We start from the raw sequence: 42,383 nt of genomic DNA on the forward strand, positions 1-42,383 counted from the left end.
GGACGATGCGGGCGACGGCGACGGCGACACCGGCACGGGCGACGGCGACACCGGCACGGGCGACGGCGACGGCGGCGCCTCCACCGAGCCCGCCGTCGGCACCCTCGTGTGGGGCGTCGACGCGGACTTCCGCTCCTACGTCACGGGCCCGATCGCGCAGGGCAGCATCACGGTGACGGGCGCGACCGCGAAGAACGGCCTCTTCACCTTCACCCAGTCCGGCGGCAACGCCGACGCCGATGCACGCACCGGCACCGCAAGGTACGCAGGCTCCGTCACGTTCACGGGCCACCACGGGGCGCTCGACCTCACCATCGCCGATCCGCGCGTCCGCTTCACCGCCACCGGCGCCGTGCTCACCGCGGCGGTCGACGGCACGCGGGTCGACTTCGCGACGCTCGACCTCTCCGCCGCCACCCGCACCACGGCCGACGGCGCGACGCGCTGGACCGCAGCACCCGCGACCCTGACCTCGGCGGGCGCCAAGGCCTTCGACGGCATCTACGAGGCGGGCCGCACGCTCGACCCGGTGACGTTCACCGTCGGCGCCAACGGCGCCGTCGACGCCGGCTCCGGCTCGTCGTCCGGCGGGTCCTCGTCCGGCGGCTCGAGCTCGGGCGGATCGTCGTCCGGCGGCAGCGGCACCAACACCAACACCGGCAACGGCAACGGCACCCACACCGACACGACGACCACCACCCAGACGGTCGGCCGCCTCACGTGGGGCGTCGACTCCGGCTTCCGCTCGTACGTCACCGGCCCGATCGCCCAGGGCGCGATCTCCGTCACCGGCGCGAGCGCGAAGGCCGGCACCTTCACGTTCCTCCAGTCCGGCGGCGACGCCGATGCGAACGCGCGCACCGGCACCGCCCGCTACGCCGGCGCGGTGACGTTCACCGGCCATCACGGCGACCTCAACCTCACGGTGTCGAACCCGTACGTACGCCTGGGCTCCACGGGCGCGACGCTGAGCGTCGAGGTCGACGGCGTGCGCGTGGACTTCGCGACCCTCCACCTCGCGGCGGGCACGCGCACCACGCTCGACGGCGCGATCCGTTGGGCGAACGTCCCCGCCACGCTCACGTCCGCGGGCGCCCGCGCCTTCGACGGCTTCTACGCCGCCGGACGCGCGCTCGACCCGGTGACGTTCACCGTCGGCACCGGCACCCCGGTCGCCAGCTCGACCACCACCGTGGTCGCGACCGCGACGACCGCATCGTCCGCCAGCGACGTGCCGTCGACGCCTCCGGCGACCACCGGCATCGTCCTCGACGACGCCACGCTGGCCGCCCTGCTGCGCGGCGAGGTGGTCACCCTCCGCGTGAGCGGCTTCGAGCCCGGCGAGACCGGCGTGCGCGTGGTCGTGTACTCGACGCCCACGATCCTCGCCGAGGACCTCAGCGCGGACGCGGACGGCGTGGTCGAGTGGACCGGGGCCCTCCCCGGCTCCCTCACGGGCACCCACACGCTCACCTTCCAGGGCACGGAGAGCTACGGGATCGTGCTCGACATCCCCGCGCGCACCATGTGCCTGGTGGACGATGCGACGCTCGCGTGGGGCGTCAAGGACTCGTTCCGCGCGTACATCGAGGGCACCATCGCGAACGGCACCTGGGAGCTCGACGGCGTGACGCAGGACGGCGGCCAGTTCGTGTGGACGGCCGGCACCGGCGGCCTCGACACGGATCCGGTGAGCGGCGCTTTCGCGTTCGACGGCGCGGTGCTCTTCACCGGCCACGACGGGGCGCTCAGCACCACGCTCGCGAACCCCACCGTGGAGGTGAGCGACGGCGTCGCCACGCTCGTCCTCGACGTGACGGGCGAGACCCAGGCGGGCGAGACGGTCGAGCAGACCGGCGTGCGCTTCGCGACGGTCGACACCGCCGCGGCCGAGGTCTCGACGGACGGCGACACCGTCACGCTCACGGGCATCCCTGCGACGCTCACCGCGGACGGCGCCGCGGCCTTCGGCACCTATCCCGAGGGCTCGGAGCTCGATGCGGTGACGCTCACGGTGACCGGAGCCCAGGCCTGCGGCGGTGTCATCGCGGGCCTCCCGGCCCCCGAGCCCGCCGTCGAGGAGACTTCCGAGCCCCTGGCCGACGTCGCGGTCGAGGACCAGGCGGCGGCGGACGATGCGGCAGCGGAGCCCGCGGGCGACGCGCCGTCGCCGTGGTGGCCGTGGGCCGTCGGCGCGGGCGCGCTGCTGGCCGCCGGGCTGACGTTCGGGATCCGGAGGGCACGCCGGGCCTGACGCCCACCGCACATGAGGAAGCCCCCGACCGCAAGGTCGGGGGCTTCCTCATGTCGCGAGCAGGTGAGCGTTGTCAGCGGCGCGGCAGCACCACCGGCAGACCGGTGTCCGGGTCCTCGATCACGCGCACGTCGAGCCCGTAGACGGGCTCGAGCAGCTCGGGCACCAGCACCTCGCGCGGAGAGCCGAGGCCCGCGAGCCGGGCGCGGTCGAGCACCGCGATGCGGTCGGCGTAGGCGGCCGCGAGCGAGAGGTCATGGACCACGACCACCACCGCGCTTCCACTCTTCGCGAGCGACCGTGCGAGCGCGAAGACCTCCTCCTGGTGACGGATGTCGAGCGCGGCGGTGGGCTCGTCGAGCATGACCACGGGCGTGCGCTGCGCGAGCACGCGCGCGAGCGAGACGCGCGCCCGCTCGCCGCCCGAGAGCGACGCGAACACGCGATCGGCCAGGTGGGAGACGTCGGCGCGCGCGAGCGACTCGGCGATCACCGCATCGTCCTCGTCTGCCTCCGGCCGGGCTCGCCACGGGCTGCGGCCCATCGCGACCACCTCGCGCACCGTGAAGGAGAAGGCGACCTGATTGTCCTGCGTGAGCACCGCCCGCTCGCGCGCCAGGGCCCCCGGCTGCCACGCCGAGAGCGGCCGCCCGTCGAGCTCGACGAGCCCGCCCGCGAGCTCCCTCTCACCCGACAGCGCGGACAGGAGCGTCGACTTCCCCGCACCGTTCGGGCCCACGAGCGCCAGGAGCTCGCCGTGGCGCACGTCGAGGGTCACCCGGTCCGCCAGCACGGCGTCGCCGACGCGGACCGTGACCTCGCGCGCGTGGATCGCGGCCGTCATGCCCACCCTCCGGAGCGCGAGCGCTGGCGGCGCAGCAGCCAGAAGAAGAACGGTCCGCCGACCAGCGAGGTGAGCAGCCCGATCGGCAGCTCCGCGCCCCCGACGAGCGTGCGCGCCGCCACGTCGGCGTACGTGAGCAGCACCGCGCCGCCCAGCGCGCTGGCAAGCAGCAGGGCACGATGCGCGGGGCCGAGCACGAGCCGCATGACGTGCGGCACCACGAGCCCCACGAACGCTATGATGCCCGCGTACGCGACCGCGGCGCCGGTGAGCACGGCGACCACCAGGATCGAGACGATGCGCAGGCGCTCGACCCGCACGCCCAGGTGCGCGGCCGTGCGCTCTCCCAGCGCGAGGAGGTCGTAGCGCGGCGCGAGCGCCACGGCCACCGCGATGCCGATCGCGGCGAGCGCCGCGACCACGGCGACCTCGGGCCAGCGGGTGCCGTTGAGGCTGCCGAGCTGCCAGAAGACGATCTGCTCGCGCGCGGCCGAGTCGCCGATGAACAGCAGCAGCGCGAGCCCCGCGCCCGCGAACGCGTTGACCGCGATGCCCGTGAGCAGGAGGGTCACCACCTCGGTGCGGCCGTTCGCGCGCGCCATCGCGTACACGAGGAGCGTCACGCCCACGCCGCCGGCGAACGCGAACGCGGCGACCGAGGCGACGGAGCCGAGCGCCGCGCCCGTGACGATCGCGAGCGCGGCGCCGAGCGCGGCGCCCGAGGAGACCCCCACCACGCCGGGCTCGGCGAGCGGGTTGCCGAAGATCGCCTGCATCACGGCTCCGGCGACCGCGAGCGCCGCGCCCACCAGGACGCTCATCGCGACGCGCGGGAACCGGATCTGCCACAGCGCCTGGGTGGTGACGTCCGCGGCGGGCGCCCAGGAGGTGCGGATGCCCATGCCCTCGAGCGCCGCACCGACCACCTCGGTGGGCGCGATCGCCAGCTGGCCCACGGCCGCCGAGAGCAGCACCCCGAACACGAGCACGACCACGAGCACGAGCCCCATGAGCGAGGCGCGGCGTCCGCGCGCGCTCACGCGCCGTAGACCGCGGCGGCGAGCGCCTCGACGATCGCCGCGGAGCGGGGCCCGAACGCGAGGATGTCGTGATCGTCCATGTCGACGATGCGCCGATCCTGGCCCGCGCTCGTGAGCGCGATCGCGGGACGGTCGGCGATGAGCCCGTCGATGCCCCCGACCGACTCGAGGCCCTTGGTCATCACCAGGATGACGTCGGGATCGGCGGCGAGCATCGCCTCGTCCGTGAGCGGCTGCATGCCTCGGATCCCGGCGTCGGCCGCCGCATCCACGCCGCCCAGCGCCGCCACGAGCTCGTCCGCCCCGGACTCCTCGCCGAACATGTAGTAGACGCCCGCCGAGCCGCGCAGGTAGAGGAACGCCATGCGAAGCGGCTCTCCGCGCGAGGCTGCGAGCGCCGCGACATCCTCGGTCGCCTGGGCCACCTCGGCGGCGATCCGCGCGGCGAGCTCCTCGCCCGCCGCGGACATGCCGAGCGCATCGCTCACCTGACGCGCGAGCTCGCCCGCGCCCTCGAACCCGTCCTCGTTCTCGACGTAGACCACGGGGACACCGGCATCGCGCAGCTGCGCGACCGCATCGGAGGGGCCGATGCTGCCGTCGGTGAGCACCACGCTCGGCTCGAGGGCGAGCACCGCCTCCGGCGTGAGCGTGTGGCTCGCGCCCGTCACCACCGGGACGTCCTCGAGCCCGGGCAGCTCCGACGCCGTGTCGCGCCCGACGATGCTGTCCCCCAGACCGAGCGCGACCACCGTCGCCGCGATGCCGCCCGTCATGTCGACGGCGACGATCCTGCTCGCGTCCGTGACCGTCACCTGGCGATCGCCCGCGCGCTCGTGCGACGCGACCGTGACCGGGAGCTCGGGCCCGGCGTCGCCGTCGAGGACCTCGACCGCGCGATCGGCGAGCACCGCCGTGGCCGGCCCCCCTGCCTCCGCTCGGGCCTCGCCGCCCGCGGCGGACGGCTGGACGGACGTGACCGGACCCGCGCAACCCGCCACGGCCAGCGCTGCGGCGGCGATCGCGAGCCTGGCGACGATGCGCGCTGCCACTAGGCGGCCGCGCGGGCGTCCGCGCCCAGCGCGTCGAAGATCGCGCCGTTGAAGTCGAACGCCGCCCGCGCCTCGTCGATCAGCGCGGCCTCCGCCTCGCGGTCCAGGTCGAGCGCGTCGAGCTGCTCGCGGTACGCGCGCTTGTAGCGCACGGGCGAGTCGATCGCCTCGAAGCGGTAGAAGCCCAGCTGCGCCTCGGTCGCGCCGTAGTGACGCGCGACCAGCGCGGCGATCGCCTGACCACCCGAGAGGTCTCCCAGGTAGCGCGTGTAGTGGTGCGCCACGTACCGCGGGACGTCGGCTGCATCGAGGGCGCGGAGGTGGTCCACATACGCCTGCGTCGCGGGCAGCGCGGGCAGCGCGGCCTCCCAGTCCCCGGCGCCCAGCTCCGCGAGATCCGCCTCCATCGACGGGACGCGACGCAGTGCCTGGTCCGCGAGGAAGCCCGGGTCGCCCGGCTGCGGCTCGCGCGCCTCGAGCGCGCGGTAGACGTAGGTGTACTGGGCGAGGTACCGGACGTAGGCCTCGAGGTCGAGCTCGCCGCCCATGAGGCGGGTGATGAAGGAGCGGTTCTCGGTGTCGCGATGCTGCGGCGCGGTGGCCTCGCGCAGCCGCGCGGCGAGGCCTGCGGGGACGTCGGTAGCGGTCATGCGAGCAACCTACCAATTCCGCAAGCCTCGTGTCACCAAATTCGACGGGCGCGCGAAGCGAAGAACCCCGGCGCGGCCACATCGTCGGGGCCGTGCCGGGGTCACGGTAGGTGCGGGCACGCCATTGTGTCCGCACTCGATGACGCTAGCGGGCGGGAGGCACCGAACGACCGGCGTTACGCAATAGTTATCAATGGCAACGTTCACATGCTGAGATCGCGCTCTCTCGAGGTGCTCGGGCGGCTCCACCACGCGGGATACGCTCGACACAGGGGGTGACGCCCATGACCGAGACCACGGCGAAGGTGGCCGAGTCGACCGATCCCTCGCCGCGCGCGCCCGAGCCCGCTCGGCATCCGCGCAGGCTGCGCGGTCGAGCGCCCCAGGCCTCCCCCGCATCGTCCCGCCGCCCGCCCGGGCTGCTCGAGCCCTCGTTCTCCGGCGTCGGCCTGGTGGTGGGCGCCTTCCTCATCTCGGTGTCCCTCGAGCCGTCGCTGCTGCCGCGCGTCCCCGTGGTGCAGGGGCTCGCGTCGGGGGTGTCGTTCATGGTGGGGTACGGCGCGGGAGCCGGCGCGCACGCGGTCTGGAACTACCTCCAGGTGCCCAACCTGCGCGGGCGCGCGCGGCGCATCGTCGCCTGGTCCCTGCTCGCCGTCATCTGGGTGAGCCTGTCGCTGTCGGTGTGGCGCTGGGTCGGATGGCAGAACGGCCAGAGGCGAGCATTCGGGATGGACGATCTCAACCCGACGGCCTGGCCCATCGTCATCGGCACGGGCGTGGCCGTCGCCGCGGCGCTGCTGCTCCTCGCGCGTGCCCTCCGTGCGCTGTTCCGATGGGCGGACGGGGTGGCGGCGCGCTACCTGCCTCCGCGGCTCGCGGTCGCCCTCGCGACCGCCGGGATGCTGGTGCTGCTGTGGCTGCTGGTCTCCGGCCTGCTGGTGCGCGGCCTCTTCCTGGTCGCCAACGAGGCGTTCTCGGTCCGCGACACGCACGACAAGGCCGGGACCACGCTCGTGACGTCGACGCTGCGCTCGGGCGGCGCGGACTCGCTGGTCGAATGGGACGAGCTGGGCCGCCAGGGCCGCAGCTTCGTCTCGGCGGGGGCCTCGGCCGAGCAGCTCGAGGCGTACGACGGCCAGCCCGCCATCGAGCCCATCCGCGTCTATGTGGGCCTCAGGTCGGCACCCACGCTCGAGGAGCGCGCGCAGCTGGTGCTCGAGGAGCTGGTGCGCACCGGAGCGTTCGATCGCCAGGTGCTGGTGCTCGCCACCACCACGGGCACAGGCTTCATCGACGCCAACGCGGCCGACTCGCTCGAGTTCCTCTACCACGGGGACACCGCGATCGCGGGGCTCCAGTACTCGTACCTGCCGAGCTGGCTCTCGCTCCTCGCCGACCAGGAGGCCGTCGCGGATGCCTCGCTCGCGGTGTTCGACGCGGTGCACGACTACTGGGCCGACCTCCCCGCATCCTCACGGCCGGAGCTGTACCTGTACGGGCTGTCGCTGGGATCCGCCGGCGTGGAGTCGATCCTCACCAGCCCGGACATCCTCAACGAGCCGATCGACGGCGCCCTCATGACCGGGCCCACCTTCCTCAACCTCCTGCACAACCAGCTCGAGCGCTCGCGCGACGACGGCTCGCCTGCGTGGCTGCCCGTGGTGGGCGAGGGACGCACCATCCGCTTCACGGGCGAGGACGATGCGTTGGCCCAGCCGAAGGGCGTCTGGGGCGACACGCGCGTGGTCTACCTCCAGCACGGGTCCGACCCGGTGGTGTTCTTCTCCCCCGTCACGTTCTACCGCGAGCCCGAATGGCTGCAGGGCGACGCCCGTGCGCCGGACGTGTCCCCCAAGATGCGCTGGTTCCCCTTCATCACCGGCTGGCAGACGCTGCTCGACATGCCGGCCTCGGGCTCGGTCCCGGAGGGCTACGGCCACATGTACACCGCGAGCGCGAACCTCCAAGCATGGGTGGGCATCACGCGCCCCGCCGACTGGACGGACGAGGACACGGCACAGCTGGGCGCCTATCTCGACGCGCGCCGCGCCGAGCAGCGCACCCTCCTGGAGCAGCTGGGCCAGTAGGCCGCGCGCACGCTAATGGTGCGCGCGGGCCAGCCTCCACATAGTCCACGACGTCCCGATGAATCTCCCCAGCTGCGCGAGCACGTTGCGGCGCCTGCGCAGCTCGCCCCCGGTGGGCAGCGGCGCGTGCGCGATCCTCTCGTCGGTGCCATCCATCACACGCCTCCTCTCACTCCGGGATCCAGGTCCAGCCCGGACGGGCCTTCGCCTTGTAGATGAACAGGGTGTGCAGCATGCGCTTCACCCAGTGGCCCGAGAGCCCGATCTCGCCCTTGGTCGCCTTGAGGTCCCGCCCCGTCTCGGGGTACTTCTCCCAGTCGGGCACCACGGGGCTCATCGTCATCGCGGCGGCCGTGCCGGTGCGGAAGCCGTGCCCCGCGGACGCGACGCATGCCGCCGCCATCTCCGACATCGAGGCCGAGTGCGTGGGCACAGGGGCGCCCTTGAGGATCATGTCGGCGATCGACTTCGCGACCACCTTGCCCATGGTCCCCGACGGCATGCCGGTGCGCGGCGGCGAGGGCGCGACCGCGACGCCGTCGGGCGTCGCGCGCGGCACGGAGATCTGGTGCGGCGGCGCGAACGCGATGCCCACCGCGAACACGTTCCGGTAGGTGGGGTTCTGGTACGTCCGCGGCCAGTCGCGCGCCGACCACTCGTCGTACGGCCTGGGCGTGTAGTCCGCGTCGACCTTGAGGAAGCCCGAGGGCGCGAAGATGGTGCCGGTGATGTCCTCGCCCGCGCGGTCGAACGCCTTCCAGTCGTTGCCCTTGAACGGCGGCAGCAGCATCGCGAAGTCGTACGCGAGGTCGTTGTGCGAGCCGTCGAGCTGGTCGTAGTGGATGACGCCGGGGTCGATCGACGTGACGGCCGCTCCGGTGATGGCGCGCACGCCCCGCTCACGGAACAGCGACTCGGTCCACAGCTGGGACGTGGTCCGGTAGCCGTTCTGGTCGAACTGCATGCCCCCCACGCCGAAGTCGCCGAGCTCGTTCTCGTTGGTGAGGTAGACGATGTCGGCGTTGTCGCGCACGCCCGCCTCGCGCAGCTCGTGCTCGACGTTGAACGTGTACTCGAACGCGGCGCCCTCGCACGTGCACGTGCCGTGGCCTACCCCGATCACCACCGTCTTGGGGCCGCTCCGCAGCGCGCCCTTGAGCTCCTCGAGCCGCGTCGCGGCCTCGGTCGCGTGGTCGGGCGTGCACACCGACAGCGTGTGGCCGCCGTCGGGTCCCAGGCCCGGCGTCGCCCCGAAGTTGAGCTTCGGCCCCGTCGCGTTGATCACGTAGTCGTACCGGATCTTCTTCAGCTCGCCGTCATGGGCGGCGCTGGTGAGCTCGACCTCGACCGCCGGCTGCTCGTCCGCCGCGTCACCCTCGGGCCACAGCGCGACGGCCTTGCCCTGGACGAACCGGATGCCCTGCTTCTTGTAGATGGGACCCAGCTCGAACACCACGTCCTCGTGCGACATCTTGCCGACGCCCACCCAGATGTTGGAGGGGATCCAGTTGTAGGTGGGCTTGGGGTTGACCACCACCACCTCGTGCTCCTTCGGCAGGAGCTTGCGCAGGTACAGGGCCGCGGTGTGCCCCGAGACGCCGGCGCCCAGCACGACCACGCGCGCCATGTCCGATCACCTTCCTTGCTGATCTGTGGGAGGGCCGTCGCCGTTGACGGCCCATCCTTCAGATCTATACCCCCGAGGGTATGCGCCGCAAGGGACGTTGGTCCCTTCCGAGACGCGAGGGCGATGCGGTAACCGGACGCACGGACGCGCCGCCGGGAAGGCCCGGCGGCGCGTCAGCGAAGCTCAGTCCTTCTTCTTCTCCGCGGCCTCCTTGAGGAGGAACATCGGCAGGATCCACGTCGCGAGGGCCGTCACCAGCCACACGAGCACCGTCGCGGCGATCCAGGTCCCGATGCCGTCGATCGTGAAGTCGTCGACCACGAGCGTCGCGATGAGCAGCGCGACGAAGGTCGAGACCAGCCCCACGCCGCCCAGGATCGCGTTGGCGTACTTGGTGGCCATCTTGAAGATCAGCGGGGAGAGGATCCACTGCGCGAGCGCATAGACGACGGTCGCCACCAGCAGGGCCATCAGGGGAAGGGACATGTTGTCGCTCAGGATCAGCGACGTGATCCACAGGCCCAGGGCCGCGGAACCGAGGAAGATCAGCGTGTGAATCAGGAATCGCACCATGAGGCCGACGCTACTACCGGATCGCCCGATTCGCACGGGAATCAGGCATGACGCGCATATGTCCGCAGAGGACGATGCGGGCGCTCAGCCCTTCGTGACGTCGCCGGGGGCGTCGATGACCTTGGTGTCACCCTCGCCGCGCCCCTTGCGCTCGCTCGAGAACACCCCCGGGAGGACCCACACACCGATCGCGGTGATGAGCCACACGAGCAGCGTGGCGGCCGCCCAGGTGCCGAAGCCGTGGATGGTGAGGCCCGACGTGAGCGTCGCGGTGATGAAGAGCGCGACGAAGGTCGAGATGATCCCCACGCCGCCGACCACGGCCCGCGCGCGCTTCTCGATCTGGCGCTCGATGAGAGGCGAGAGCAGGCTCTGCGCGAGCGCGAAGAACACCGTGGCCGTGATGAGACCGCTCAGCTTGAGCTCGAAGTCCGAGCCCAGCATGAGCGATGTCAGAGCCAGCGCGGCGGCTGCGGAGGACAGGAACACCGCGGCCTTGATCAGGAATCTCTCCATGAGGCGACGCTACAACGCGCCGGGCGACGCCCGCGAGGGGGAATCGCGCCCCGGCCGCGCGCATCGTCCCTGGACACAGATCGAGGGTGCCTCCCGGGGGAGGCACCCTCGTGCGCTGTCGACCATCTCGCCGGCTTCCAGGGACTTGAGGCCGGTGAGCAAGACGATTCGGTCCTAGGACCTTGTGCCCAGAACAGTACAGCATCGCGATCCACTCCCGGGACCTTCGACGCATCTCGATCCGGACACATCCCGGCAAACCCGCTCGGATAGGTTGTGGGCATGCTGCACCATGCACCCCTCATCACGACGATCGCGGTGGGCCTGGTGGCCGCCTTCATCCTGGGGCTGCTCGCGCAGCGGCTCCGGCTCTCCCCGATCGTCGGGTACCTCGCCGCGGGGCTCGTGATCGGGCCGTACACCCCGGGGTATGTGGGGGACGTGGACCTCGCGGTGCAGCTGAGCGAGATCGGCGTGATCCTGCTCATGTTCGGCGTGGGCCTTCACTTCTCCTTCAAGGAGCTGCTCGCGGTGCGCAAGGTCGCGCTGCCCGGCGCGATCGTCCAGATGACCGCGGCCACGGCGCTCGGAACAGGGCTCGGTCTATGGATGGGCTGGGGCGCCGCGAGCGCGATGCTCTTCGGCCTCGCGCTCTCGGTCGCGTCGACCGTGGTGATGCTGCGCGCGCTCGGAGAGCGGCAGATGCTCGACACCCGCGCAGGGCACATCGCTGTCGGCTGGCTCATCGTCGAGGACCTCGCGATGGTGATCGCGCTCGTGGTGGTGCCGGTGCTCGCGGAGGGCGGCACCTCGCCCGGCCACCTCGCTGGCGAGCTCGCGTGGACCGTGCTGCGCGTGGGCGGCTTCGTGGCGCTCATGTGGTTCGTCGGGCGGCGCGTGATCCCGTGGACGCTCGCGCGCGTCGCGGATACCGGCTCGCGCGAGCTGTTCACGCTCGGCGTCCTGGCGATCGGGCTCGGGGTCGCGGTGGGCGCGGCGTGGGCCTTCGAGGTGTCCTTCGCGCTCGGCGCGTTCTTCGCCGGCATGATCCTGCGCGAGTCCGACCTCGCGCATCGTGCCGCCGAGGACTCGCTGCCGCTGCGCGACGCCTTCGCCGTCCTGTTCTTCGTGGCCGTCGGCATGCTCGTCGACCCCGGCATCGTGCTCCGGGAGCCGCTGGGCCTGCTGGCGACCGTCGCCATCATCGTGGGCGGCAAGGCAGCAGTGGCCTTCGCGCTCGTGCGCGCCATGCGGTACTCGCGCTCGATGGCGCTCGTGGTAGCCGCCTCGCTCGCCCAGATCGGCGAGTTCTCCTTCATCCTCGTGACGCTCGGCGCGGACCTCGAGATCCTTCATCAGGACGCGCAGGACCTGGTGCTCGCGGGGGCGATCCTGTCGATCATCGCCAACCCGCTCATCTTCGCGTGGGTCGCGCGGGTCACCTCCCGGACGGAGGCGCCGGCCGAGCCGGACGACTCGCCGTTCGCCACCGCGGCGACGGACCACGTCATCGTGGTGGGCTACGGGCGCGTGGGCGGCCGCGCGGCCCGGAGGTTGTGGGCCGCGGGTGTCCCCACCGTGGTGATCGACGACGACGAGACCCGCGTCGAACGCATCCGCGCCGAAGGCCACGAGGCGGTGCTGGGCAACGCGGTGCGCGCCAAGGTGCTGCACGCGGCAGGGATCGGCGCGGCGCGGGCGGTGCTGGTCGGCGTGCCGGATCCGCTCAACGCCGGCGCGGTGGTCGCGGCGGCGCGCGAGCTGGCACCCGCGGCGGACATCGTCGCGCGCGGCCACGGCAAGCGCGACGTCGACTACCTGGAGGAGCAGGGGGCGACGCACGTTCTGGTGGGCGTGCACGAGGTCGCGGACCTCATGGTCGCGCGCGCGGGCGGCTGGCCGGACGCGCCCGCAGCCGACGTCTAGGGCGGAGCACGTCGGGCACCTCCGACAGGCGCCGCGGCGCTCACGGGCCTAGCCTGGCCGGATGAACCACGACGGCGTGCGTCTCGACACCCTCATCCGGCTGCTCCATCAGGCCTACGACGCGGCCTTCGAGGAGGCCCTCGCAGACCGCTCCACGACGCGCGTCGAGCTCGTCATGCTGAGCGTCCTCGCGCGCGCCGCGCAGCCGATGACCTGGGACGCGCTCGAGTCCGCGATGGGCCCGCGCTACTCGGCCGTCGCGTGCACCGAGGCCTGGAACGCCCTCGCGGTCGCGGGCTGGGCGGTCGAGCCCGACGGCCTCTACGCGGCCACGGATGCCGGCCGCGACGTGGTGGACGATCTCGACGAGGAACGCGAGCGGATCGTGGCGCGCGCGACCGAGGGCCTGAGCGAGGACGAGGTCGCGACGGCGATCGTCGCGCTGCGCGGCATGCTCGCCAACCTCAGCGCCTGACCGCCGCCGCCTCCGTCAACCGACCGCGGGCGCGCTCTCGGTGTCCTGCACGTTCGCGTGATAGTCGGCCTTGCGGATCCTCACCAGCAGCAGCGCGGACAGCATCCCCAGGTAGAGCAGCACGGCGCCCCACAGGAATCCCGTGTGGAAGCCCGCGACCAAGGACTCGGGGCCGGGCACCTGCGCGACGCTGCCGTCCGGCATGGTCCGCTCGACCGTCCCGATCTCCTCGACGGACCGCGTGGTGGAGGCGAGCGCGAGCGTCGACAGCAGCGCGAGCCCCACCGAGCCGCCCACCTGCTGCGTGGTGTTGAGCAGCGCCGAGGCGACGCCCGCATCCCGCGGCTGCACACCGATGAGCGCGGTCGAGCTGGTCGGGATGAACACGAACGCCATGCCGACGCTGATCATCACGAGCGACGGCAGCACGTGGGTCCAGTACTGGTCCTGCGGCGTGATCCGCAGGAGCATGAGCATGCCGGTGCCCGCGACCGCGAGGCCACCCACCATGAGCGGGCGGGGTCCCGTGACGGGGAGCACGCGCGCCACGAGCCCCGCGGCGAGGATGATGCCGAGCGAGAACGGCAGGAAGTGCAGCCCCGTACGCAACGCCGAGTACCCGAGCACTCCCTGCATGTAGTAGCTGAGGAACAGGAACATCGCGAAGAGCCCCGCCCCGACCAGCAGGAACGTGAGGTACGAGCCGCCGCGGATCGGGTGCGCGGGGATGCGTAGCGGCAGCAGCGGGTTCGCCACGCGACGCTCCACCGCGACGAAGGCGACGATCAGCACCGCGGCGGCGGAGAGGCAGCCGATGGCGAGCGGGTCCGCCCAGCCGGCGTCGGCCTCGGACACGCGTGTGAACCCGTAGACGAGCGCGAGCAGCCCGGAGGTGGCGAGCAGCGCGCCCGGGATGTCGTAGGACGGGTGGCCGTCCGAGCGCGACTCGCGGACGATCCCGACGGCGAGCACCGCGGTCACGAGCGCGATGGGGACGTTCACCCACATGACCCAGCGCCAGCCGGGCCCGTCCGTGAGGAGCCCGCCCAGGATGAGCCCGATCGCGGCCCCGCCGCCGGACAGCGCGCCGAACACGCCGAAGGCCTTCGCTCGCTCATGGGGCTCGGTGAACGCGACGGTGACGAGCGACAGGGCCGCCGGGGCGAGCAGCGCCGCGAACATGCCCTGAAGCCCGCGCGCGGCGAACATGAAGCCCTCCGCGGGCGCGAGGCCGCCCAGCGCGGACGCCGCGGCGAAGCCCAGCAGGCCCACGATGAAGGTCCGCTTGCGGCCCCAGTAGTCGGCGATGCGACCGCCGAGCAGGAGCAGGCCCCCGAAGGCGAGCGTGTACGCGGTCACCACCCATTGGCGGTTCGCGTCGGAGATCGAGAGCGCCTCCTGGATGTGCGGAAGCGCGACGTTCACGATCGACCCGTCGAGGATGATCATGAGCTGCGCGACGGCGATGACGGCGAGCATGCGCCACCGCGTCGGATCGGGTGCGCTGGTCTCGGGGATAGCGTGGAGCTCGGCCATGAGCGGCCTCGATTCTGGGGACGGGGCGCGCGTCGCGAGAGGCGCACGTCCGGCTGTTGAGGAATGGTGCCGGCGCGTCGTCATCGGCCGCGTCAGTGAATCGCCCCACCACGGTCACCCCGCCGGCGAGCGCGCGTCAATCCCCCAGTAGTGGGGTACCGGCTCAGTCGGTGCCGCGCATCACGCGGTTCCAGGCGTTGGTGACCGCGACCACCTCGATGATCGCGCCGATCTGCCCCGCGTTGAACCACGCGCCCACGTGCTCGCGCGCATCGGCCTCGAGCCCGCGCGGTGCATCGGTCAGGATCTCCGCGAACCTCAACGCCGCCGCGTCGCCGTCGGAGACCAGCCCGTCGCGCATCAGGCGGGCCGGCCGCGCGAGCGCGCTGATGAGATCGTGCCGAGCCCCCTGGTGGGCGAGCGACTCCGAGTGCATGCGGATCGAGCCGTGGCAGCCGTTCAGATGCGAGACCCGCAGGCGGATCATGTCGCGCAGACGCGGGTCGAGCGCGTCGCCGGCGTCGCCGTCGATGCTCTCAAGCGCCTTGAGAAAGCCCGCCTGAACCCGCGCATCCATGCCCTGCAGGCTAGTCGTGAGACCGCTCCCGGGGATAGGGGCGCGCGGGCCTCGGGGACGATGCCGGGGCGGCGCATCGTCCCCGGTGCCCGTGCATCGTCCCCGCTCTGGAAGAATGGCCCCCATGACTTCGCGCATCCCCGACAAGGCCACCGTCGACGGACTCGAGGACCGCTGGAACGAGGCCTGGGAGGCCGCCGGCACCTACCGCTTCGACGAGTCGAAGACCCGCGAGCAGGTGTACTCCATCGACACCCCGCCGCCAACCGTCTCGGGCTCCCTCCACGTGGGCCACGTGTTCAGCTACACGCACACCGATGTGGTGGCGCGCTACCAGCGCATGAAGGGCCGCGAGGTCTTCTACCCGATGGGCTGGGACGACAACGGCCTGCCCACCGAGCGCCGCGTGCAGAACTACTACGGCGTCCGCTGCGACCCCACCCTCCCCTACGTCGAAGGCTACGAGCCCCCGTTCGAGGGCGGCGAGGGCAAGTCGGTCAAGGCCGCGGACCAGCAGCCGATCTCGCGCCGGAACTTCGTCGAGCTGTGCGAGCGCCTGACCGCCGAGGACGAGAAGCAGTTCGAGGCGCTGTGGCGCCACCTCGGCCTCTCGGTCGACTGGTCGCGCACCTACCAGACCATCTCGCCCTCGTCGCAGGCCGTGGCCCAGCAGGCCTTCCTGCGTGGGCTCGGGCGTGGCGAGTGCTACCAGGCCGAGGCGCCGACCCTGTGGGACGTCACGTTCCGCACCGCGGTCGCGCAGGCCGAGCTCGAGGACCGCGAGCGTCCCGGCGCGTACCACCGCCTGGCCTTCGAGCCGGCGGCGGACATGGAGGAGGCGACCGGCTCGTACGAGTCCGTGTGGATCGAGACCACCCGCCCCGAGCTGCTCCCCGCGTGCGTCGCCCTGGTCGCGCACCCCGACGACGAGCGCTACCAGCCGCTGTTCGGCACGCACGTGCGCACGCCTCTGTTCGGCGTCGAGGTGCCCGTGGTCGCGCACCACCTCGCCAACCCCGACAAGGGGTCCGGCATCGCGATGATCTGCACGTTCGGCGACGTCACCGACGTCACCTGGTGGCGCGAGCTGCGCCTGCCGACGCGCCCGGTCATCGGCTGGGACGGCCGCATGCTGGCAGAGGCTCCCGCCGGGATCGACTCCCCCGAGGGCGTCGCCGCGTACGGCGAGCTCGCGGGGCTCACCACGTTCTCGGCGCAGAAGCGCATCGTCGAGATGCTGGTCGAGGCCGGCGTCATGGACGGCGACCCGCGCGCGATCTCGCACCCGGTCAAGTTCTTCGAGAAGGGCGACAAGCCGCTCGAGATCGTCACCACGCGCCAGTGGTACATCCGCAACGGCGGCACCGACGCGGGCCTGAACGCGGAGCTGGTCGCGCGCGGCTCGGAGCTCGACTTCGAGCCCGACTTCATGCGCGTGCGCTACGAGAACTGGGTCAAGGGCCTCACGGGCGACTGGCTGATCTCGCGCCAGCGCTTCTTCGGCGTGCCGATCCCGGTCTGGTACCCCGTGCTCGAGGACGGCTCGCCCGACTACGACCACCCGCTGGTCCCGTCGGAGGAGGCGCTCCCCGTCGACCCGTCCGTGGACGTGCCCGCCGGCTACGAGGCCTCGCAGCGCGACGTGCCCGGCGGCTTCACCGGGGAGAAGGACATCATGGACACGTGGGCGACCTCGTCGCTCACCCCGCAGATCGTGTGCGGCTGGCGCGACAACCCCGCGCTGTTCGCCGCCACGTTCCCCATGGACCTCCGCCCCCAGGGTCAGGACATCATCCGCACGTGGCTGTTCTCCACGGTGGTGCGCTCGCACGCCGAGCACGGCACCCTCCCGTGGAAGCACGCCGCGATCTCCGGCTGGATCCTCGACCCCGACCGCAAGAAGATGTCGAAGTCGAAGGGCAACGTCGTCACGCCGATGGGCCTGCTCGAGTCGCACGGCTCGGACGCGGTCCGGTACTGGGCCGCCGCGGCGCGCCTGGGCACCGATGCTGCCTTCGACGAGGGCCAGATGAAGATCGGCCGTCGCCTCGCGATGAAGGTGCTCAACGCCTCGAAGTTCGTGCTGGGCGCGACGGGCATCTCGACAGCGGCGGGCTCGTCGCTGGCCGAGGGCCTCGAGGCCACCGCGCACGTGACCGCGGCGCCGGTGACCGAGGCGCTCGACGCAGCGATGCTCTCGGCGCTCGCCGACGTGGTGGACGCCGCCACCAAGGCGCTCGAGGGCTACGACCACACCAAGGCGCTCGAGGTCGCGGAGACGCTGTTCTGGACCTTCTGCGACGACTACCTCGAGCTGGTCAAGGCGCGTGCCTACGACGGCGCCGCCCCGGGCGAGGCGATCGACCCGCACGCGCCGTGCTCGGAGGGTGCCGCATCGGCGCGCGCCGCGCTCACGCTGTCCCTGCAGACGTTCCTGCGCCTGTTCGCGCCGGTGCTGCCGTTCGCGACCGAGGAGGTGTGGAGCTGGTTCCAGGAGGGCTCGGTGCACCGCGCCTCGTGGCCGGTCTCGGAGCCGCTGCGTGCGGCGGCGGGCGCCTCCTCCGCAGGTGCTCCCCTGCTGGCCGCGGCTGGCGAGGCGCTCTCCGTGCTCCGCAAGGTCAAGTCCGAGGCCAAGGTCTCGCAGCGCACGCCGCTGACGTCGGTGGACCTGCTGGTGCCGGCTGCCAAGGCGTCGTTCGTGCGGGCGGCGAAGGCGGACCTGCTCGCCGCGGGCCGCGTCGAGGCGATGCAGATCGTCGACACCGAGGCCGCGCTCGAGCCCAACGTCGACGGCCTGGGCACCGAGGACGGATCGCCGGACGCGATCGCCGACCCCACGGTCATGCGCACGGAGAACGCGGTCCTGGGCGAGGCGTAGCCCCCCTGGCCTGCGGAAATGGTAGGTCCTGGTCGGTTTGGCTAGGTTCTCGCCTCACAGTGGTAGCTGATTGTCGCTAGGCGCCGGTCGGTGCTGGTATCCCCAGCCCCGACCGGCGCTTCTCTCTCCACCTAGGATCCGAGCCAGCCGCAGGAAGCGTTCCGAGACCACCTACAACCGACGGTGTGACACACCTCCGCGCCGTCCCCACCCTTGCACCCGAGGAGACGCTCGCCGACGCGTTGCGACGCACCACCCGCGCGTTCACGTTAGCGGAGCTCGCGAGCATGGCATCCGCACGGAAAGCACGGACCGCCGTCGAGAACGGCCACGCCGTGCGGGTCCTTCCAGATGCGTACGTCGCAGGCATCCACGCCGAGTCGTTCGCGGCACGGGCCGATGCAGCGCTGCTGTGGTCGGGCCTCAACGGGGCCCTCTCGGGCCCGGCCGCGCTGTACGTGTGGGGCTTCCTCGCCGAGCCGCCCGAGATGATCGACCTGGTGATGCCGCAACCCCTCCACCACCAGATCCCGCGTTGGCTGCGGATCCGACGCATCAGCTGGCAGCCTCCGCTCGCACGCCTCCGGACCATGACCGTGGTCGGAGCCTCGCACGCGGTGGTGCTGGGCTACGGCCTGTTGGCGGCGCGGGATCGCTCGACCGCGGTGCACGCGGCGATCGCCAGCGGCATGACGAGCGTCGACCAGCTCCTCGACACCGTCGCCGCTGTCCCACGGGTGCCATCGCGTCGTGCGCTGGTGCGAACCCTCGAGGCAGCCGCGCTCGGCGCAGAGAGCTATCTCGAGGAGCACAGCGCGCGGAAGGTGTTCAACACGGGCGAGTTCGCGCGTTTCATCCGCCAGCACCGCGTGCTCGCCGAGGGGCGGACCCACCGCCTCGACATGTTCGACCCGTCGACCCTGACCAACGTCGAGCTCGACAGCGAGGAGCACCATGGCAACCCCGACCAGCGCCGCCGGGACCTTCGTAGGGATGCGCGGCTCGCCACCGTCGGGATCCAGGCGGTGCGGCTCGACTACCGGGACCTCACAGAACGACCGGAGTGGTGCCGTGCCTTGGTACGTGGCGTGCTCGTGGCGCGCGAGCGCCACGTGGGCGACAATGCGCTACCCCTGTGAGGCGAGAACCTCGCCGATCCGACCACTACCTACCATCTTCGGCGTGGGTGGGTCAGGCGGCGCCCTGCTCCTCGATGCGGCCCTCGTAGGCCGGCATGGCGCGCTCGAGCACCGTCTCGCGGGTGACCGTCACGCGCGCGATGTCGTCGCGGCCCGGGACGTCGAACATCGTCTCCTGGAGGACCTCCTCCATGATCGCGCGGAGACCGCGCGCGCCCGTCCCGCGCTCGAGCGCCTGCTCCGCGATCGCGTGGATGGCGTCCGTGTCGAACTCGAGCTCCACGTTGTCGAGCTCGAACATGCGCTGGTACTGCTTGACCAGCGCGTTCTTGGGCTCGGTGAGGATCGACACCATCGCCTCGACGTCGAGCGGGTTCACGGTCGCGATGACCGGCATGCGGCCGATGAACTCAGGGATGAGGCCGAACTTGTGCAGGTCAGCCGGCGTGACCTCGGAGAAGAGGTCGGTGTTGTCCTGCTCCTTCAAGGTGGCCCCGAAGCCGATGCCCTTGCGGCCCACCCGCGAGCTGATGATCTCCTCGAGACCCGCGAACGCGCCTCCGAGGATGAACAGCACGTTGGTGGTGTCGATCTGGATGAACTCCTGGTGGGGGTGCTTGCGACCCCCCTGCGGAGGCACCGAGGCGACCGAGCCCTCGAGGATCTTCAGCAGCGCCTGCTGGACGCCCTCGCCCGAGACGTCGCGCGTGATCGAGGGGTTCTCCGCCTTGCGCGCGACCTTGTCGATCTCGTCGATGTAGATGATGCCGCGCTGGGCCTTGTCGACGTCGTAGTCGGCAGCCTGCAGCAGCTTGAGGAGGATGTTCTCCACGTCCTCGCCCACGTAGCCGGCCTCGGTGAGGGCGGTCGCATCGGCGATCGCGAAGGGCACGTTGAGCATCTTCGCGAGCGTCTGCGCGAGGTACGTCTTGCCCGTTCCGGTGGGGCCGATGAAGAGGACGTTCGACTTCGCGATCTCCACCGCGTCGTCGTCGCCCTTGAGCCGGGTCTCCCCCGCGCGGACGCGCTTGTAGTGGTTGTAGACCGCGACCGACAGCGCGCGCTTCGCGGAGACCTGTCCCACGATGTACTGCTCGAGGAAGTCGAAGATCTCGCGGGGCTTGGGGAGCTCGGTGAGCTCGGCCTCGACCTGCTCGGCGAACTCCTCCTCGATGATCTCGTTGCAGAGCTCGATGCACTCGTCGCAGATGTACACGCCCCCGCCCGCGATGAGCTTGCGCACCTGCTTCTGCGTCTTCCCGCAGAACGAGCACTTGAGCAGATCGCCGCTGTCTGCGGGTCGGTTCATCGTGGGACTCCTCTCACGAACCAGGTCGTGTGCTTCAAGGCTACCTAGGGGCTCTGACACACGGGGGACGGCGCGCCGGGCTCAGTCGACAGCCTCGCAGATACCAGCGCCGATGCGCGAGATCCTTAGCATTTCGTGACCTTCGCGACATCGCCCCGACACGCACGACGGGGCGCCGGCATCACGCCGGCGCCCCGAGTGCTGTCGACAGACCGCGCTACGCCCCCGCGGGACGCACCGCGGTGGTGCCCTTGCGGGACTCGAGGACCTGGTCCACGAGTCCGTACTCCTTGGCCTGCTCGGCCGAGAGGAACGTGTCGCGCTCGATGTCCTCGCGCACCTTCTCGGGGGTCTGACCCGAGTGGAAGGCGAGCGTGTTCTCGAGCCACTCGCGCATGCGGAGCATCTCCTCCGCGTAGATCTCGATGTCCGAGGCCTGCGCACGCGCGCCGCCCTCGATGCGCGGCTGGTGGATCATCACGCGGGCGTTAGGCAGCGCGAGGCGCTTGCCCGGGGTGCCCGCCGCGAGCAGGACCGCGGCCGCCGAGGCCGCCTGGCCCAGGCACACGGTCTGGATCTCGGGCTTGATGTACTGCATCGTGTCGTAGATCGCGGTGAGCGCGGTCTGCGAGCCGCCGGGGCTGTTGATGTACAGCGTGATGAGGCGGTCGGGGTCCTGCGACTCGAGCACGAGCAGCTGGGCCATGACGTCGTCCGCCGAGGCGTCGTCGATCTGCACACCGAGGAAGATGATGCGGTCCTCGAACAGCTTCGCGTACGGGTCCTGGCGCTTGAAGCCGTAGGCCGTGCGCTCCTCGAACTGAGGAAGGATGTAGCGCGACGAGGGGGCGTCGTAGGCCCCGCCGCCGAAGGTGCCGGCCGTGCGTCCGGCCGCCTGGAACGCGCGCTGGATCTCGCTCACGCCTTGCCTCCCTGGGACTTGTCGCCCGCCTCCGCGGCGTGCGTGATGACCTTGTCGACGAACCCGTACTCGAGCGCCTCGTCCGCCGTGAACCAGCGGTCGCGGTCGGCGTCCTTGGTCACCTGCTCCAGCGTCTTGCCGGTCTGCTCGGCCGTCAGCGACGCGAGCACCTTCTTCATGTGCATGATGAGCTCCGCGTTGATGCGGATGTCGGTCGCGGTGCCGTAGATGCCGCCCGAGGGCTGGTGCATCATCACGCGGGCGTGCGGCGTCGCGAAGCGCTTGCCGGGCGCGCCCGAGGAGAGCAGGAACTGCCCCATCGACGCGGCCATACCCATCGCGACGGTCGCGACGTCGGGCTTGATGTACTGCATCGTGTCGTAGATCGCCATGCCCGCGGTGATCGAGCCGCCGGGGCTGTTGATGTACAGGTAGATGTCCTTGTCCGGGTCCTCCGCGGCCAGCAGCATCATCTGAGCGCAGATGGCGTTCGCGTTGTCGTCGCGCACCTCGTCGCCCAGCCAGATGATGCGCTCGCGCAGCAGCCGGTTGAAGATCGAGTCGTTCAGGCCCATCCCGGGCCCTTCGCCTCGCGCCGTGATCTCGTTCACGTGTGTCCTCCTGTCGAGCGTCCAGGTTGACCCTAACGCTCACCGCAGGCCGGACGATGCCGTTCACCCCCTGGTTTCGCTACGGGGTGAACGCGTGTCCCCCTCGGGGCGCTCCCCCATCCCGCGCCGACCCCGGTCACCCTCCGAGCCGATGCACGCATGCGCACGGCGCACTAGCGTCGGAGTGGAGACACGGCCACGCCGGCCGGTCGAGGAGGGCACCATGAGCACCACACCGGAGGACCCGTTCGCGTCGGGCCCGCAGCAACCGCAGCAACCCCAGCAACCCCAGCCGCAGCAGCCGCCGCAGGGCGGACCGCCTCCGCAGCAGCCTCCCCAGCCCCAGCAGCCGCCCCAGTACGCGGTCCCGCCGGGCGGGGTGCCGCCGCAGCAGCCGGCCCCCGCCCCGTACGGCGGGTACGGCGGCTACGGCCCGGTCCCGGGCACGGAGAAGAACTGGATGGGCACGGCGTCCCTGGTGCTGTCGCTCGTGGGCCTGTTCACGTTCATCACCGCGATCGCGGGCATCGTCTTCGGGCACCTGAGCCTCAGCGCCGCCAAGCGCGGCGAGGCCGACAACCGCGGCATGGGCATCGCGGGCCTGGTGATCGGCTACCTCATCGTGGTGCTCGGGATCCTCGCGGCGATCGCGATCTTCGCGATCGCGGGCTGGTTCATCACCGAGTGCGGCGGCGACAACCCCGCGGACTGGTGCCAGAACCTCGACATCGAGGTGAGCACCGCCCCCTGAGCGCGCATCGTCCCCGCGAGGCGTGGGAGACAGCACGAGGCCCCGGCCACCCTCACGGGTGACCGGGGCCTCGTCGCGTCTGCGAGGGTTACTCGGCGGCGGCGTCGGCCGCGGCGGCCTCCTCGGCCTTCTCGTCCTCGATCGAGCCGATGACGTCGGAGAGGTCGACGGCCTTGCCCGCGGTGTCGACCACGGTGGCGCGGCGCAGCGCGAAGGCGGTGGCCTTGGAGCGCGCGACCTCGGAGACCATGGCGGGGATCTGGCCGGCCTGCTCCACCTGCTGGATGAAGGTGCCCGGGTCCATGCCGTACTGGCGCGACGAGTTGATCAGGTAGTCGAGGAGCTCGGGCTGCTCGACCTCGATGTCCAGGTCGTCCGCGAGCTGGTCGAGGAGGATCTGGGTGCGGAGGGCCTTGTGGGCCTCCTCGGTGACCTCGGCGCGGTGCTCGTCGTCCTCGAGGCGGTTCTCGTTCTCGAGGTGGCTGTGGACCTCGTTCTCGATGACCTTCTTGGGGAGCTCGAAGTCGGTGGCCTCCGTGAGCTTCTCGAGGAGCTTCTCGCGGGCCTCCATGGCCTGGTTGTTGACCTTGATCTTCGCGGCCTGCGACTCGAGGTCCTCACGGAGCTCGGCGAGCGTGTCGAACTCCGACGCGAGCTGCGCGAAGTCGTCGTCCGCCTCGGGGAGCTCGCGGGTCTTGACGGCGGTCACCTTGACGGTGATCTGCGCCTTCTCGCCCGCGTGGTCGCCGGCGGCCAGGGGGGCCTCGAACGTGGTCTCCTCGTCGGCGGACAGGCCGGTGATGGCCTCGTCGATGCCCTCGAGCATGTTGCCGGCGCCCACCTGGTAGGAGGTGCCCTGGACGTTGTCGATGGTCTCGTCGCCGATGACGGCGACGAGGTCGAGGGTCACGAAGTCGCCCTCGGCGGCCGGACGGTCGACGCCCACGAGGGTGCCGAAGCGCTCGCGGAGCGCGTCCAGGCGGCCGTCGACGTCCTCGGCCGAGACCTCGATCGGCTCGACCTCGATGGTGAGGTCGGCCACGGCGGGCAGCTCGACCTCGGGGCGGATCTCCACGATCGCGGTGAACTCGAGGCCCTCGTCGCCGTCGACCGAGCCGGGGACCTTGGTGACCTCGACCTCGGGCTGGCCGAAGGGACGGATGCCCGACTCCTTGACCGCCTCGGTGTACCAGCCGGGCAGGCCGTCGTTGACGGCGTGCTCGATGATGGCGCCCTTGCCGACGCGCTGCTCGAGGACCTTCGCGGGCACCTTGCCCTTGCGGAAGCCGGGGATCTGCACCTGCTTGCCCACGTGCTCGTAGGCGTGCTCCATGCTGGGCGCGAGGTCCGCCTCGGAGAGGCTGACCGTCAGCTTGACGGTGGTGGCGTCGATCTTCTCGAGGGCGCTGGTCACTACGTACTCCTGAATATGGGTTGAGGGGCCCGCGGGTGCTCCGTCGGCTCCCGCTGCTCGGGCAACCCTGCAATCGTACGCGCCGCACGCGCACAGGCCAATTCGAGGACGATGCGCGGGCCGCCCTCGCGCGGGCGCGCGCTCCGGGGTTGCCGGGGCGCGCGCCCGCACCTGTCAGGAGAGCGGCTCCCACGGCCCCCACGGGGAGGCGCCGGGAGCCTGGCCCCTGGTCCACCACTTGGCACGCCAGAGCACGCCGTCCGCGTCGACCACCACGTCGCCGCGCGTGAAGATCCGCGTCGCGGTCCACACGGCGACTCCCGACGGCGCGGCGGCGACCTCCTGCCACGGACCGTAGACCGCGCCGGGCTCCTGAGCCCTGGTCCACCAGGTCGCGACCCAGACCGCGCCGTCGTGGCTCACCACGTCGCCCTCGCGGTAGGCGGTACCGGCGCTCCACGCGCCGGGCGCCGCGGCCGCCGCATCGTCGCCGACGACGATGCCGCGCCCGTTGGTCGCGATGTAGACGCGGCCGAAGACGTCGGGGTCGCCCTCGATGTCCGCGCCGATCCACCCCCACTGGTGCTCGTCGTCGTTGATGCGCTCCCACGTGCCGCCGCCGTCGACGGACCGCCACACGCCGCGCTCGCCGTCACGCGAGGCGGCGGTGTAGATCGCGGGCGAGGTCGCGCCGGGCGCCGCCTTGCCGAAGCCGATCGTGTCCGCCTCGTCGAAGCCGGCGACGCGCTTCCACGTGGCACCCGCGTCAGGCGACCGCCACAGCCCGTACGCGCCGTCCTCGTCGCCGCCCGCGAGCCACACCTCGCCCGGCGCGCCGGGCATCGCCGCGAACCGCACGTTGCCCTCGGCGGGGAGCACGGAGCTCGCCGCGACGAATGTGGCGCCCGCATCTGTCGACACGTAGAACGTGCCCTCGGCGAAGCCGTAGAGCAAGCTCGCGTCGACGCGATCGGCCTCGACGCGGGCACCCGTCGGAAGCCCCACGCTCACCTCCCACGTCGCGCCGCCGTCGGCGGAGTAGCGTGCGTCCGCCCCCGCGGGCGCCCACACGAGCGCCTGACCGTCCGCGGCCACCGCGACCGTGCCGGGACCCGAGGCGCCATCCGCCGCCGGCGAGGCGGTCCAGGCCTCCCCCGCATCGTGCGTGACCGCGGTCACGTGCGCGCCCGAGCCGTCGGTGCCGGCCCTGGCGATCGTGCCGTCCGCGAGCCCCGCCGCGTCGACGCTGGTCGCGCCGCCGAAGTAAGGGTCCTGGAAGGTGTCGGTCACCGCGGTGATGTCGTCATGGACGAACCCGCCCAGGTCGAGCATCGCCGACACGAGGTCGACGTCGCCCGCGGGCGCGACGAGGTCCTGGATCGCCGTCTCCTCGATCCCGTCCGCGCCGGGCTCGATGTCGATGACGCCGCCGTCCTCGTCCCAGTCGGTGAGGTTCTCGCTGCGGTAGATGGTCGCGCCCGTGCCGTACATGAGCTCGTCCGGGTTGAAGGGGTCGATCTCCAGCGCGGAGATCATCCAGCCCAGCTTCGGGGTCGGCTCGGCCCACATCGTCGGCTCGCCCACCTGCTTGCCGAAGCGCAGCCACGGGACCTCGTCGATCGACTGGTCGTAGCGGGTCACCAGCGTGCCGCCCGTGCTCCAGTCGTAGTCCCAGATCGGCGACCAGGTCTCGCCCCGGTCCGTGCTGCGGAAGATCAGCACGTCGGGCCACCACTGGATCTGCGACGCGACCATGAGCGTGTCGGGGTCGGTGCGGTCGACGGTGAGGCCGCCGAAGCCGAAGTCGACGCCGACGGGGCGCTGCGGCGGAGTGATGTCCGTCCAGGCGCCGTCGTCGAGGCCGTAGCGCCACACCTGTCCATCGGAGCCGTCGTACGGGCCGGAGGTGTTGCTCGTCGTGAGGTAGAGGTACCTCCCGTCCTCATCGATCACGCCGTGGTGGGGCAGGAACCCGGTGGGCGCGCCCTCGACGGGCGCCCAGGTCTCCCCCGCATCGTCCGAGCGGTAGAGGATGCTGTCGGTGTCCGCGACCGCCGTGAAGACCGTCCGTGTGGGCTCGCCCGGGGAGGACGATGCGGCGTCGAAGGCCGTCCACAGCACGCCGAGGTTCTGCATGAGGTACGAGTTCGCGGACGAGGCGTCCGGCACGAAGTCGCCGGCGTTGGGGAAGGCCTCGACCTGCGAGAAGGTGGCACCCGCATCGGTCGACCGCCACAGACCCTCGCCCGACTCCGCGCCGTAGTAGAGGACGTCGTTGTCGTTCGGGTCGACCTGCAGCCTCTCACCGATGCCGCGGCCGGGCATGTTCCCGCCCACCTTGAAGGGCAGCGGCGTCGCCTCCCAGGTCTCGCCGTAGTCCGCGGAGCGGAGGATCGCTCCGTTGCTCTCGTCCCACTCGTTCGTGTACATGCCGACGGCGGCGTACACGCGCGCCGTGTCGACCGGATCGGTGCCGAGGCTCAGCACGCCCAGGCGGTTCCACTCGTCCCACCCCACGTGGTCGAGCAGGGGGACCCACGTGTCGGTCGCACGGTCGAGCCGGTAGGCGCCGCCGATGTCCGTGCGGGCGTAGACCAGGCCCTCCTCGGTCTGGTTGTAGATGATCCCGGGGACGTAGCCGCCGCCCGAGATCGCGACGTTGGACCAGGTGTAGCCGGGCCCGTCGGCGTCCGCGGCCTGGGCGGCGGGCACCAGCGCCGCGGTGAGGAGGGCGCCTGCGGTGGCGGCGCATGTCGCGGCCGCGGTGAATCTCACGATGAACACTCCTTTGTGTCATTTGAGCCCTTTCCGGGCTGTTCGTGACGTTATCGAAGCGATTCGACGCTCGCAAGAGGGAGCGCCCTGCGAAAGGGAGGAAAGGGAAGACTTTCGGGACGATGCGGACCACGTCGCCCGATGCTCTTGACGGTCCCGCCCAGGAGGCATAGACGTGTCCCTCATGGACTCCGACCGGGGGGCGGCGTTGGCGGCGCTGCTCACAGCGACCTTCCGCGCGACGCGCTCCGCGACGCTCGCCCTGGGCGACCTCAAGGCATCGGCGCCGCGCCACATCCTCGCGACGCTCGACGCCGACGGCCCGATGCGCGTGCGAGACGTCGCCGCGGCCCTTCGCATCGCGCCGCCCTCGGTCGCGCACGCCGCCGAGGCGCTCGAGCACCAGGGCTACGTCGAGCGGTACGCCTCACCCGACTGCGGCGGGTGCACGATGCTCCGGATCACGCCGGACGGCAGCGCCGCCAACCGCGACTGGTACGCGCGCATCGTGGAGGCTCTGGGAGGCGGGCTCGCCGAGGCGAGCGACGAGGACTGGGACGCGGTCGCCCGCACCGCGCGGCTGCTCGCCTCGCTCGACCACGAGTCGATGCGCGCGTCCGCCCCGCCGCATCGGGGACATCGAGGGCCGCGCGCGGTCTGAGGGACCCGCCGCCCGCTACAGGAACTGCAGCGGGTCGAACTCCGCGATCGGGATGATGCGCACGCGCGGCAGCGACTCGTTGAAGGCGTGGACGTCGTACTCGAGGTCGAAGAACTCGAGCCCGTGGCCCTGGAGCTCGATGAACGCGGCGTTGCGGAACTCCACGAAGCCGGCGAGCCCCACGCGGCGACCGTCGAGCAGATCCTCGACCTGGTCGACGAAGTCGCCATCGTTGCTCACCAGCACCACGTCGTCCTCGCGGTCCCGCAGCGCCTCCATGGTGCGCTGGATCGCGATGTCGACCACCTTCTCCCCCGGTCCGCCGGACAGCGGGACGGGGCGGAAGCCGATCGCGAGCAGCGCCTGCACGAACGTCATGGGCAGCTCGTTGTTGGCCGCGAGGAAGAACAGCCCCTGCGTCGGCTGGTCCCAGCGCTCCTGCACGTGACGGAGCACGCGCTCCCAACGAGGGCGCTCCTCGGGGCGGGGGCGGCGGCCGAGAATAGAGGTGCCGAGCGTGGCGTCGATGTTCTCGCCGTCGACGAGCACGTAGGTGACGCGTGAGTCCTTAGCCATGCGCCGAGCCTACGGCCCTCGTAGCCTGTCGGGGTGACCGAGCCGCGCATCGTCCCTGCCCACCTTGTCCCCCGCGCCGACCTCGACGCCGTGATGCGCGAGGGCGGCGACGCGAACTCGTGCCGCTGCCAGTGGTTCAAGCTCTCCCCGGGCGAGTGGAAGGCGACCGGTCGCGAGGCGCGGGACGATGCGCTCGTCGCCCAGGCGGGCTGCGGGCGCCCGGACGCCGCGACCACCTCCGGGCTGGTCGCGTACGTGGACGGCGAGCCGGCCGGCTGGGTCGCGGTCGAGCCGCGCACCGCGTACCCGCGGCTGCGGACGGCGCGCATCCCGTGGTCCGGGCGTGACGAGGACAAGGACGATGCGGGGGTCTGGGCGGTCACGTGCTTCGTGGTGCGGAAGGGGTACCGCGGACGCGGGCTCGCGACGGCTCTCGCTGGTGCGGCGGTGGCTCATGCCCGGTCCTCCGGCGCTGCGGCGGTCGAGGGCTACCCGCGGGTCGAGGGCGGCGACGCGTCCGCGCTTTTCGTGGGGACGCGGTCGCTCTTCGAGGCCGCCGGGCTGCGCGAGGTGTCGCGCCCGACGCCGGGCCGCGCCGTGATGCGGGCGGAGCTGTGATGCTCGTCGCGGCGTGCGTGCTCGCCGGCCTCGCGGCCCTGGTGCACGTGTACATCTTCTGGCTCGAGTCGGTCGCGTGGATGCGCCCGGCGACGCGGCGGGTGTTCGGCATCGAGAGCGAGGACGATGCGCGCGCTACCCGGGCGCTCGCCTTCAACCAGGGCTTCTACAACCTGTTCCTCGCGCTCGTGACGGCCGTGGGCATCGTGCTGCTGCTCGTCGACGAGGGCGCTCCCGGCGCCGCGCTGATCTACGCCGGTTGCGGGTCGATGGTGCTCGCGGCGCTGGTGCTGGTGGCGGGCTCGCGGGCGTACGGCTCCGCGGCCGCGAAGCAGGGGACGCTGCCGCTGCTCGCTCTCGTGGCGCTGACCGCGGCGCTGCTGTGACGGCGCTCAGGCCTCGGCGTACCGGGCCTCGAGCCGCTCCTTCGTCGCGGCGCGCCAGACCTTGAGACCCGCGTCGGCGTTGATCGCAGCGATCCCGACGCCGACGATGATGTCCGGCCAGCCGGAGACCCAGGCGAGCGCGATCGCCGCGGTCGCGAGGATCGCGACGTTCGCGAGCGCGTCGTTCCGCGCGGACAACCAGGCGGCGCGCGCGAGCGACCCACCGTGGTGGCGGTGGCGCGACAGGATCGCGGCCGCCGCGAGGTTGGCGAGCAGCGCGCCGAAGGCGGTCACGGACAGCGGGATGGTCTCGGGACGGCTCGGATCGAGGATCTTCACCACCGCGGTCACGAGCGTGACCGCCGCAGGCACCAGGATGACGACGGCGAGGGCATGCCCCACCCGTGCGCGCCGGCGCAGCGGCCATGCGGCGGCGAAGAAGATCAACATGTTGAGGATCCCGTCCTCGAGGAAGTCGATCGAGTCCGCGACGAGCGCAACCGAGCCGATGAACTGGGAGACGGTGAACTCCACCACCGCGTACGCGAGGTTGATGAGCGCGACCGCGAGCACCGCGCGGCGGAGGGCTGAGACGTCGGACATGAGCCCAGCGTGCCAGGCGGATCGGCGCTCAGGGTGCGGAGGGGGCGGCGTCTGCCGCGTCGGTACGGCCGCCGCGGACAAGCAGCCACAGCGCGAGCCCCGCCTCGGCCGCGAAGCTCACGGCCCATGCCGGGTAGCTGAACGCGGGGCTGTCAGGCAGCAGCATCGCCTGCCCGAACCACCAGGCGACGGCCACTCCGTCGAGAAGGACCAGCCACGCCAGCGCGCGTGGCACGATGCGGCTGCGCAGCAGCAGGACCCCGAGGGGGAACAGCCACGCGCTGAAGAACACCTGCGCCGCGACCACGCCCGTGCTGTGCACCTCGATCGCGACGGCGACGGCGTTGCCTGCCCCAGCGGCGAGCCCGACGGACAGCACGACGAGGCTGGCCGCGTGGACCGCCGCGCCGACGGCGTTGAGGACGAGGAGCAGCAGCGCGAGGCCGCGCCCGGCGGGCCTCAGCACCTCAGCGAGCGCCCAGGCCGCGAGCACGAAGAAGAGCAGGGAGACGAGCGCGATCGCAAGCCCGGCGCGGAACCGCTCCTCGGACGTCGCGATCAGGTCCGCGAGCGCGTCCTCGTTGCTCAGCCCGATGTGGCCGATCTGGTCCGCGAGGAATGCCGCGACGATGAACGCGAGGTAGAAGGCTCCGGCGGTGCGGGCGGTCACGCCGCGACGCGCGGCGGGCCTGGTCGGGATGGACATCACGAACCCCTTGGCTGGCGGGCTCCCCCGCGTTCCAGTCAAGCACTCGACCGCGTCGCCTGCAGGGCTGCCGCCATCCGTCGGGGTGACAGGATTTGAACCTGCGACCCTCTGCTCCCAAAGCAGATGCGCTACCAAGCTGCGCCACACCCCGTTCGCGCCGACGGGCGCGATGTACCTCGCCGCGGCGAGGCTCCGCTACTCTAGTACGCGCCGAGCACGCGTCAGCGACGGTCGGCTTCGCGGGTGTAGCTCAATGGTAGAGCCTCAGTCTTCCAAACTGATGGTGCGGGTTCGATTCCCGTCACCCGCTCGCAGCGACAGGCCCGCTCCGTCAGGAGCGGGCCTTCGTCGTTCCCGGGCGCGGATGCGTCCTGGCGGGACATGAGGGCCGGAATCCCGTCGCATCGGGCCCCCATGTCCCGCCAGGGCGGCGAGGCGGACCGGCCCTACAGCGCCGCCCACGCCTCGCGACGCACCATGACGCGTTCGAGCGCGCCCAGGAACCGCCCGACCGCCTCCGCGTCGATGGTGAGCGGCGGCTTGATCTTGAGGACGTTCTTGTGGTCCCCCGTGGGCTGCACGATCACCCCCTCGAGCAGCAGCGCCTCGCAGATCTCGCGCGCCGCCGCAGGGTCGGGCGCATCGGGCCCGCCCGCCACGACCTCGAGGCCGAGGTACAGCCCCATCCCGTGGACCTCCCCCAACGCGTCGAACCGCGAGCACAGCGCACGCATGCCATCCGCGAGCAGCGCCCCGACCACGCGTGCGTTCTCCTGCAGCCCGTCCTCGTCGAGCACGCGCAGCACGGTCGAGCCGACCACGCAGCTCACCGGGCTGCCTCCCGCGGAGGAGAAGAACGACCCCTCGACCGCGAACGCGTCCGCGATCTCACGCGTGGTGATCACCGCGCCTAGCGGGTGGCCGTTCCCCATCGCCTTCGCCACCGCGATGACATCCGGCACCACGCCCTGCTGCTCGCAGCCCCAGAAGTGCGCACCCAAGCGGCCGTAGCTCACCTGGACCTCGTCCGACACGACCAGGCCGCCGCGCGCCCGCACGGCCGCCGCGAGGCCCGCGAGGTAGCCGTCGGGCAGCAGGATCCCGCCGCCGTTGCCGAAGATCGGCTCGGCGACCAGCCCCGCGAGCGCCGCGCCCGCCTCGTCCAGCGCGGACAGCCTCGCCAGCGCATCGTCGAGGTAGCGCCCGGCCTCGGCACCACGATGCCGCCCCCGGTAGGTGTTGGGCGCGTCGAGCAGATGCACCCAGCCGGGCCGCGAGCCCAGCGCGCCGGGGTTGTCGCCCAGCGACGTCGAGATCGCATCGGCCCCCACGGTCCAGCCGTGATACGCCTCGGTGAGCGCGAGGACGTCCTCCCGCCCGGTCGCGGCGCGCGCGATGCGGATCGCGAGGTCGACCGCCTCCGAGCCGCTGTTGACGAGCAGCACCGTGTCCAGACCCTCCGGCGCCCGCGCGGCGAGCTCCTCGGAGAGCTCGGCGACCGCCGCGTAGTGGAAGCGCGAGTTGGTGTTGAGCCGGCGCAGCTGGCGCGACACCGCGTCCGCGAGGCGCGGCTCGCCGTGCCCGAGGATCGCGACGTTGTTCACCATGTCGAGGTAGCCGCGGCCGTCGGTGTCGAGAAGGTGGTGGCGCCAGCCGCGCTCGATCCGCGGCGGCACGTCGTAGTAGTGCTCCTGCACGGTCGCGAACGACCCGTCGCGCGCCTCCAGGAGGTCGCCCGCGGCGCGACGGGACGATGCTCCGATCGCCCGGCCGAGCAACGGCGTCGGGTTCGGGCACAACTCGAGCCACGCGTCGGCGTGCTCTGGCGTCACGGTCTCCGGGGGAAGCAGCCCCGGGACCACGCACAGCTGTACATGGAACGGCCCGTCGGCCCGCGCGAGCAGGGTGCCCGCGACGATCTCCTGGTCGGCGTCGATCACGGTCGCCACGCGGTCGAGATGCACCGTGAGCCCCGACTCCAGCTCGAGCGCAAGGCCGAGGCGCGACCACCGTGCCGCGTAGCCCGGTCCGGGGCTCCGGATCTCGGTGCCCGCCGGCACCAGCACGTCGATGCCGAGCGCCACGGACCGGGGCACGCGCGCGGTGGCCGCCTCCGGGGTCGCCCGGCGCTCGCCGTGGCGCGTGATGGCCGCTCCTTCGCCGGCCGTGGCGGTGAGCACGTCGCGCTCCCACGAGCGCCACATCCATGCACCCCCGTCCGCGGCGTCGCCGAGCACCGAAAGGTCCACCTCCGGCGCATGCGCGAGCCCCGTCAGCATCGGCGTGAGGCCCGTGAACGTGACCGGCGCCGTCCTTCCGAGCCGCTGCATGAGCAGCAGTTCGGATTCGTCGAACCCGAGCGACAGCGCGCGCTCGAGCATGCGATCCTCGAGCGGGCGACGGACGCGCGCGTAGTCGTTCCCGGGGTCCTCCGCGAGGACCCGCTCCCCCGCCGCCGCGAGCACCACGGCGCGAGAGACCACGAGCGGCCACACGGCGGCGATCTCGGACCTGGTGAGCGGCATCGCGCGGTCGAAGGCCGCGAGCGCCTCGAGCGCGTCGCTCACCGCGGGGCCGTCGTGCTGCAGCAGCCCGCACATGACCACGGCCGCCTCGGCAGCCAGCCACCCCCGGCCCAGGTCGCCGAAGTCGATCACGCCGGAGATCGCGCCGTCAGGACCGACCACCACGTTGTCCGCCGTGAGGTCGCCATGGATCGCCTGCACCCGGAGGGCGTGCCGCACATGGAGAAGCTGCTGCTGGGCCTCGCGCAGGATCACGCCGAGCTCGCCGGCACGGGCCTCACCGAGGTGCGGAGCCGCCTCCTCGAGCACGCGCGCGGCCTCGCGCAGGTCCCAGTCACCGCCGTCCGCGAGTCCGGGATGGTCGAACGATGCGAGCGCCGCGGCCAACCCGCCCGCCGTGGCGCCCAGCGCCGCAGGCAGATCGGCCGGAAGCCGCGCTCCCCGCGCGGGCTCACCCTCGAGGAAGTCGAGCACGCGCACGTGGACGCCCCCGTCGAGCATGACCATGGCCTCGCCGGCCGTGGTGGGATGCACGCGCGGCACGGCGGCCCCCGCCTCGGCGAGATGCGCGAGCGCGGCGCCCTGCGCCTCGAGCTCCTCGCGCGCGATCCCCGGATGCGAGGCCTTGAGCAGCCTGCGCGTCCCGTCCGCGAGGACGAGCAGCACGTTGCGGTCCTCGTTGGACCCGAGGTCGCGGGCGTCGGCGATGGAGAGGCCCCACTCCTGCGCGGCGAGCGCGCGCAGGGCGGCGAGCGTGAGATCGGCGGTCACGAGGCGCATCGTCTCACCCCGCTCGCGGTCCCACGGGGACACGCTCAGAACAGCCCGAGCACCAGCCCCGCGACCCCGAGCCCGACCATGTCATGCGCCGCATCGATGAGCGTGACCGCGGGGCTGCGCACCGCGAAGCCGTTGTGGATCGCATGCGCGCCGCCACGGAACACCAGGCCGATGACCAGGCCCAGGACGAGCCCGCCCGACCAGTCGTCCACGCCGAGCCCGTTCATGAGCATCGCGAGCACGATGACGCCCAGCACGTTGGCGACGATGGTGCCGCCGAAGGCCGCGCCCATGTTCGCGCCGTCCATGAGCTCGTCCGTGACGCCAGCCTTGTCGCGCCAGATCTTCCAGAACCCCGCCGGCGAGTACCACCACCACCCGATCGCGAAGCTCGCGACGAAGGCGATGAGCACCGCCAGCCAGTTCACCCCGTCGAACGTGAACCAGTCCATGACCCCTCCCCGGGTCCACGGGCCGCTTTGCGGCCCCTCAGCGCGAGCGTAGACCTCGACCCGGAGGGCGCGTCAGGCGTGCTCGCCGTCGGGGCCGTGCGTCTCCTCATCGACGTGCTCGGCGGCACCGGCGATATGCGCGAGATCCTGCTCGAGCGCCTTCCGCGTCGCCTTCATGCCCGCACGCCCGAACAGCAGCCACCCGAGGCGCTGGGCCGGCCCCGGATGCGGCGTCTCCGCAGAGAAGTCGCACACCAGCCGCGTGCCGTGCTCGAGCGCCTCGAGCGAGTACGTCGTGACGTACTGCGTGCCGCGCGACTCGGCACGGATCACGGTCTCCGTCGGCGCCTCGGCCGACTCGACCCACATCTCCTCGGTCTCCTCGCGACCCCACATCTTGCGGGTCTCGCGCCAGCGCACGCCCGGCTCGTAGCCCTCGCCCTCGAGCCGCTCGATGGTGAGGATCGCGGGGATCACCTCGGCCGCGTAGTCGAGGTCGGTGATGACCTCCCAGACGCGCTCGACCGCCGCTGCGATCTCACGCTCCACGCGAACGCTGTGCCCGACCATCGTCCATCCCCTCCGCCGGTGTCCCGCCCAGGCTAACGCGACCACCGCGGGCCAGCGCGCCGAGCGTCAGGCGAAGTACCTGGTGAGGTCCCCGATGTCAGCCTTGAGCCGGACGGTGCCGCCCAGCGAGAAGAACGTGACGATGGCCTTGCGCATCGCGCGCTCCGCGAGCGAGGGCTCCGACTGATAGACGTGGAACACCCGCTTGACCAGCGTGCCGCCGTCGACCTCCGTGAGGAACGTCGTGGACGTGAAGGTGCCGTCAGGGCCCACCCGCTCCTGGACGAGCCGCCGGTGCGGGTCCGACGCGACGGTGGTGAGCCGGACCACCCCCGAGTCGCTGGCATGGTCCTTCTCGGTGAACTGCATCACGTGACCGACGGCCCCCGGCACGCCCTCCTCCGTCACCGCCTGCGTGACCATCGAGAACACCTCGACGCGCAGCTCGGGCTCTGTCAGCGCTCGCCACACCTCGCTCGCGGGCGCGGCCACGACGCCCTCGCGCTCGACCGAGACATCCAGCGGCCCCGACATGACGCCTCCCTACGACGGCGGGGTCCGATTCGCCCCGTTCGCACCACCGTAATAGCAGGGACTGCATCACGTCAGCAGGGTTGCCGCATCCGAGGCACGGCGCTAGCCTGACCCCGAAGCCCACGAAAGGTCCGGACGATGAGCATCGAGCGCCGCGCGATCCCCGCGCCCGCCTCTGCCGTCCGCCCGTGCGCTCTCGCTGACACCTGCTGCCGCTGCTGCGGCTGCTGCTGTCTGTAGAGCGCTGGCAAGCGCCGCCCGGCCCGAGGCCGAGCCCCGCCCATCACCAGCGCTCGCCCCGGCATCGTCTGCGATGCCTCTGCGTTGAACCCGGTCACACCCATCTCTCAAGGGAAAGAGAAGCCATGGCTCGCATCTACGAGGACGCCACCGCCCTCATCGGCAACACCCCGCTCGTCAAGATCAACACCCTCACCGAGGGCGTCGACGCCACGGTGCTGGGCAAGCTCGAGTTCTACAACCCGGCCAACTCCGTCAAGGACCGCCTGGGCGTCGCCATCGTCGACGCCGCCGAGGCGGACGGCTCGCTCAAGCCCGGCGGCACCATCGTCGAGGCGACGTCCGGCAACACCGGCATCGCGCTGGCCATGGTGGGCGCGGCGCGCGGCTACAACGTCGTGCTGACGATGCCCGAGACGATGTCGAAGGAGCGCCGCGCGCTGCTGCGCGCGTTCGGCGCCGAGCTCATCCTCACCCCCGGCACCGAGGGCATGCGCGGCGCCGTCGAGGCCGCGAACAAGGTCGCGGAGGAGCGTCCGGGCTCGGTGCTCGCGCGCCAGTTCGCGAACGCCGCCAACCCCGAGATCCACCGCAAGACCACCGCGGTGGAGATCTGGGAGGACACGGACGGCGAGGTCGACATCGTGATCGCGGGCATCGGGACCGGCGGCACCATCACCGGCGTCGGCGAGGTGCTCAAGGAGAAGAAGCCCTCCGTCCAGATCATCGGCGTCGAGCCGGCCGAGTCGCCCATCCTCAACGGCGGCCAGCCGGGCCCCCACAAGATCCAGGGCATCGGCGCGAACTTCGTGCCCGAGATCCTCAACACCGAGATCTACGACGAGATCATCGACGTCGACGCGGAGACCGCCGTCGCGACCGCCCGCGCGGCGGCACGCAAGGAGGGCCTGCTCGTCGGCATCTCGTCCGGCGCGGCCATCCACGCCGCGATCGAGGTCGCGAAGCGGCCCGAGAACGCCGGCAAGACGATCGTCGCGATCATCCCGTCGTTCGGCGAGCGCTACCTGTCCTCGGTCCTCTACTCGGACCTCATGGACTAATCTCCCGCCTTCGTGCGTTCTGCATCCAGTCCCCACCCGGAAGGTACCCAGATGGCATCCGAGATCGGCGTCCTCGCCCGCATGCTCGAGGACATCCGCACGGTCCAGAGACGCGATCCCGCCGCACCCGCGTGGTGGGTCATCGCGGGCTCCTACCAGGGGCTCCACGCCGTCTGGTACCACCGGGTGGCGCACTGGCTGTGGCGCCACCGCGCACGCTCGTACGCGCGGCTCATGTCGCAGTACGCGCGCCGCGTCACGGGGATCGAGATCCATCCGGGCGCGACGCTCGGGAGGCGCGTGTTCATCGACCACGGCATGGGCGTGGTGATCGGCGAGACCGCGGTGGTGGGCAACGACGTCCTGCTGTTCAACGGCATCAACCTGGGCGGCACCACCATGAGCCCCGGCAAGCGCCACCCCACCATCGGCGACCGCGTCGTCATCGGCGCGGGTGCGAAGGTCCTCGGCCCGCTCCGCGTCGGCCCGGACGCCCGCATCGGCGCCAACGCCGTGGTGGTCAAGGACGTCCCCGACGGCGCGACGGCGGTCGGCATCCCCGCCGTCATCCGCAACCACCCCGGAGCGACGGAGGCCTCGACCGCGGCATCGTCCGTCGACTCGGGCGACTCGCACCGTCACCCCGACCCCGATGCGATGCCGGAGCCGGTGCGCGAGCCGGCGATGTACTACATCTAGACCGGGACCTCGAGGGCCCTCGCCATGCGGCGGGGGCCCTCGTCGCGTCCCTAGACTGGAGTCAAACCCCCTCACCACAAGGAGTGTCGATGAAGACGTTCACCATGCCCGGAACAGAGATCACCGCGCCCGCAGTGGTGCTCGGCCTCATGCGCATCGTCGAGAAGTCCGACGAGGAGGTCCGCACGCTGGTCAAGACCGCGATGGACGCGGGCATCGACTTCATGGACCATGCGGACCTCTACGGCCCCCCGTACCACGGCTGCGAGCGTCGCTTCGCAGAGGCGCTCCGCCTCAGCCCGACCGAGCGCGAGGCGCTCACCATCCAGACCAAGTGCGGCATCCGCCAGCCCGGGCCGTACTTCGACTTCTCCTACGAGCACATCCTCGAGTCCGTCGACGGCTCGCTCGCGGCGCTCGGTACCGACTACCTCGACATCCTGCTGCTGCACCGCCCCGACGCGCTCATGGAGCCGGACGAGGTCGCGCGTGCCTTCGACCACCTGCACGCGGCCGGCAAGGTCCGCCACTTCGGCGTCTCGAACCACACGCCCGGGCAGATCGAGCTGCTCAAGCGGAGCGTGCGCCAGCCGCTGGTCGCGAACCAGATCCAGATGTCCGTCACGCACGCGCCGTCGATCGCGTCCGGCGTCGCCATGAACATGGGCGACCTGGACCAGTCGATCGACCGCGACAACGGGATCGTCGACTACTGCCGCCTGAACGACATCACGCTCCAGGCGTGGTCGCCGTTCCAGGCCCGCTTCTTCGACGGCCCGTTCCTGGGCAACCCCAAGTACGCGGAGCTCAACGAGGTGATCGACCGGCTCGCGTGGAAGTACGAGGTGCCGGCCGAGGGCATCGCCGTGGCGTGGCTCACGCGGCACCCGGCGCAGATGCAGGTGGTGCTGGGCACCACCACGCCGTCGCGCGTCGAGGGTGCGGCGAAGGGCGCCGACGTCCACCTGTCGCGCGCCGAGTGGTACGAGATGTTCCGCGCAGCGGGCTACACGGTTCCCTGACCCCACGCACGATGCACGAGGCCCCGGCCGCCGTCATGGCGACCGGGGCCTCGTGCTGTGCCGGGTCCTACGCGGCGAACGAGCGCAGCATCCACGCCGCCTGCTCATGCGCGGCGAGGCGCGCGTTGAACAGGTCCGCCGTCGCGCCATCGCCCGCGTCCTCCGCGACCTCGACGAGCGGACGGATGAGCCGTGCCAGGGTCTCGTGGTCCCGCGCGAGGTTCTCGACCATCGTCATCGCGTCGGTGGTGCGCTCGTTGTCCTTGATCGAGGCGTGCTCCAGGAACTCGGCGTACGAGCCCGGCGCGCCCGAGCCGAGCGCGCGCATCCGCTCCGCGAGGACGTCCGCCGCCGCCCACAGCTCCTGGTACTGCTCCTCGAACAGGAGGTGCAGCGAGCGGAAGTGCGGCCCGGTGACGTTCCAGTGGTAGCCGTGCGACTTGAGGTACAGCGTGAAGGTGTCGGCCAGGACCTGCGCGAGACCTGCGTTGATCGCCTTGAGGTCCTCCGCCTTGATCCCGATCTTGGGGCTCGACTCGGTGGTCCTGACGGGAGTCGTGCTAGCCATGTCTCCTCCTCGGTTGTCTCTTCGCGGAGCCGCAGGAGCGCGGCGCCGTCCAGTCGGGCCAACCGACACGGGCCGTGCCGCATTCCCCGGCACCGGAGCGCGCGGACGACGGAATGGCGCGTATGCCTGATACGTTCCGGAGCCATGGAGCACATCAGCCTCGACCCTCACCGCAAGGCCGCCGCCGAGTCCTGCCCCGCCCCCGTCTTCTCCGACGCCCCGGGTGACGACGAGCTCGCGCTCGCGCTCGCGCGCACCCGACGCGTCGCGATCGTCGGCGCGTCGCCCAACCCGTCGCGCACGAGCTACCAGATCGCGGTGTGGCTCATGGAGCACACGCCGTACGAGCTCTACCTGGTCAACCCCGCCGCCGCCGGCGAGGAGATCCTGGGCCACGGCTTCTACGACTCGCTGAGCGACCTCCCGGTGAAGGTCGACATGGTCGACGTGTTCCGCCGGTCCGAGCACACCCCCGCGATCGCCTCCGAGGCCGTCGCCGCGAACGCCAAGGCGGTGTGGCTCCAGCTGGGCATCAGCCACCCGGAAGCGATGGCGAGCGCGCGCGCCGCCGGGCTGCTCGCCGTCCAGAACCGCTGCATCAAGGTCGAGTACCGCCGCCTCGCGGACCGGATCACCTCGTTCCGCGCGCTCTGACGCGTTCCCGGCGCGCCGCGCCGCCGCCGCGACGCGCATCGTCCCGGGTGACACGATGTCGATATGTCCGTCACGCCCGGGTACAGGCTGGTCTCGCTCACACCGGACCGCGCGAGCGAGATGCTCGCCGTCAACACGTGGGCCTTCACGGGCGACATGCGGCCCGAGGACCTCGAGGCGTACGCGTCCGAGATCCCCTTCTCGCGGACACGGGCGTTCGAGATCGAGGATCCGTCGCACGGCGACGTGGGCACGCTCGCGGGCGTGGCCGCGTCCTACACGTACCGGATGCGTGTGCCGGGCGCGTCGCTCGTGCCCGTCGCGGGGCTCACCTGGGTGGGCGTGCATCCCGGCCATCGGCGACGCGGCCTGCTGCGCGCGATGATGGGCGATCACCTCGCGGATGCTCGCGCGCGCGGTGAGGTCGCGTCCGCGCTGTACGCGGCGGAGACCGGGATCTATCAGCGTTTCGGCTACGGCCTCGCGGCGCGCCAGGTCGACGTGCGGGCGCCGCGCGGCGCATCGCTCCGCCCGGTGGCGGGATCGGACGCGCTCCGCGTGCGCATCGAGGACGCGAGCCTCGAGCGGCATGGCGGCGCGATCGCCACGATCCAGCGCCGCCTTGACCGGCCGGGCACGCCGACCCTCGACCACGAGGAGGCGCTGCGTGCGCGTTTCGCCGACCCCCTCGCGCACCGACGCGGCAGCGAGCGCATGCGCGTGGCCCTGGTCGAGGAGGCCGGCGGCGAGCCGGTCGCGTACGCGTTCTTCCGCCGCGAGGGCAGGTGGGACGACGACGGCAACCCCGGCGGCACCGTGCACACCTGGTCCTTCGGCGCCGCCGGGCCCGCGGCCGCGCATCGCCTGTGGTCCGTGCTGCTCGACCTCGACCTCATGGGCACCGTGAAGGCCGGTCCGCTCGCGCTCGACGACCCCCTGCTGTGGCTGCTCGAGGACCCGCGCTCGGCCCGCGCGCGGGTGCGGGACAACATCTGGCTGCGGATCGTGGACGTGCCCGCGGCCCTCACGGCGCGCGAGTACCTGTGCCCCGTCGACGCCGTGATCCAGGTGACCGATCCGCTGTTCCACGACAACGCGGGCCCGTGGCGCATCACGTCCCGCGACGGCGAGGGCCACGTCGAGGCCGCCCCGGGCGAGGAGCCCGACCTGGTGATCGGCGTGCAGGAGCTCTCGGCCGCGTACCTGGGAGGCGTGAGCCTCGCGGCGCTCGCGGGCGCCGGGCTGATCGAGGAGCGCACGCCGGGCGCGGTGCACGCGCTCGCGGCGGCCTTCGAGTCGACGTCCGCGCCGGTGTGCAACCTGTTCTTCTGATACTCGCGCCTGCGCGTCCCCACCCGTCTGCCAGGTCGTATTCCGTCGGGTGAGCAAGCCCACAGGATTTGGGCCAGCGCAGGGGCCATGTCACGGTGGACGGATGAAGAAGGCAGAGGGATACCGACCGATCTCGATCTCCGACGAGCGTCTCGACGAGTTCTTCGACGTGGTCCAGTGGGCCTTCGTCGGCGAGTGGCTGCGCGAGGACCGGCAGGACTACGTGGACGCCCTCCCGGTCGAGCGCGCCCGCGCGCTCGAGGTGACCGATGCGCGGCGCGGCCGGGTGAGCGAGATCGCCGCCGTGCACGCGAGCTTCGGCACCGAGATGGTCGTGCCTGGTGGGCGCACGGTGCCCACGGCGGGCCTGTCGTGGCTAGGTGTCCACCCCGCGCATCGTCGCCGAGGGCTCATGACCCGCATGATCCACGACCACTTCGAGCGCTCGCTCGCGCGCGGTGAGGCGGTCTCCGTGCTGTACGCGATGGAGGCGCCCATCTATGCGCGGTTCGGCTACGGCATGGGCTCGCAGACCGTGAAGGCCGAGATCCCGCGCGGCGCGAGGATGTGGCCCGTCGATGGCGCCGACGAGCTCACAGTGCGGCTCGAACGCGCGTCCTTCGACGCGCACGACGAGCTGGTCGCCGACCTGCAGGCGCGCCTCGACCGCCCCGGCACCGTCATCAACGCGGTCGGGTCGGGGCGCAACGCGCGGTTCACCGACCCCGTGGGCAACCGCCGTGGCATGGAGAAGTGGCGCCTCGCGATCGTCGAGGACGCGGGCGATCCCGTGGCGTACGCGTTCTTCCGCCGCCACGCACGCTCGTCGGTGGGGATCCACGACGGCGTGTGCCAGGTCCGCGAGCACGGCTCGCTGACCCCCGCGGCGTCCCAGCGACTGTGGCAGACCCTCACGGACTTCGACCTGGTCGAGACGACCATGACGGAGAACCTCGCGACGGACGATCCTCTGCTGCACCAGCTCAAGGACCCTCGCGGCGTGCGCTCCAAGGTCATCGACAACCTGTGGGTGCGCCTGCTCGACGTCCCCACCGCGCTCGAGGCGCGCGACTACCTCCACGACTGCGACGTGGTGGTCGAGCTCGCCGACAAGCATGTGCCCGCGAACTCCGGCGCGTGGCGGATCCGCATCGCCCGCGGCGAGGCGAGCGTCACGCGCACGGACGATGCGCCGGACCTCACGATGGACATCCGCCACCTGTCGCAGTGCTACCTGGGCGGCACGTCGCTCGAGGCGCTCGTGCGTGCGGGTTTGGTTCGCGAGCACACGCCCGGTCAGGCACGCGACCTCGCGACCGCGATGCTCTCCCCCGTCGCGCCGCTGGCGAACTGGGACTTCTAGGGTCCCGGCCTCGCGCGCGGCGCCTCGTGCACCGCGCCTCGCGCGCTAAGAGGTGCTGAGCGCCCGAATCACGC

The 42,383-nt window shown here is 71.8% G+C and carries 39 protein-coding genes and 2 tRNA genes; 17 read left to right on the top strand and 24 right to left on the bottom strand.

The genetic code is table 11. The features are described from left to right. Positions 1-2,254: HtaA domain-containing protein (locus AOM06_RS13750; RefSeq protein ID WP_169747772.1), on the top strand; the 2,254-nt coding region annotated here is incomplete at its 5' end. Between the two features lie 73 nt (positions 2,255-2,327). Here AOM06_RS13750 and AOM06_RS13755 read toward each other — a convergent pair. From AOM06_RS13755 to AOM06_RS14865, 4 genes are read right to left on the bottom strand one after another with little or no spacing between them, the layout of a single operon-like run. Next, positions 2,328-3,098, bottom strand: coding sequence for a heme ABC transporter ATP-binding protein (locus AOM06_RS13755; protein WP_062308135.1), 771 nt, complete (start codon positions 3,096-3,098; stop codon positions 2,328-2,330). Then, positions 3,095-4,108 carry a FecCD family ABC transporter permease gene (locus AOM06_RS13760; RefSeq protein WP_062308264.1) on the bottom strand — a complete coding sequence of 338 codons (1,014 nt, stop codon included), beginning with the start codon at positions 4,106-4,108 and terminating at the stop codon, positions 3,095-3,097. The genes AOM06_RS13755 and AOM06_RS13760 overlap by 4 nt, the downstream gene beginning before the upstream one ends. Before the next feature lie 26 nt (positions 4,109-4,134). Then, positions 4,135-5,190, bottom strand: coding sequence for a heme/hemin ABC transporter substrate-binding protein (locus AOM06_RS14860; RefSeq protein ID WP_228372965.1), 1,056 nt, complete (start codon positions 5,188-5,190; stop codon positions 4,135-4,137). After that, positions 5,190-5,840, bottom strand: coding sequence for a biliverdin-producing heme oxygenase (locus tag AOM06_RS14865; RefSeq protein WP_062308139.1), 651 nt, complete (start codon positions 5,838-5,840; stop codon positions 5,190-5,192). The genes AOM06_RS14860 and AOM06_RS14865 overlap by 1 nt, the downstream gene beginning before the upstream one ends. 284 nt (positions 5,841-6,124) lie before the next feature. On the opposite strand from AOM06_RS14865, the gene AOM06_RS13775 reads away from it, so the two are divergent. Beyond that, positions 6,125-7,927: an alpha/beta hydrolase gene (locus AOM06_RS13775; protein ID WP_062308143.1), complete on the top strand. Its 1,803-nt coding sequence runs from the start codon at positions 6,125-6,127 to the stop codon at positions 7,925-7,927. A 12-nt stretch (positions 7,928-7,939) separates the two neighbouring features. Here AOM06_RS13775 and AOM06_RS14980 read toward each other — a convergent pair whose 3' ends face one another. The 4 genes from AOM06_RS14980 to AOM06_RS13790 all read right to left on the bottom strand — a co-directional run bounded on the left by AOM06_RS14980 (position 7,940) and on the right by AOM06_RS13790 (position 10,643). Continuing rightward, a complete protein-coding gene (locus tag AOM06_RS14980) occupies positions 7,940-8,083 on the bottom strand; it encodes a hypothetical protein (RefSeq protein ID WP_169747773.1) in 144 nt (47 codons plus the stop codon). Positions 8,084-8,096: 13 nt separating this feature from the next. Then, entirely contained in the window at positions 8,097-9,554 is a 1,458-nt protein-coding gene (locus AOM06_RS13780; RefSeq protein ID WP_062308149.1) for an NAD(P)/FAD-dependent oxidoreductase, read from the bottom strand. A 183-nt stretch (positions 9,555-9,737) separates the two neighbouring features. Then, on the bottom strand, positions 9,738-10,127 hold the full coding sequence (locus AOM06_RS13785) for a phage holin family protein (protein ID WP_062308153.1): 390 nt from the start codon (positions 10,125-10,127) through the stop codon (positions 9,738-9,740). Positions 10,128-10,211: 84 nt separating this feature from the next. After that, positions 10,212-10,643, bottom strand: a complete 432-nt coding sequence (locus AOM06_RS13790) for a hypothetical protein (RefSeq protein WP_062308157.1) — start codon at positions 10,641-10,643, stop codon at positions 10,212-10,214. A 282-nt stretch (positions 10,644-10,925) separates the two neighbouring features. Here AOM06_RS13790 and AOM06_RS13795 point away from each other — a divergent pair, with 282 nt between their 5' ends. Continuing rightward, positions 10,926-12,569, top strand: coding sequence for a cation:proton antiporter domain-containing protein (locus AOM06_RS13795; RefSeq protein ID WP_062308163.1), 1,644 nt, complete (start codon positions 10,926-10,928; stop codon positions 12,567-12,569). 61 nt (positions 12,570-12,630) lie between these two features. Beyond that, the gene (locus AOM06_RS13800; RefSeq protein ID WP_062308166.1) at positions 12,631-13,044 is read left to right on the top strand and encodes a winged helix DNA-binding protein; all 414 of its coding nucleotides are present in this window, start codon (positions 12,631-12,633) and stop codon (positions 13,042-13,044) included. A 15-nt stretch (positions 13,045-13,059) separates the two neighbouring features. On the opposite strand, the gene AOM06_RS13805 is transcribed toward AOM06_RS13800, so the two are convergent. Beyond that, positions 13,060-14,580, bottom strand: a complete 1,521-nt coding sequence (locus AOM06_RS13805; protein ID WP_062308172.1) for an MFS transporter — start codon at positions 14,578-14,580, stop codon at positions 13,060-13,062. A 163-nt stretch (positions 14,581-14,743) separates the two neighbouring features. Next, positions 14,744-15,157, bottom strand: coding sequence for a carboxymuconolactone decarboxylase family protein (locus AOM06_RS13810; protein WP_062308177.1), 414 nt, complete (start codon positions 15,155-15,157; stop codon positions 14,744-14,746). 124 nt (positions 15,158-15,281) lie between these two features. On the opposite strand from AOM06_RS13810, the gene valS reads away from it, so the two are divergent. Continuing rightward, positions 15,282-18,035, top strand: a complete 2,754-nt coding sequence (gene valS, locus AOM06_RS13815) for a valine--tRNA ligase (RefSeq protein ID WP_228372966.1) — start codon at positions 15,282-15,284, stop codon at positions 18,033-18,035. 185 nt (positions 18,036-18,220) lie between these two features. Beyond that, positions 18,221-19,174, top strand: coding sequence for a hypothetical protein (locus AOM06_RS13820; RefSeq protein WP_062308183.1), 954 nt, complete (start codon positions 18,221-18,223; stop codon positions 19,172-19,174). A gap of 52 nt (positions 19,175-19,226) precedes the next feature. Here AOM06_RS13820 and clpX read toward each other — a convergent pair whose 3' ends face one another. The 3 genes from clpX to AOM06_RS13835 all read right to left on the bottom strand — a co-directional run bounded on the left by clpX (position 19,227) and on the right by AOM06_RS13835 (position 21,980). Then, positions 19,227-20,483: an ATP-dependent Clp protease ATP-binding subunit ClpX gene (gene clpX, locus AOM06_RS13825; RefSeq protein ID WP_062308188.1), complete on the bottom strand. Its 1,257-nt coding sequence runs from the start codon at positions 20,481-20,483 to the stop codon at positions 19,227-19,229. 217 nt (positions 20,484-20,700) lie between these two features. Continuing rightward, positions 20,701-21,396: an ATP-dependent Clp protease proteolytic subunit gene (locus tag AOM06_RS13830; RefSeq protein WP_062308274.1), complete on the bottom strand. Its 696-nt coding sequence runs from the start codon at positions 21,394-21,396 to the stop codon at positions 20,701-20,703. A gap of 5 nt (positions 21,397-21,401) precedes the next feature. Continuing rightward, complete coding sequence (locus tag AOM06_RS13835; RefSeq protein ID WP_062308271.1) at positions 21,402-21,980, bottom strand: ATP-dependent Clp protease proteolytic subunit; 579 nt, start codon at positions 21,978-21,980, stop codon at positions 21,402-21,404. A gap of 259 nt (positions 21,981-22,239) precedes the next feature. Between AOM06_RS13835 and AOM06_RS14870 the strand changes: the two genes are divergently transcribed. After that, positions 22,240-22,767: a DUF4190 domain-containing protein gene (locus AOM06_RS14870; RefSeq protein ID WP_156163726.1), complete on the top strand. Its 528-nt coding sequence runs from the start codon at positions 22,240-22,242 to the stop codon at positions 22,765-22,767. A gap of 88 nt (positions 22,768-22,855) precedes the next feature. Here AOM06_RS14870 and tig read toward each other — a convergent pair whose 3' ends face one another. Then, positions 22,856-24,181 (bottom strand): trigger factor, encoded by a 1,326-nt coding sequence (gene tig, locus AOM06_RS13845; protein ID WP_062308199.1) that lies wholly within the window; start codon positions 24,179-24,181, stop codon positions 22,856-22,858. Positions 24,182-24,355: 174 nt separating this feature from the next. Then, positions 24,356-26,956 carry a carbohydrate-binding protein gene (locus AOM06_RS13850; RefSeq protein ID WP_156163727.1) on the bottom strand — a complete coding sequence of 867 codons (2,601 nt, stop codon included), beginning with the start codon at positions 26,954-26,956 and terminating at the stop codon, positions 24,356-24,358. Between the two features lie 184 nt (positions 26,957-27,140). Here AOM06_RS13850 and AOM06_RS13855 point away from each other — a divergent pair, with 184 nt between their 5' ends. Continuing rightward, positions 27,141-27,617, top strand: coding sequence for a MarR family winged helix-turn-helix transcriptional regulator (locus AOM06_RS13855; protein WP_062308210.1), 477 nt, complete (start codon positions 27,141-27,143; stop codon positions 27,615-27,617). 15 nt (positions 27,618-27,632) lie between these two features. Here AOM06_RS13855 and AOM06_RS13860 read toward each other — a convergent pair whose 3' ends face one another. Next, the gene (locus AOM06_RS13860) at positions 27,633-28,193 is read right to left on the bottom strand and encodes an NYN domain-containing protein (RefSeq protein WP_062308215.1); all 561 of its coding nucleotides are present in this window, start codon (positions 28,191-28,193) and stop codon (positions 27,633-27,635) included. Positions 28,194-28,226: 33 nt separating this feature from the next. Between AOM06_RS13860 and AOM06_RS13865 the strand changes: the two genes are divergently transcribed. Both AOM06_RS13865 and AOM06_RS13870 read left to right on the top strand, forming a co-directional pair. Further along, positions 28,227-28,811: a GNAT family N-acetyltransferase gene (locus tag AOM06_RS13865; protein ID WP_062308219.1), complete on the top strand. Its 585-nt coding sequence runs from the start codon at positions 28,227-28,229 to the stop codon at positions 28,809-28,811. Then, positions 28,811-29,197: a DUF1304 domain-containing protein gene (locus tag AOM06_RS13870; RefSeq protein ID WP_062308223.1), complete on the top strand. Its 387-nt coding sequence runs from the start codon at positions 28,811-28,813 to the stop codon at positions 29,195-29,197. Before AOM06_RS13865 ends, AOM06_RS13870 begins: the two co-directional genes overlap by 1 nt. A gap of 6 nt (positions 29,198-29,203) precedes the next feature. Here AOM06_RS13870 and AOM06_RS13875 read toward each other — a convergent pair whose 3' ends face one another. The 3 genes from AOM06_RS13875 to AOM06_RS13885 form a co-directional block, all read right to left on the bottom strand. After that, entirely contained in the window at positions 29,204-29,800 is a 597-nt protein-coding gene (locus AOM06_RS13875) for a cation efflux transmembrane domain-containing protein (protein WP_062308224.1), read from the bottom strand. Positions 29,801-29,828: 28 nt separating this feature from the next. Next, entirely contained in the window at positions 29,829-30,506 is a 678-nt protein-coding gene (locus AOM06_RS13880) for a DUF4386 domain-containing protein (protein ID WP_062308225.1), read from the bottom strand. Positions 30,507-30,586: 80 nt separating this feature from the next. After that, a tRNA-Pro gene (locus AOM06_RS13885) sits at positions 30,587-30,660 on the bottom strand. Positions 30,661-30,748: 88 nt separating this feature from the next. On the opposite strand from AOM06_RS13885, the gene AOM06_RS13890 reads away from it, so the two are divergent. Next, positions 30,749-30,819, top strand: a tRNA-Gly gene (locus tag AOM06_RS13890). A gap of 136 nt (positions 30,820-30,955) precedes the next feature. Here AOM06_RS13890 and AOM06_RS13895 read toward each other — a convergent pair. The 4 genes from AOM06_RS13895 to AOM06_RS13910 all read right to left on the bottom strand — a co-directional run bounded on the left by AOM06_RS13895 (position 30,956) and on the right by AOM06_RS13910 (position 35,370). Then, positions 30,956-33,805 (bottom strand): aminotransferase, encoded by a 2,850-nt coding sequence (locus AOM06_RS13895; RefSeq protein ID WP_169747775.1) that lies wholly within the window; start codon positions 33,803-33,805, stop codon positions 30,956-30,958. Between the two features lie 44 nt (positions 33,806-33,849). Further along, entirely contained in the window at positions 33,850-34,266 is a 417-nt protein-coding gene (locus AOM06_RS13900; protein ID WP_062308233.1) for a DUF1761 domain-containing protein, read from the bottom strand. Positions 34,267-34,338: 72 nt separating this feature from the next. Then, positions 34,339-34,815, bottom strand: coding sequence for an SRPBCC family protein (locus AOM06_RS13905; RefSeq protein WP_267127770.1), 477 nt, complete (start codon positions 34,813-34,815; stop codon positions 34,339-34,341). A gap of 87 nt (positions 34,816-34,902) precedes the next feature. After that, positions 34,903-35,370, bottom strand: a complete 468-nt coding sequence (locus AOM06_RS13910; protein ID WP_062308241.1) for an SRPBCC family protein — start codon at positions 35,368-35,370, stop codon at positions 34,903-34,905. A 365-nt stretch (positions 35,371-35,735) separates the two neighbouring features. Between AOM06_RS13910 and cysK the strand changes: the two genes are divergently transcribed. The 3 genes from cysK (at position 35,736) to AOM06_RS13925 (ending at position 38,392) form a co-directional block, all read left to right on the top strand. Continuing rightward, positions 35,736-36,671: a cysteine synthase A gene (gene cysK, locus AOM06_RS13915; RefSeq protein ID WP_062308245.1), complete on the top strand. Its 936-nt coding sequence runs from the start codon at positions 35,736-35,738 to the stop codon at positions 36,669-36,671. A 51-nt stretch (positions 36,672-36,722) separates the two neighbouring features. After that, positions 36,723-37,370 carry a serine O-acetyltransferase gene (cysE, locus tag AOM06_RS13920; protein ID WP_082105604.1) on the top strand — a complete coding sequence of 216 codons (648 nt, stop codon included), beginning with the start codon at positions 36,723-36,725 and terminating at the stop codon, positions 37,368-37,370. An 89-nt stretch (positions 37,371-37,459) separates the two neighbouring features. After that, positions 37,460-38,392: an aldo/keto reductase gene (locus AOM06_RS13925; RefSeq protein WP_062308248.1), complete on the top strand. Its 933-nt coding sequence runs from the start codon at positions 37,460-37,462 to the stop codon at positions 38,390-38,392. Positions 38,393-38,459: 67 nt separating this feature from the next. On the opposite strand, the gene AOM06_RS13930 is transcribed toward AOM06_RS13925, so the two are convergent. Continuing rightward, complete coding sequence (locus tag AOM06_RS13930; RefSeq protein WP_062308253.1) at positions 38,460-38,960, bottom strand: Dps family protein; 501 nt, start codon at positions 38,958-38,960, stop codon at positions 38,460-38,462. Between the two features lie 144 nt (positions 38,961-39,104). Here AOM06_RS13930 and AOM06_RS13935 point away from each other — a divergent pair, with 144 nt between their 5' ends. The 3 genes from AOM06_RS13935 (at position 39,105) to AOM06_RS13945 (ending at position 42,309) form a co-directional block, all read left to right on the top strand. Beyond that, entirely contained in the window at positions 39,105-39,614 is a 510-nt protein-coding gene (locus tag AOM06_RS13935) for a CoA-binding protein (protein ID WP_082105605.1), read from the top strand. 63 nt (positions 39,615-39,677) lie between these two features. Further along, on the top strand, positions 39,678-40,946 hold the full coding sequence (locus AOM06_RS13940) for a GNAT family N-acetyltransferase (protein ID WP_062308256.1): 1,269 nt from the start codon (positions 39,678-39,680) through the stop codon (positions 40,944-40,946). A gap of 103 nt (positions 40,947-41,049) precedes the next feature. Beyond that, positions 41,050-42,309 (top strand): GNAT family N-acetyltransferase, encoded by a 1,260-nt coding sequence (locus AOM06_RS13945; protein WP_062308260.1) that lies wholly within the window; start codon positions 41,050-41,052, stop codon positions 42,307-42,309. The last annotated feature ends 74 nt before the right edge of the window (positions 42,310-42,383 follow it).

Source organism: Demequina subtropica (assembly GCF_000971235.1).
In the GTDB taxonomy this organism is placed as follows: domain Bacteria; phylum Actinomycetota; class Actinomycetes; order Actinomycetales; family Demequinaceae; genus Demequina; species Demequina subtropica.

Bases quoted from the DNA above. Each gene is read 5' to 3' on its own strand.
- AOM06_RS13755 (WP_062308135.1), bottom strand. From the start codon at position 3,098: ATGACGGCCGCGATCCACGCGCGCGAGGTCACGGTCCGCGTCGGCGAC.
- AOM06_RS13760 (WP_062308264.1), bottom strand. From the start codon at position 4,108: ATGGGGCTCGTGCTCGTGGTCGTGCTCGTGTTCGGGGTGCTGCTCTCG.
- AOM06_RS14865 (WP_062308139.1), bottom strand. From the start codon at position 5,840: ATGACCGCTACCGACGTCCCCGCAGGCCTCGCCGCGCGGCTGCGCGAG.
- AOM06_RS13775 (WP_062308143.1), top strand. From the start codon at position 6,125: ATGACCGAGACCACGGCGAAGGTGGCCGAGTCGACCGATCCCTCGCCG.
- AOM06_RS14980 (WP_169747773.1), bottom strand. From the start codon at position 8,083: ATGGATGGCACCGACGAGAGGATCGCGCACGCGCCGCTGCCCACCGGG.
- AOM06_RS13780 (WP_062308149.1), bottom strand. From the start codon at position 9,554: ATGGCGCGCGTGGTCGTGCTGGGCGCCGGCGTCTCGGGGCACACCGCG.
- AOM06_RS13785 (WP_062308153.1), bottom strand. From the start codon at position 10,127: ATGGTGCGATTCCTGATTCACACGCTGATCTTCCTCGGTTCCGCGGCC.
- AOM06_RS13790 (WP_062308157.1), bottom strand. From the start codon at position 10,643: ATGGAGAGATTCCTGATCAAGGCCGCGGTGTTCCTGTCCTCCGCAGCC.
- AOM06_RS13795 (WP_062308163.1), top strand. From the start codon at position 10,926: ATGCTGCACCATGCACCCCTCATCACGACGATCGCGGTGGGCCTGGTG.
- AOM06_RS13800 (WP_062308166.1), top strand. From the start codon at position 12,631: ATGAACCACGACGGCGTGCGTCTCGACACCCTCATCCGGCTGCTCCAT.
- AOM06_RS13805 (WP_062308172.1), bottom strand. From the start codon at position 14,580: ATGGCCGAGCTCCACGCTATCCCCGAGACCAGCGCACCCGATCCGACG.
- AOM06_RS13810 (WP_062308177.1), bottom strand. From the start codon at position 15,157: ATGGATGCGCGGGTTCAGGCGGGCTTTCTCAAGGCGCTTGAGAGCATC.
- valS (WP_228372966.1), top strand. From the start codon at position 15,282: ATGACTTCGCGCATCCCCGACAAGGCCACCGTCGACGGACTCGAGGAC.
- clpX (WP_062308188.1), bottom strand. From the start codon at position 20,483: ATGAACCGACCCGCAGACAGCGGCGATCTGCTCAAGTGCTCGTTCTGC.
- AOM06_RS13835 (WP_062308271.1), bottom strand. From the start codon at position 21,980: ATGGGCCTGAACGACTCGATCTTCAACCGGCTGCTGCGCGAGCGCATC.
- AOM06_RS14870 (WP_156163726.1), top strand. From the start codon at position 22,240: ATGAGCACCACACCGGAGGACCCGTTCGCGTCGGGCCCGCAGCAACCG.
- AOM06_RS13855 (WP_062308210.1), top strand. From the start codon at position 27,141: ATGGACTCCGACCGGGGGGCGGCGTTGGCGGCGCTGCTCACAGCGACC.
- AOM06_RS13860 (WP_062308215.1), bottom strand. From the start codon at position 28,193: ATGGCTAAGGACTCACGCGTCACCTACGTGCTCGTCGACGGCGAGAAC.
- AOM06_RS13870 (WP_062308223.1), top strand. From the start codon at position 28,811: ATGCTCGTCGCGGCGTGCGTGCTCGCCGGCCTCGCGGCCCTGGTGCAC.
- AOM06_RS13875 (WP_062308224.1), bottom strand. From the start codon at position 29,800: ATGTCCGACGTCTCAGCCCTCCGCCGCGCGGTGCTCGCGGTCGCGCTC.
- AOM06_RS13880 (WP_062308225.1), bottom strand. From the start codon at position 30,506: ATGTCCATCCCGACCAGGCCCGCCGCGCGTCGCGGCGTGACCGCCCGC.
- AOM06_RS13900 (WP_062308233.1), bottom strand. From the start codon at position 34,266: ATGGACTGGTTCACGTTCGACGGGGTGAACTGGCTGGCGGTGCTCATC.
- AOM06_RS13910 (WP_062308241.1), bottom strand. From the start codon at position 35,370: ATGTCGGGGCCGCTGGATGTCTCGGTCGAGCGCGAGGGCGTCGTGGCC.
- cysK (WP_062308245.1), top strand. From the start codon at position 35,736: ATGGCTCGCATCTACGAGGACGCCACCGCCCTCATCGGCAACACCCCG.
- cysE (WP_082105604.1), top strand. From the start codon at position 36,723: ATGGCATCCGAGATCGGCGTCCTCGCCCGCATGCTCGAGGACATCCGC.
- AOM06_RS13925 (WP_062308248.1), top strand. From the start codon at position 37,460: ATGAAGACGTTCACCATGCCCGGAACAGAGATCACCGCGCCCGCAGTG.
- AOM06_RS13930 (WP_062308253.1), bottom strand. From the start codon at position 38,960: ATGGCTAGCACGACTCCCGTCAGGACCACCGAGTCGAGCCCCAAGATC.
- AOM06_RS13935 (WP_082105605.1), top strand. From the start codon at position 39,105: ATGGAGCACATCAGCCTCGACCCTCACCGCAAGGCCGCCGCCGAGTCC.
- AOM06_RS13940 (WP_062308256.1), top strand. From the start codon at position 39,678: ATGTCCGTCACGCCCGGGTACAGGCTGGTCTCGCTCACACCGGACCGC.
- AOM06_RS13945 (WP_062308260.1), top strand. From the start codon at position 41,050: ATGAAGAAGGCAGAGGGATACCGACCGATCTCGATCTCCGACGAGCGT.